This is a genomic window from Stenotrophomonas sp. C-A, assembly GCF_054030835.1.
The window spans coordinates 561215-618885 of the sequence record NZ_CM132916.1 but is presented as its reverse complement, the minus strand read 5'-3'; the positions used below and the strand labels follow the sequence as shown (position 1 = coordinate 618885).

General features: G+C 68.0%; 44 protein-coding genes (1 of these 44 cut by a window edge). 16 read left to right on the top strand and 28 right to left on the bottom strand.

Going from position 1 to position 57671, the window contains the following annotated elements; genetic code table 11:
- Window positions 1-412: 412 nt before the first annotated feature.
- Window positions 413-778 (top strand): hypothetical protein, encoded by a 366-nt coding sequence (locus tag ACW5IY_RS02785; RefSeq protein ID WP_010482007.1) that lies wholly within the window; start codon window positions 413-415, stop codon window positions 776-778.
- 25 nt (window positions 779-803) lie between these two features.
- Here ACW5IY_RS02785 and pncB read toward each other — a convergent pair whose 3' ends face one another.
- The 17 genes from pncB to purL all read right to left on the bottom strand — a co-directional run bounded on the left by pncB (window position 804) and on the right by purL (window position 28715).
- Window positions 804-1982, bottom strand: a complete 1179-nt coding sequence (gene pncB / locus ACW5IY_RS02780) for a nicotinate phosphoribosyltransferase (protein ID WP_010482009.1) — start codon at window positions 1980-1982, stop codon at window positions 804-806.
- 106 nt (window positions 1983-2088) lie between these two features.
- Window positions 2089-2928 carry a glycosyltransferase family 2 protein gene (locus ACW5IY_RS02775; protein WP_049435651.1) on the bottom strand — a complete coding sequence of 280 codons (840 nt, stop codon included), beginning with the start codon at window positions 2926-2928 and terminating at the stop codon, window positions 2089-2091.
- On the bottom strand, window positions 2925-3779 hold the full coding sequence (locus ACW5IY_RS02770; RefSeq protein WP_049435652.1) for a glycosyltransferase family 2 protein: 855 nt from the start codon (window positions 3777-3779) through the stop codon (window positions 2925-2927). The genes ACW5IY_RS02775 and ACW5IY_RS02770 overlap by 4 nt, the downstream gene beginning before the upstream one ends.
- A gap of 584 nt (window positions 3780-4363) precedes the next feature.
- Window positions 4364-6565 carry a type II secretion system secretin GspD gene (gspD, locus tag ACW5IY_RS02765; RefSeq protein ID WP_049435131.1) on the bottom strand — a complete coding sequence of 734 codons (2202 nt, stop codon included), beginning with the start codon at window positions 6563-6565 and terminating at the stop codon, window positions 4364-4366.
- A gap of 9 nt (window positions 6566-6574) precedes the next feature.
- Window positions 6575-7369: a hypothetical protein gene (locus ACW5IY_RS02760; RefSeq protein WP_049435130.1), complete on the bottom strand. Its 795-nt coding sequence runs from the start codon at window positions 7367-7369 to the stop codon at window positions 6575-6577.
- Window positions 7359-8078, bottom strand: a complete 720-nt coding sequence (gspM, locus tag ACW5IY_RS02755) for a type II secretion system protein GspM (protein WP_049435129.1) — start codon at window positions 8076-8078, stop codon at window positions 7359-7361. The genes ACW5IY_RS02760 and gspM overlap by 11 nt, the downstream gene beginning before the upstream one ends.
- Window positions 8053-9198, bottom strand: a complete 1146-nt coding sequence (locus ACW5IY_RS02750; protein ID WP_049435128.1) for a PilN domain-containing protein — start codon at window positions 9196-9198, stop codon at window positions 8053-8055. Before ACW5IY_RS02750 ends, gspM begins: the two co-directional genes overlap by 26 nt.
- Window positions 9195-10058, bottom strand: a complete 864-nt coding sequence (locus tag ACW5IY_RS02745; RefSeq protein ID WP_049435127.1) for a general secretion pathway protein GspK — start codon at window positions 10056-10058, stop codon at window positions 9195-9197. Before ACW5IY_RS02745 ends, ACW5IY_RS02750 begins: the two co-directional genes overlap by 4 nt.
- A complete protein-coding gene (locus tag ACW5IY_RS02740; protein WP_049435126.1) occupies window positions 10055-10687 on the bottom strand; it encodes a type II secretion system protein J in 633 nt (210 codons plus the stop codon). Before ACW5IY_RS02740 ends, ACW5IY_RS02745 begins: the two co-directional genes overlap by 4 nt.
- The gene (gene xpsI / locus ACW5IY_RS02735) at window positions 10684-11103 is read right to left on the bottom strand and encodes a type II secretion system protein XpsI (RefSeq protein WP_049435125.1); all 420 of its coding nucleotides are present in this window, start codon (window positions 11101-11103) and stop codon (window positions 10684-10686) included. The genes ACW5IY_RS02740 and xpsI overlap by 4 nt, the downstream gene beginning before the upstream one ends.
- Window positions 11100-11594 carry a type II secretion system protein XpsH gene (gene xpsH / locus ACW5IY_RS02730; RefSeq protein WP_043402658.1) on the bottom strand — a complete coding sequence of 165 codons (495 nt, stop codon included), beginning with the start codon at window positions 11592-11594 and terminating at the stop codon, window positions 11100-11102. Before xpsH ends, xpsI begins: the two co-directional genes overlap by 4 nt.
- A 6-nt stretch (window positions 11595-11600) precedes the next feature.
- Window positions 11601-12044, bottom strand: coding sequence for a type II secretion system major pseudopilin GspG (gene gspG / locus ACW5IY_RS02725; RefSeq protein ID WP_010482031.1), 444 nt, complete (start codon window positions 12042-12044; stop codon window positions 11601-11603).
- Between the two features lie 49 nt (window positions 12045-12093).
- Window positions 12094-13314, bottom strand: coding sequence for a type II secretion system protein XpsF (xpsF, locus tag ACW5IY_RS02720; protein ID WP_049435124.1), 1221 nt, complete (start codon window positions 13312-13314; stop codon window positions 12094-12096).
- Window positions 13315-13338: 24 nt separating this feature from the next.
- On the bottom strand, window positions 13339-15063 hold the full coding sequence (gene gspE / locus ACW5IY_RS02715) for a type II secretion system ATPase GspE (RefSeq protein WP_049435123.1): 1725 nt from the start codon (window positions 15061-15063) through the stop codon (window positions 13339-13341).
- A gap of 136 nt (window positions 15064-15199) precedes the next feature.
- Window positions 15200-17053, bottom strand: coding sequence for a S8 family peptidase (locus ACW5IY_RS02710; protein ID WP_049435122.1), 1854 nt, complete (start codon window positions 17051-17053; stop codon window positions 15200-15202).
- Window positions 17054-17210: 157 nt separating this feature from the next.
- Window positions 17211-24392, bottom strand: coding sequence for an ESPR-type extended signal peptide-containing protein (locus tag ACW5IY_RS02705; protein WP_049435121.1), 7182 nt, complete (start codon window positions 24390-24392; stop codon window positions 17211-17213).
- Window positions 24393-24830: 438 nt separating this feature from the next.
- Window positions 24831-28715: a phosphoribosylformylglycinamidine synthase gene (gene purL / locus ACW5IY_RS02700; protein WP_152906201.1), complete on the bottom strand. Its 3885-nt coding sequence runs from the start codon at window positions 28713-28715 to the stop codon at window positions 24831-24833.
- 816 nt (window positions 28716-29531) lie between these two features.
- Between purL and ACW5IY_RS02695 the strand changes: the two genes are divergently transcribed.
- Window positions 29532-31631, top strand: a complete 2100-nt coding sequence (locus ACW5IY_RS02695) for a glycosyl hydrolase family 18 protein (RefSeq protein ID WP_049434090.1) — start codon at window positions 29532-29534, stop codon at window positions 31629-31631.
- A 120-nt stretch (window positions 31632-31751) separates the two neighbouring features.
- On the opposite strand, the gene ACW5IY_RS02690 is transcribed toward ACW5IY_RS02695, so the two are convergent.
- Window positions 31752-32537, bottom strand: coding sequence for a thioredoxin fold domain-containing protein (locus ACW5IY_RS02690; RefSeq protein WP_049434091.1), 786 nt, complete (start codon window positions 32535-32537; stop codon window positions 31752-31754).
- A gap of 100 nt (window positions 32538-32637) precedes the next feature.
- The gene (xerD, locus tag ACW5IY_RS02685) at window positions 32638-33615 is read right to left on the bottom strand and encodes a site-specific tyrosine recombinase XerD (RefSeq protein ID WP_049434094.1); all 978 of its coding nucleotides are present in this window, start codon (window positions 33613-33615) and stop codon (window positions 32638-32640) included.
- A gap of 56 nt (window positions 33616-33671) precedes the next feature.
- Between xerD and ACW5IY_RS02680 the strand changes: the two genes are divergently transcribed.
- Window positions 33672-34163, top strand: a complete 492-nt coding sequence (locus tag ACW5IY_RS02680) for an RDD family protein (RefSeq protein ID WP_010480723.1) — start codon at window positions 33672-33674, stop codon at window positions 34161-34163.
- A 90-nt stretch (window positions 34164-34253) separates the two neighbouring features.
- On the opposite strand, the gene lptG is transcribed toward ACW5IY_RS02680, so the two are convergent.
- Together lptG and lptF are read right to left on the bottom strand one after the other, a co-directional pair.
- A complete protein-coding gene (gene lptG / locus ACW5IY_RS02675) occupies window positions 34254-35360 on the bottom strand; it encodes an LPS export ABC transporter permease LptG (protein WP_010480722.1) in 1107 nt (368 codons plus the stop codon).
- Window positions 35357-36439, bottom strand: a complete 1083-nt coding sequence (gene lptF, locus ACW5IY_RS02670; RefSeq protein ID WP_049434096.1) for an LPS export ABC transporter permease LptF — start codon at window positions 36437-36439, stop codon at window positions 35357-35359. The genes lptG and lptF overlap by 4 nt, the downstream gene beginning before the upstream one ends.
- A gap of 104 nt (window positions 36440-36543) precedes the next feature.
- Between lptF and ACW5IY_RS02665 the strand changes: the two genes are divergently transcribed.
- The 4 genes from ACW5IY_RS02665 (at window position 36544) to ACW5IY_RS02650 (ending at window position 42387) form a co-directional block, all read left to right on the top strand.
- A complete protein-coding gene (locus ACW5IY_RS02665) occupies window positions 36544-38022 on the top strand; it encodes a leucyl aminopeptidase (RefSeq protein ID WP_049434098.1) in 1479 nt (492 codons plus the stop codon).
- An 82-nt stretch (window positions 38023-38104) separates the two neighbouring features.
- On the top strand, window positions 38105-38530 hold the full coding sequence (locus tag ACW5IY_RS02660; RefSeq protein WP_049434100.1) for a DNA polymerase III subunit chi: 426 nt from the start codon (window positions 38105-38107) through the stop codon (window positions 38528-38530).
- A gap of 72 nt (window positions 38531-38602) precedes the next feature.
- Window positions 38603-41431: a valine--tRNA ligase gene (locus ACW5IY_RS02655; RefSeq protein WP_049434101.1), complete on the top strand. Its 2829-nt coding sequence runs from the start codon at window positions 38603-38605 to the stop codon at window positions 41429-41431.
- Between the two features lie 134 nt (window positions 41432-41565).
- A complete protein-coding gene (locus ACW5IY_RS02650; protein ID WP_049434103.1) occupies window positions 41566-42387 on the top strand; it encodes an EamA family transporter in 822 nt (273 codons plus the stop codon).
- A 104-nt stretch (window positions 42388-42491) separates the two neighbouring features.
- Here ACW5IY_RS02650 and rimI read toward each other — a convergent pair whose 3' ends face one another.
- The 3 genes from rimI to pssA are packed head-to-tail and all read right to left on the bottom strand — an operon-like array spanning window position 42492 to window position 44268.
- A complete protein-coding gene (gene rimI, locus ACW5IY_RS02645) occupies window positions 42492-42989 on the bottom strand; it encodes a ribosomal protein S18-alanine N-acetyltransferase (RefSeq protein WP_032128003.1) in 498 nt (165 codons plus the stop codon).
- Window positions 42986-43495, bottom strand: coding sequence for a hypothetical protein (locus tag ACW5IY_RS02640; protein ID WP_043403295.1), 510 nt, complete (start codon window positions 43493-43495; stop codon window positions 42986-42988). The genes rimI and ACW5IY_RS02640 overlap by 4 nt, the downstream gene beginning before the upstream one ends.
- Entirely contained in the window at window positions 43492-44268 is a 777-nt protein-coding gene (gene pssA, locus ACW5IY_RS02635; RefSeq protein WP_049434107.1) for a CDP-diacylglycerol--serine O-phosphatidyltransferase, read from the bottom strand. The genes ACW5IY_RS02640 and pssA overlap by 4 nt, the downstream gene beginning before the upstream one ends.
- Window positions 44269-44348: 80 nt before the next feature.
- On the opposite strand from pssA, the gene ACW5IY_RS02630 reads away from it, so the two are divergent.
- The 3 genes from ACW5IY_RS02630 to ACW5IY_RS02620 all read left to right on the top strand — a co-directional run bounded on the left by ACW5IY_RS02630 (window position 44349) and on the right by ACW5IY_RS02620 (window position 47616).
- Window positions 44349-44723, top strand: a complete 375-nt coding sequence (locus tag ACW5IY_RS02630) for a DUF4124 domain-containing protein (protein ID WP_049434109.1) — start codon at window positions 44349-44351, stop codon at window positions 44721-44723.
- Window positions 44724-45306: 583 nt separating this feature from the next.
- Entirely contained in the window at window positions 45307-47010 is a 1704-nt protein-coding gene (locus tag ACW5IY_RS02625; RefSeq protein WP_049434972.1) for a proline--tRNA ligase, read from the top strand.
- Between the two features lie 222 nt (window positions 47011-47232).
- On the top strand, window positions 47233-47616 hold the full coding sequence (locus ACW5IY_RS02620; RefSeq protein WP_049434971.1) for an H-NS histone family protein: 384 nt from the start codon (window positions 47233-47235) through the stop codon (window positions 47614-47616).
- Between the two features lie 80 nt (window positions 47617-47696).
- On the opposite strand, the gene ACW5IY_RS02615 is transcribed toward ACW5IY_RS02620, so the two are convergent.
- The gene (locus ACW5IY_RS02615) at window positions 47697-48956 is read right to left on the bottom strand and encodes a threonine/serine exporter family protein (RefSeq protein WP_010480697.1); all 1260 of its coding nucleotides are present in this window, start codon (window positions 48954-48956) and stop codon (window positions 47697-47699) included.
- 92 nt (window positions 48957-49048) lie between these two features.
- Here ACW5IY_RS02615 and ACW5IY_RS02610 point away from each other — a divergent pair, with 92 nt between their 5' ends.
- Genes ACW5IY_RS02610 through ACW5IY_RS02595 form a run of 4 tightly spaced genes read left to right on the top strand, consistent with a single transcriptional unit; the run spans window position 49049 to window position 52567 of the window.
- On the top strand, window positions 49049-50170 hold the full coding sequence (locus ACW5IY_RS02610) for an ABC transporter permease (protein WP_049434970.1): 1122 nt from the start codon (window positions 49049-49051) through the stop codon (window positions 50168-50170).
- A gap of 1 nt (window position 50171) precedes the next feature.
- Window positions 50172-50999 (top strand): ABC transporter ATP-binding protein, encoded by an 828-nt coding sequence (locus ACW5IY_RS02605; protein ID WP_049434969.1) that lies wholly within the window; start codon window positions 50172-50174, stop codon window positions 50997-50999.
- Between the two features lie 3 nt (window positions 51000-51002).
- Window positions 51003-51929, top strand: a complete 927-nt coding sequence (locus tag ACW5IY_RS02600; protein WP_005408000.1) for an MlaD family protein — start codon at window positions 51003-51005, stop codon at window positions 51927-51929.
- On the top strand, window positions 51926-52567 hold the full coding sequence (locus tag ACW5IY_RS02595) for an ABC-type transport auxiliary lipoprotein family protein (RefSeq protein WP_049434968.1): 642 nt from the start codon (window positions 51926-51928) through the stop codon (window positions 52565-52567). Before ACW5IY_RS02600 ends, ACW5IY_RS02595 begins: the two co-directional genes overlap by 4 nt.
- Window positions 52568-52571: 4 nt before the next feature.
- Here the strand turns inward: ACW5IY_RS02595 and ACW5IY_RS02590 are convergent, their stop codons facing one another.
- Window positions 52572-53159 carry an alpha-ketoglutarate-dependent dioxygenase AlkB family protein gene (locus tag ACW5IY_RS02590; RefSeq protein ID WP_049434967.1) on the bottom strand — a complete coding sequence of 196 codons (588 nt, stop codon included), beginning with the start codon at window positions 53157-53159 and terminating at the stop codon, window positions 52572-52574.
- Between the two features lie 118 nt (window positions 53160-53277).
- Here ACW5IY_RS02590 and ACW5IY_RS02585 point away from each other — a divergent pair, with 118 nt between their 5' ends.
- A complete protein-coding gene (locus ACW5IY_RS02585; protein ID WP_049434966.1) occupies window positions 53278-55332 on the top strand; it encodes a glycoside hydrolase family 99-like domain-containing protein in 2055 nt (684 codons plus the stop codon).
- Between the two features lie 38 nt (window positions 55333-55370).
- Here the strand turns inward: ACW5IY_RS02585 and ACW5IY_RS02580 are convergent, their stop codons facing one another.
- A complete protein-coding gene (locus tag ACW5IY_RS02580) occupies window positions 55371-56003 on the bottom strand; it encodes a CoA transferase subunit B (RefSeq protein ID WP_049434965.1) in 633 nt (210 codons plus the stop codon).
- Between the two features lies 1 nt (window position 56004).
- The gene (locus ACW5IY_RS02575; RefSeq protein WP_049434964.1) at window positions 56005-56736 is read right to left on the bottom strand and encodes a CoA transferase subunit A; all 732 of its coding nucleotides are present in this window, start codon (window positions 56734-56736) and stop codon (window positions 56005-56007) included.
- A 158-nt stretch (window positions 56737-56894) separates the two neighbouring features.
- Here ACW5IY_RS02575 and ACW5IY_RS02570 point away from each other — a divergent pair, with 158 nt between their 5' ends.
- On the top strand, window positions 56895-57671 hold the 5' portion of the coding sequence (locus ACW5IY_RS02570) for a DEAD/DEAH box helicase (RefSeq protein ID WP_049434963.1). 1854 nt of this gene lie beyond the right edge of the window; 777 of the gene's 2631 nt are visible here — the first part of the coding sequence; it begins with the start codon at window positions 56895-56897; its stop codon lies off the right edge, out of view.

The following is a 57671-nucleotide window of genomic DNA, read 5'->3' as shown; positions in this document are numbered from 1 at the left end:
CAAGGAGCACTGCCGGGCTATCAAGACCCATCCTTGCGTCTCACCTGTGGCCGGACTCGGACATACCTTCCCCTGAATCCGTGACGCAAGTATAGGCACAACTGTGATGAAAGTCTCATTATTTTTCTGAACGCCAATTCATTGACGCTCTAAATGTGACGTGATAGGCGAAATCGAGATTCAGGGAGCGTGGGGAACGTGACGGTGGCCGGATCAGGTCACAAACGACCCCGCATGACGCTCCTGGTGACGCGTTCGGCATGCGCGGAAACAGGCCTTTTTCAGGTGGAAATCGCCTTATTTGATGCGCATCACTCTTTCTTGGTGATGGCCCTAGCAGATTCGGATTTGTCCTATTAAAGACGGATCGAACCTGTCGCTAACTAGGACACACCGAACCAGAGAACGTGTCATGAGGAACTCCATTCTGCTGTGCGTGGCCCTGATGTCCGTCAGCGCACTGGCCCAGGCCAGCAGCGGCAGCATCCGTTTCAGCGGCCGCATCGCCGAGCCGGGCTGCACGACGGCCCTGTCCCAGGGTGAGCTGAGCCTGGCCGCCTGCCCGCCTTCGGCCAAGGGCTCGACGGTGGCCGTGACGGCCCTTGCCGATGGCCAGGCCGCGACGCTGCGCGACGGCAAGCGCCAGGGCCAGAAGCTGTCGGTGTCGGCCAGCGCGATGCGCGCCGGCGATATCGCCTTCTCCGAGCGTTACAGCGTGCAGGCTTCGAAGCAGCAGCCGCTGCAGGGCGCCTACCTGGTGGTGGTCGACTACCTGTAAGCCGGCGTGCCGCAAGCCGACGCGTTTACGCCGGCGGCAGCTCGAAGACCTGGCGCAGATAGGCCAGGTAGCCCGGGTCGTCGCACATGCTCTTGCCCGGCGAATCGCTGAGCTTGGCCACCGGCTGGCCGTTGCAGCGGACCATCTTGATCACGATGTTGAGCGGCGTTGGCCCCAGATCATTGGTCAGGTGGGTGCCGACGCCGAAGGCGACCTGGCAGCGACCACGGAAGTAGTCGTACAGGCGCATCACCTTGGCGATGTCGAGCCCATCGCTGAACACCAGCACCTTGCTGCGTGCATCAACCCGGCGCTGCTGGAAGTGCGCCAGCATGCGGTCGCCCCAGTCGAACGGATCGCCCGAGTCGTGGCGGACACCGTCGAACAGCTTGCAGAAGTACATATCGAAGTCGCGCAGGAACGCATCCAGGCCGACCACGTCGGACAGCGCGATGCCCAGATCGCCGCGATACTCGCGGGCCCACGATTCCAGTGCCGCCACCTGCGAATCGCGCAGGCGCGGGCCCAGCGCCTGGAAGGCCTGCAGATACTCATGGGCCATGGTGCCGTGCGGGGTCATGCCGTACAGGCGGGCGAAGTGCACGTTGCTGGTGCCGACCAGCTGCGGGCCGAGCGCGTCGCGCAGCAGCGGCAGCAGACGGGCGTGCCAGTCACGCGAGTAACGGCGGCGGCTGCCGTAGTCGGCAATGCGGCACTGCTCGAACCCCGGGGTATCGCGCAGCAGCGCGGCCTTGGCCTGCAGGCGGCGCTCACCCTCGGCGAAGTCGGCAGTAGTGGTGTTGCGGAACCAGACTTCGTTGATGATCGCCAGCAGCGGCACTTCGAACAGGATGGTGTGCAGCCACGGACCGGTGATGTCCAGTTCGATCTCGCCGGGCACGGTCTTCGACGCGCGCAGCTGGATGTACTTGCGGTCGAGGTGGAACAGGCCGAGGAAATCGGCGAAGTCGGGCTTCACGAACCGCAGGCCACGCATGTAGTCCAGCTCCGCGTCGCTGAAACGCAGGCTGCACAGGTGGTCGATCTCTTCGTCGATCTGGTCGATGTAGTGGGCCAGGTCGATGCCGGGCGTGCGGCACTTGAACCGGTACTGCACCTGGGCACCGGGGTGCTGGTGGAGCACCGCCTGCATCATGGTGAACTTGTACAGGTCGGTGTCGAGCAGGGACTGGATGATAGGCATGGGGCGGATTATGCGCCCGGCGGAGTGAACCGTGGGCGCGCCTGCCTTCCGTAGAGCCGGGCCCACGCCCGGCGGATTGTTGCCTGAGCCGAGCGTGGGCTCGGCTCTACAACGACCTACGCAGCAGGCGCGGCACCAGCATCAGGGCGTGCGCCCAGATCGCGCCCCACACCGCCACCCGTACCGGCAGCGAACGCTGCCTGGCCTCGAACTTCTGGAAATAGCGCCACAGGCCCTTGTGCTTGTGCCATTCGACGAAGAACGGCCGCGAGCGGCTGGAGACGCCACGAACGTGGGTGACCTGCAGGTCATTGGCGATCGCCACCACCGCCCCCGCTTCGCGCGCGCGCCGGCACAGGTCCAGGTCTTCAGCGTGCAGACGATAGCCGGCGTCCCAGCCTCCGATGCAGTCGAACAATGCACGCGGCATCATCAGCAGCGCGCCTGACAACGCCGGCACCCGCTGCAGCGCCTGCTGCGGGTCACGCGGCACCGCCAGCTTCGAGCCCTTGCCTGGCGAGCGCAGCATCATCAGGAAGTCCGGGTCGCGGCGGCGCACGGCCTCGTCGGCAAGGCCCTGCTCGTCGACCTGTTCGACGCCGAGCAGGCAATCGCCCAGCGCTTCCGCGCGGCTGCGCAGTGCGGCCAGTGTTTCCGGTTCGACCATCAGGTCAGGGTTGATGAAGGCCAGCCATGGGCTGTGCGAATCGGCCACGCCCTGGTTGTTGGCGGCGGCAAAGCCGGGATTGTCCGGATTGCCGACGAAACGCACGCGCGGGTCGTGGCTGGCATGGCGCTGCACGATATCCAGCGTGCCATCCATCGAGCCATTGTCGATCACCCGGATCTCGGCCACGTCCTGCGCCTGGCGCAGGCGCGAGAGACAGGCATCGATGGTGCTGCCGCTCTGGTAGGTGACGACAATGGCGGCAATGGCAACATTCAAGCAGGAGGCTCCGGCGCGGAAGACGGGACGAACAGGTCCCCCTGTTCCTTCGGCATTATCGCCTGCCGCATGCGCTGCTGCAGATCGGCGCGCAGCCCGTGCAGTGGATCGTGCATCAGGAAGTCAGCCAGCCGAGGCACCCAGCCCGGCCAGCGCGCGGCCAGGGCCTCGAGATCGCCATCGCGGCTGACCGCCTCCCCTGCCCGGCTGATGAAGGCGGTCTCGCACAACACGTTGCGCCATCCCAGGCCGGCCATGCGCAGGCTCAGGTCCACCAGCGCCGCGTTCCAGCCGGCATAGCTGTCCACGTCCAGGCCCCCGGCACGCCGGCGCGCGTTGCCCCGCACCAGCACCGCGTGGGTGACCGCCGACGGCAGCTCCGGGTGCAGCGTTGGCAGGCCGGCACAGGTCTGCGCCAGCAGCGCGGCATCGTCGGGTTCCGGATTGATCTCGCCCAGCCGGGGCCACGCAGCGGTTTCGCCGGCATTGCACCATGGGGTTGCGGTCGCGATGGCGGCATCGCGGGCGAAGGCGTCCTGCAGCTGCTGCAGCCAGCCCGGCGCGGGCACGCTGTCCGGTGCCAGCACCGCCACGTCCATGCCATCGCAGGCGCGCAGCATCTCGTCCAGGTGGGCGACTTCACCCAGCGGCCGTGCACGCCGGGTGTACTCGGCCTGCAGCGGTGTATGTGCCAACCAGTGTTCCACCACCGCCTGCGCACGCGGCCCGGTCTGCGCATCGTCGGCCAGCCAGACCGCGGTCCCCGGCGCGGTGCCCGCATCCAGTGCGGCCAGGCAGCGGTCGAGCGCGGCATCGTCCACGCACAGCGGCAACAACACGATCGCCCCCATCCCGCCTCCGTGGTTGTCGGTAGCCACAGCCTAGCACTGGGAGGGTATCGGCCGGGTTGCACCCGGCACCCGCTTCAGGCCAGAGCCGAAGCCGAAGCAACAGCAGAAGCCGGCTATCCGTGGGATGGCGGGTTGGGTCCGGTTGCGGGGGACGCCGTAAACCCGTCCCTGGGGGCTTGGCCGCGGCATCCATGCCGCGGACACCCCCGCAACCGGACCCAACCCGCCTTCGACAGATTTCTGCGATCTGCAGTAGATCCACGCCATGCGTGGATGAATCTCTATCGAAATCGAATATTTCGAACTGGAATCGAAAAGCATCCACGCATGGCGTGGATCTACCGTGTCGACCAAGGTCGACACCTACCAACAGCCGCGGGAATCTGTCGAAGGCGGGGCACTGTGGGTTTGCGGGGTGTGAGCCGCATGGATGCGGCGACCAAGCCTACATGGACGTATTTACGGCGTCCCCGCAAACCCACAGTGCCCCGCCACCCCTCAGTAAACCCGCTGTTGCCGTTGCTCTGGCTCTGGCTCCGGCTCTAGCCTCTGCGGGTGCCGGGCGCAGCCCGGCCGTAAACCCCCTACTTCTTTGCGCGCGGCTGGTTCAGCGGTTCCATCGCGCGGAAGCGCTGGCTGTACTCGTCGGTCAGATTGCGCGCTTCCTGGCTGTTGCGCACGATGCTCGGGGTCAGCAGCACGATCACTTCGGAACGGCGGCTGGTGCGGCTCTTCTGCCCGAACAGCGCGCCCACCACCGGAATCCGGCTCAGGCCGGGAATGCCGCTGCTGCCATCGGTGGCCGAATCGGTGATCAGGCCGGCCAGCATGATGGTGTCGCCGCTCTGCACCGCCGCTTCGGTCGACAGCTTCTTGGTGGAAATCCTCGGGTTGCAGTTGCGCTCGGTCGGATTGCAGTTGTCAGGCACGTTCGAAGCGCTGCTCACTTCCTGCACGATGTCGAGGAACACCGTGCCATCGCGGGTCACGCGCGGGCGCACCTTCAGGATCACGCCGGTGTCGATGTACTGCACCGAACTGTAGGTGCCGGTGCCCAGGCCGGTGTTCACCGTAGTCGTGTTGATCGGCACCTTGTCGCCCACGTTGAGCGTGGCCTCGGCGTTGTTGCGCACGAACACCGAAGGGGTCTGCAGCAGGCGTACATCGGTGACCTTGTCCAGCGCGCTCACCACCGCCGCACCATTGTGGCCGGTGAACGCCCAGCCCAGGCCTTCGCCACCGGTCGCGGCACCGGCGAAGCTGCTCCAGGAGCCACCCGCTGCTGCCGGCAGGGTCACGCCGCCCAAGGCTCCCGTCAGCGCACGCCCGGCCACAGCGTTGTCGAAGAACCAGTTCACGCCGTACTTCAGGTCACCGTCCAGCGAGACTTCGGCCACCTGCGCTTCGATATGTACCTGCAGCGGCATCACGTCCAGCTTCTCGATCACTTCGCGGATCGAGCGCCAGGCCTGCGGGGTCGAGCGCACCAGCAGGGTATTGGTTTCCTCCACCGCCGACACGCCCACGCGATCGCCCTCCACTTCCAGGCTGACGCTGACGTTGCCGGACTGGCGCTGCGGCAGGTTCATGCTGCCGTTGCCGGCACCACTGGAACCGCTGCCCGGGGTCGAGCCGAAACTGCTGCTGTTGTTGCTGTCCATGCCACGGTCGCCGTCGCTGCCCAGCTGCGACGGCATCGCACCCGGGGCCAGCGAGGCCGGGCTGGAACCGCCACGGTTGCCGCTGCTGGCGAAGGCTTCACTGAGCCGTTCGGCCAGGTCACGCGCCTTGATGTAGCGCAGCTCGTAGGAGAACAGGCGGGCACTGCCACCGGCCGTATCAATGCGGTCCAGCCACTGCTGGATCTGGTCCAGGTAGCGCACCTGCGGGGTGATCACCAGCACCGCGTTGGCGTTTTCCAGGGGCAGGAAGCGGAACATGCCGGCGCTGGGCGTCTTGCTCTCCTCGCCGAACACTTTCTCCAGGTCGGCAGCCACCTGTTCGGCCTTGCCCGACTGGATCGGGAACACGCCCACCGACATGCCCGACAGCCAGTCGACGTCGAAGATCTCGACGGTGCGCATGTAGTTTTCCAGCTCGGCGCGGGTACCGCCCAGGGTGATCACGTTGCGGCCGCTGTCGACGTTGACGATGGCATTGGGCCGCGCATACGGCTCCAGTACCTTCTTCATTTCGGTGGCGGAGATGAACTGCAGCGGGATGACCCGTACCTCGAAGCCTCGCGCACTGGCAGCGGGCGCCGTGCTCGGCGCGACCGTACCGGCCAGCGCCTGGTCGGCGGCGACGATGTTGTAGCGGCCACCGCTGTAGACCATGCGTGCGTTGTTCCAGCCCAGCACCATCTCCAGCAGGTTCAACGCCTGCGCCGGCGACACCGGCTTGGGCGTGGCCAGGGTGACCGTGCCCTGCACCCCCGGTGCGATCACGTAGTTCTGGCCCAGCATGTCACCGAGGATGGCCTTGACCACCGCATGCACCGATTCGCCTTCGAAATTGAAGGTTGCTTCACCGGTGCTGGCGCCATGCAGTGCCGGTGCCGGTGCGCGTGCTGCTTCGCGGTTGATCATGGTGCCGGTGCCACGGCGGATCACCGCCTGCGGAGCGCCCTGGGCGTCACGGGCAGCATCGGCGGCGACATCGGCCGCCTGGCCGGCCTCGGCAGTGGGCGACAGATTGCCCTTGCGCTGCACATGCGGCGCGGACACGGTGCTGCAGCCGACCAGCAGCGCGAGGGCAAAGGACCAGGGAAGGAAACGCAGGCTCATGCATTCACTCTATCGGTTGGTGCCATCGCCCGGGGGCGGCGACGGTTGTTGCTGCTGTTGTTGTTGCTGCAGCTGGCGGCGACGGGCCTGGATGCGTTCGCGGATGGCCTGCATCTGCGCTTCGCTGGGGCCGTTGTTGGTGGCAGGCGGTGTGGCGGCCGCCGCAGCCGAGGGCGCTGGCGTACTGGCAGCAGGCGACGGCGATGGGGTTGCCGCAGCCGGCGGCGGTGCAGGCGGAGCGCCTGCCGGGGGCGGCACAACGATCGCACCTGCCGGCGGCGCACCGTTGGCGCCGCGCAGCACGGTCGGCGGCTCACCGCCCTGGCCGTTGAAGACCGCCAGTTCCAGCACCTGGTTGCCACCGGGGCCGATCACGGTGGCCTGGCGCGGCTGCAATGCCACCAGCTGCCAGCCGTCGACGGCTTCACCGTTGAGGCGCAGGCGCAACGAACGGTTCTGTTCGGTGGTGAAGGTGGCCATGCCGAAGTCGCCGGTCAACAGCACGCCGGTCAGGCGCAGCGCGGCGCTGGCGGCAGGCTCGCTGCCACCGAGCAGGTAGGGCTTCGGCCTGCGGTCCTCGGCGAACAGCGGTCGCTCGCCGATGGCGCTGTAGCTGTCGGCGCTGGCCATGCGTTCTGCGGCCAACGGCGGCAGCACCGGCAACGAAGGCACCGCATCGGCATCGCCATCCGCACCTGGCAGCTGGCTGCCCAGGCCGAAGCCGGTGGCCAGCCAGACCGCTGCCGCCCAGCCGGCCAGTGCCAGCAGGAAACCGGTGCGCAGGCTGATCTGCTCAAGCTTCATCGGCCACCTCCTGCCCCTCTTCCGGCGCAGCCGGTGAGGGTGCCGGTGCAGGTGCAGCCGAAGGCGGTTGCGGCGCCGCGCCCGGCTCGGCTGCAGGTGCCGGCGCAGCGCCATCGGCAGCGGCACCGGGCAGCAGGTAACCGGCCAGTTCGAACGACACGTCCAGGCCGAGCCCGGATTCATTCGGCGACTGCTGGAAGCGCTGCGCGATCAGGTTGAGGTTGTCGACGAACAGGCGCGGGCTGCCGGTTTCCAGGCTGTGCAGCACCGTGGCCAGTTCGGCCACACCGCAACGCAGGCGCACCTGCATGGCAACGCGTACGAACTCGGCGTCACGACGGTTGTCGGTCAGTGGCGTGCGGTTGCTGATGGTGCAGCTGCGGTTGCCCGGGCTGGCCATCGCCACCGCATCCTGCAGCTTCGCGCCGAGCGCAGCGGCTGCAGCTTCGGCGGTGGCTTCACGCAGGAAGCCCGGCCGCTGCTGCAGTGCCTCGCGGGTGGCGCGCAGGCGTTGTTCGATCTGCGGCTGCTGCTGCAGCTGCGCCTGCACGCGCTGTTCGCGCTCGCGCAGGGCGGCCACGTCGGCATCGATTTCGCGCAGCGGCTGGGTGAACCAGGGGTGCACCAGCAGCAGGTAGGCCAGGCCCAGCACTGCGAGCAGCAGCGCCAGTGCCAGCCAGCGGTCACGGCGTGCGCTTGGCATCGGCATCGGCCGCCTCCCGGGTCAGGGCCGCAGCCGGCAACGGCTGCAGTTCGGCGGTCATGGTGAAGCGGTCACGGCCACTGGCGGCGCCATCGGCCTGCAGTACGCCGGTCAGATTGACCTTGCGCCACTGCGGCGCATCCTGCAGCAGCTGCACCAGTTGCGAGGCCTCGCGGCTCAGGCCGATCAGCTGCAGGTTGTTGTTCTCGATGGCCAGCTTTTCCAGGTAGGTGCCCTCCGGCAGGCGCCGGGTCAGTTCATTCCAGATTTCCACCGTTCCGGCGCGCTGGCTGCGCTGCTTTTCCAGGAACGCGGCACCATCGATCAGCGCCTGCAGCTGCGCGCGTTCGCTGGCAACACCACGCGCACTGCGCGCACTGCGTTCAACCTGCGCACGCAGCTCATCGGCGGCGGCACGGCGGTTGTCGAGCAGCTGCAGGGCCGCCAGCACCAGCATCACCAGCGCGGCCACGGCCAGCAGCACATTCCAGCGCCGCGTCGGATCCACCCGCAGCTGGCGCTGCCCTGGCGGCAACAGATTCACCTGCAGGGGGTCACCGTGGGCGTCGATGGCATCGACACCGGCCAGTGCATCAGCCCACTCGCCCACGCTGGCGCGCCACGCTTCAAGCTGGCGCAGTGGCCAGGCGACCAGTTCGACCTGCAGCTGGCCTTCGGCGGCGCTCCCGAGTTCACGCACGTCATAGCTGACCTGGCTGGATTCGAACGGCGTCTGGCGGTCGATCTCGAAACCGACCACGGCGCGCAGGCGGTCGGCCGCAGCCGCAGGCAGGCGCAGATGACGACGCAGTACCTCGCTGGCCGGCAGCAGCCACACCCGCGGCAGGCTGCGCAGTCGCGGTTCCAGCACGCGGTCCAGTTCGGCCGGCGACAGCGGCCACGGCACGCTGGCCACCGCTTCGCGGCGCTCACCGGCCTCTCGCCAGACCTGCAGCTGGTCACCCTGGCGCTGCAGCAGCAGGCGCGCCTGTGCCCAGCCCAGTGCCCACTGCCAACGTGCCGGCACCCAGGCCAGCAGCGATTGCCGCCACCAGCGCAGGAAACGGCCGGCACCAGGGCCGATCCGGCCCTGCACCTGCCGCACACTGTCCTGCCATGCCGTCATCTTGCTGTCATTCCCTGCTCCCAGCGAAGCACTGTGTAGGACCGCCCGGGAACCCCGCCCGAGCCATTGCGTACCACTGCCTGCAACACCGACCGGCGTCCACTGCCGTCGGTTGCACGAGACTCGATACTATAGGTGCCGCTGCTGCTGGCAAGCGTTGTCGCACCGCCAGCGGTATCTGCGTCACGCTCCTGCTGCGCGCGCTGCGCCAGCACGGTATCCGCATCCAGGCCCAGTGCGGTCAGCACCGGCGCGCTGGCGTACTGGGGATCCGGGCGCGCCTGGCGGCTGTACAGGGTCAGGTGCGGCAGCATGGCCTTGTACAATGGGCCACGCATGCCCAGTACCCGCTGCAGTTCGCCGAGCGTCTCGAAACGCTTGTTGCGCGGGCCATACGGCAACCCGGCCGCCGCATAGTCCGGCGCTTCGGCGCCGCCACCCGGTTGCAGCAGGCTGTCTTCATCACGCCAGTCGACAATGGCGCCGGCCATCTGCCGGGCCGCCCCTTCGTCTTCGCCGAGCGCCTTGAGGAACGCGGTCAGCAGGGTCACGTCGGCCAGGTTCAGGTTGATCTTGCCGTTCTCGTCCAGCACCTTGATCTCGATGCTGGCGTCATCGAACTGCCAGCGGTAGGTGCGGCCATCGGCACGCCAGGGCGCCCGCAGCGGATCGGCGGACAGCCGCAGCAGCGCGTACTCCAGGCCGGCGCGCGCCCGTTCCTGGCCACGTGCGTCATCATCCAGCACCCGCTGCTGCAGATGCTCGACCCGTGCGCTCAGCGCGAACGCACCGACCAGCGCGGTCATCAATGCGATCAACCACAGCACCAGGACCAGTGCCGCACCGTGTTGCCGGTTCATCGCGCGCCTCCGCTGCCACCCGCGCGCGGTGCCACCACCAGGGTGGGCCAGGGCGCCCCCTTGGCGGGCACGATCTGGATCTCCACCAGCATCGGCAGGCGACGGGTATCGTCCCAGCGCGGCATCCAGTCGCTCATCTGGCCGGTACTGGCATCGATGCCGCGATAGCGCAGCTGCACCGACTTCAGGCTCTCCACCAGCACTTCCGGTGGGCGCGGCGGATTCTCGGCGATGCGCTCGCCTTCCTGCAGCAGCACCAGGTCCAGCAGCAGGCGCTGCTGGCCATTGCGGCCGTCCACCTGCAGCGCGTGCAGGTAGGCTCCGCCACGGCCGAGGTAACCCGGGAGATCAGCGGCGAACATCATGCGCTGTTCTTCGCCCTGGAAGAAGATCGGTTCGCGGGTGGGATCGGGGACTTCCAGCGGCGTGCGCAGCGCACCGGCCAGCTGCCGCCGCAACAGGGCCTGCACCGCGCGCATGCGCTCACTCTCGGCCGCAATCTGCTCGCCACGCTGGCTGACCGCCATCGCCGAGCGCACGCTGGCGAACGCCAGCGCCAGGCCACCGGCCAGCAGCACCGTGGCCAGCATCACTTCAACCAAGGTGAAACCTGCAGCACGGCGCTTCATCGCGCACGCTCCAGGTCCGGCGGCAGCAGGCGCAGGCTGCGCCAGCGCAGCTGCTCGCGTTCGCTGTCACCCCAACGCACCTGCAGCTGCAGTTCGGCCAGCCAGGGGGCACCGGCCGACGGTGACTGCACGACGCTGCCTGCACGTGGCTCCACCCACGGCTGCACCTGCAGTTCCCAGTGGTAGCGTCCCTGTTCCCAGTCGCCCTGCTGGCTGCCCACCTGCAGCGGCGTGGCGACGCCGGTTTCGGCCAGCAACGACTGCGCATGCAGTATCGCGCGCGTGCGCACTTCGGCCTCACGCACCTGCCTGGCCCCCCCGGACAGGCTGCCCAGCAGCAGGGTCAGCGCCAGCCCGAGCAGGGCAAAGGCGATGATCACTTCCAGCAGGGTGAAGCCGCGGGCGCGCTGCTTCATTGCGCCCGCCAGGGGCCGGAGCGGACCTCACCGGTCAGCCAGCCCACGTCGATGCGCCATTCGGCGTCGTCACGCTGCAGCCGGATGCGGCCGCCGCTGGAGCCGCCATCGGGATGGAACTCGATCACGCCCTGTCCTGGCGCGGTGGCCAGCTGCGCGGCGCCTTCGAACTGCACCTGCAGCTGTGCCGGTACGTCGCCGTGGCGCTGGTTGGCGCCTTCCCAGCGCCGCTTGGCCGGCTCGATGACAAAGCGCTGCGGCTCGCCGCGGGCGATCGCCTGCGCGCGCACCACGCGCAGCTGGTTGGCGATGTCCTTGCCGGCGCTGCGCAGCTGCATGCCGGCGAAACCGCGCGACAGGCCGGCAGCGGTGATCAGGCCGATCGCGGCGATCAGCGCGATCACCAGCAGCATTTCCAGCAGCGACAGACCCGCTGCGCGCCTGCCGGGCAGGCGCGGGCGTGGCAACCGGCGCGGCAGGAAATGCAACATGCCCGGTTACGGCTGGTAGCGGATGTCAGCGTCGACGCTGCTGCCGCCGGCCTTGCCGTCCTTGCCCAGGCTGATCAGCTCATACGGCTGGCCTTCGCCCGGCGTGCGGTATTCCAGCGCATGGCCCCACGGATCGTTCAGATCGGCCGGCTTGGCATACGGGCCCAACCAGCCACCGACGCCAGCCGGTGCAGTCACCAGATCATTGAGCGAGCCGGGCAGCTTGCCGGTATCAATCTGGTAGTTGTCGACCTTGGATGCGACGGTCTGCACCTGTGCCTTGGCAATGTTGGCCTTGCCGCGGTCGGCGCCACCCAGCACGCGGCTGGCGACCAGGGTCAGCACCGCGCCGATCAGCACGATGACGATGATGATCTCCAGCAGGCTCATGCCCGACTGGTTGCGCGCGGCGGTGAAGGAAAGGCGGATCGGTCGACGGGAAGCAATCATGGTCGGTCCTTTCAGTTTCGGAGTGTCGGGGTTGCGTAGGGATCCATCGTCAACCGATGGCATTGGTCAGGTCGTACAGCGGCACCAGCACGGCGACGATCACCGCGCCGACCACCGAGGCCAGTACGAGGGTGATCGCCGGCACCATCGCCGCCAGCAGGCGGTCGATGCGCCGGGCGCTGTCCTGTTCGAAAGTATCGGCCGCTTTCAGCAGCATGGTATCGAGTGCACCGGATTCCTCACCGACCTGGATCATCTGCAGCGCCAGGCGCGGGAAACGCTTGCCGCGCGACAGCGCCAGCGACAGGCCGGTACCGTTCTTCACTTCATCCGCGGCGGCTTCCACATCGGCGGCCAGCGCGCGGTTGCCCAGTACATTGCGGGCGATGCCCAGGGCACCCAGCAGCGGCACCCCATTGCGCAGCAGCGTGCCCAGCGTGCGGGCCAGCCGCGCGGTTTCCAGTTCACCCAGCAGGCGCCCGATGCCGCGACGCTGCAGCAGCCAGCCATCCAGCGCCAGCCGGAAGGCGGGTTGCCGTGCCTTGCGTTCGAAGAACAGCGCCAGCACCGCCGGCACCACCAGCAGCAACACCCACCAGTCACGCACGAACAGGCCCAGCTGCAGTACCGCGTTGGTGAACCACGGCAGCGCCACATCCAGGCTCTCGTACATCTGCGCGAACTGCGGCACCACGTAGCCGAGCAGGAACAGCAGTGCGCCGCCCACCACCACCAGCAGGATGGCCGGGTACACCAGCGCGTTGATCACCTTGCCCTGCAGGGCCCGGCTGCGTTCGAGGTAGTCGGCCAGGCGCTGCAGGGTTTCGTGCAGGCTGCCGCCGGCCTCACCGGCACGCACCATGTTCACGTACAGGCGCGAGAACAACCCATGCTGGCGCTCCAGTGCGGTCGACAGCGGCGCACCACCGCGCACCACATCGCGGATGTCGGTGATCGCGCGGCGCGAGCGTTCGTCTTCCGGCAGGCCGAGCAGGATCGACAGCGCGCGATCCAGCGGCTGGCCTGCACCGAGCAGTGTCGCCAGCTGCTGGGTGAACTGCAGCAATGCCGCACCCTGCAGCGGCCGTTGGCGGAACAGGTTGCGCCAATTGCTGCCACCGATCGCACCGCCATCGGCCAGCTGGGTCTCCATCGGCAGATGACCCTGGTCCTGCAGGCGCGCGACCAGTTCGGCCTCGCTGGCCGCTTCCATCTGCCCGTCGAAGATCTCGCCGTGCGGATTCAGTGCCTTGTAACGGTAGGTCGGCATGTCAGCCCCGGCGTCCTGCGCGCATCAGCTTTCCTCGGTGACACGCAGGACTTCCTCGATGGTCGTCTGGCCACTGAGGGCCTTGGACAGGCCATCTTCGTACATCGTGCGCATGCCCGCTTCGCGGGCAATGCGTTCGATCTCGCCCATGCCATCGCGGCGCATCACCGCGCGCCGCAGCGCATCGTTCATCACCAGGAATTCCATGATGGTGGTGCGGCCGAGATAACCGGTCGGCGCCAGCGCGGAGGGCTTCGGGCGATACAGGTGGATCGGCCCTTCCGGCTGCAGGCGGCGCAGCTCGAAGCGTTCGATTTCCTCCGGCGAGGCCTCATAGCGCTCGGCGTGGGTTGGTTCCAGCCGGCGCACCAGGCGCTGGGCGAGGATGCCGTTGATGGTGGAGGTGAGCAGGTAGTCTTCCACGCCCATGTCGAGCAGGCGGGTGATGCCACCCGCGGCGTTGTTGGTATGCAGGGTGGACAGCACCAGGTGGCCGGTCAACGCCGACTGGATCGCAATGCGCGCGGTTTCCAGGTCGCGCATTTCGCCGATCATGATGATGTCCGGATCCTGGCGCACGATGCTGCGCAGGGCGTTGGCGAAGTCCAGGCCGATCTGCGGCTTGGCCTGGATCTGGTTGATGCCCTCGATCTGGTATTCGACCGGGTCTTCAACGGTGATGATCTTGACGTCGGCAGTATTGAGCTGGCTCAGCGCGGTGTACAGCGTAGTGGTCTTGCCCGAGCCGGTGGGGCCGGTCACCAGCAGGATGCCGTGCGGCTGCTCCAGCACCTTGCGGAACTGCGGCAGGAACGCATCGGTGAAGCCAAGCCGGTGGAAATCGAACACCACCGTTTCGCGGTCCAGCAATCGCATCACCACGCTTTCGCCGTGCGCGGTCGGTACCGTGCTCACGCGCAGGTCCAGCTCCTTGCCCTGCACGCGTAGCATGATGCGACCGTCCTGCGGCAGGCGGCGCTCGGCGATGTTGAGCCGGGCCATGATCTTGATGCGGCTGATCACCGCCGCGGTGAGGTTGGCCGGCGGGCTTTCGCCCTCCACCAGTACACCGTCGACGCGGTAGCGCACCTTCAGCCGGCTCTCGAACGGTTCGACATGGATGTCCGAAGCGCGCAGCTCCACCGCACGCTGGATCACCAGGTTGACCAGGCGGATCACCGGCGCTTCCGAGGCGAGGTCGCGCAGGTGCTCGATGTCATCGACCGCACCGCCCTCGCCGTCGGCGGTTTCGACGATCGCGCCCATCGCGCTGCGGCCCTGGCCGAACCAGCGCTCGACCAGGTCATCGATCTCCGCACGCATGCCCAGCACCGGCGTCACCGGCACGCCCAGTGCCAGCTGCACCGCCTGCTGCGGGTAGGGATCGTGGGCGTCGGCCAGCCACAGCCGTACGCCCTGTTCATCCAGGGCCAGCGGGCAAACGTGGAACTGCTTGAGGAAGCGCAGTGACAACGGCAGGCCTTCCGCCAGCCCTTGTGGCGGTGCTTCCGGCAGCTGCTTGCCTTCCAGCAGCGGCAGGCCCATCACTTCGGCGCTGGCCTGCGCCTGGTCACGCTCGGAGACCAGCCCCAGCCGCACCAGCAGGCCCAGCAGGCTGCCGCCGGCCTCTGCGTGCAGCGGCCGCGCACGTGCCAGATCGCCTTCCTTCAGCCGGCCGCGCGCCAGCAGCGCATCCAGGATGCGGCCTTCAGCGTTGTCGGCAGCGGCGGTAGCAGCAAGCGCGTTCACATGACTCTCCTGTCAATCGGCTCGACTTTAACAGTTAAGCCATGATTTCCGCCGCCCCTCCACCACCTTTCGTAAAAAGACGAAGCCCGTCACACAGGATGACGGGCTTCGGCCATTCAACTACGACAGTTCCAGCTTACTGCGTGGCAAGGATGCTCACGCCGTTGTAGGCCGCTTCGCCGACTACCTTGATGTAGTAGGTAGCCGCCACCGGCTTCGCTACCCGCACCGTCTCGGACGTGCCCGGACGGGTCGACTTGGCGTCGTTGTCGCTGGCGCTCGGTTCACGCCCCTGCGCGATGTAGACCGAGACATTACCGGTGCCACCGTAGGTGATCACACTGAGCTGCTTGCCGGCGGCAGCCTCGAAGCTGTACAGGCGGCTGCTGGCGGCAGCACCGTTCAGGCCACCGACGGCGGCCTTGTTGGTCAGCGGCGTGGCCACCGGCCCGCAGTTCTCGGTGCACGGTTCTTCCAGTGCCTTGGCCAGCGCGGCCTTGGCGTCGAGGATGCCGGTACCGATCGGGGTCGCCGCCGGAATGGCGACCGGGAACGGACGTGCGGTTTCCTTCAGCAGGGTGCGCATCGCGGCCGGGGTCAGCGGGTCCTTGCCCTTGGCGATCAGCGCGCTCTGCACCAGTGCGGCAACGGCGGCCACATGCGGCGAGGCCATCGAGGTACCGCCCATGCCCATGTAGCCCGGCGTGCCCGATTCCGGCGTGGTGGCCGCATTGGAGCCGGTCTGCCAGATGTAGCCGCCCGGGTTGCCGTCCACACTGCCACCGCCACCCGGACCGGACAGGTCCACGCGGGTGCCGTAGTTGGAGTAGTAGGTGATGCCACCGGTGATGCGGGTGGCACCCACGGTCACCACGCCTTCGCAGCTGGCCGGCTGGTACTTGGACGCGTTGTCGGTTTCATTGCCGGCCGCCACCACCACGGTGGTCCCGCGCGAGATCGCGCCGTTGATCGCGTCCTGGTAGGTGCTTGCGCAGGCGCCACCGCCCCCCAGGCTCATGTTGATGATCTCGGCCGGATTGGTGTTGGCCGGAATGCCGGCCACCGTGCCACCCGATGCCCAGACCACCGCATCGGCGATGTCGGACAGGTAGCCACCGCATTTACCGAGCACGCGCACCGGCAGTACCTTGGCCTTGTAGGCGACACCGGCCATGCCGACGCCGTTGTTGGTCTGCTCGGCCACAGTGCCGGCGACGTGGGTGCCGTGCCAGGAACTGTCCTCGGCCAGCGAGCCGTCATAGCACTCGTTGTCGTTCTCGACCCAATCACCGTAGTCCTGCGCACCCGGCACGCGATCGTTGGTCGGGCGCCGCGACGTCTCCGCGTCGCTGATGAAGTCGTAGCCCTCCAGCAGGTTGCCGACCAGGTCCGGATGCTGCGGCAGGATGCCGGTATCGATCACCGCCACCACGATGCCCTCGCCCTGCGAGACATCCCATGCCGCCGGTGCGTTGATGCCGCCGACCGCATTGTGCAGATGCCACTGGTTCTGCTGGTAGAAGGGATCGTTCGGCACCAGCGCCGGCTGTACGTTGCCGGCACGCAGTTCGGTGCGGCGCAGCTTCACGTCGGCTTCGGCGTACTGCACCGACGGGTCGGCCTTCAGCTCTTTCAGTACGCGCTGCAGTTCGGCCGGGGCCAGGTGGCCCTGCACACGGATGAGGTCCGCCCCGGTAGACAGCTTGCGGACCACCTGCGGGCCAAGCGTGCTGGCGCGGGATGTGCCGCCGGAGAGGCTGGCACGGGTCAGTGCGGACTGCACGGTGGACAGCTTCGCCGAGCGGTCAGTGGCGGCAGCAGCACCGGCCCGGTACTTGACGATGATGCGCTCGGTTCCCGGCTGGGCGGTGCTGGCCTGGCGCACCGGTTCACGGGTCGGCAGTCCAGCGGCGTGGACGGCACCGACAGCCGTCATCGACAGCACGGCGGCGGCAAGCACATTGATGCGAAGGTTCTGCTTCTTGATCACGTCGAATTCCTCTTCTGGGTCATGGATCGAACCAACACTGCGGCCATCATTCCTTGACGACTCCCGGCCGGCCCAGCCGGGATTGCCGTGACCTCCCCCCAGGCCCTCACTGCAGGTGCTGCGCCGGCGTGGGTGGCCGCCGGCGCGATGGAGTGGCTTACCAGCCGAAGCCGGCACCGACGCCAACCGAGCTGTCGTCGCTGCTGAAGGCACCACCGAAGGTCACCGTGGCGCGATCGCTGATCGCACGCTGGTAGCCCAGCGACAACGCCGACTCGCCGCCCTGGAAGCCAATGCCGACGCCGACCCGGTTCTGGGTGCGGATACCGGCGGCACTGGTGGCCATGTTGAGCATCGCCGCGCTCATCGCCCCCTGGCGGTCGATGCGGCGATCCATGTGGCGCAGGCGTCCGTCGATTTCGCCCTTGAACACATCGAAGCTGTCGGCGACGGCCTGGACGCGGCTGTCGGTGTAGCTGTTGGCCGTGGCCATGCCACGGTCGAGCTGGCCCTTGTTGACCGCATCGGTGGCCGTGGTACCGGCCGCCACGTTGGTGACCTGGCGCTCGTTGCCTTCACTGCCCACCGAGACCGTGTTGGCACGATCGGCAACCGAGCCCTGCCCCAGTGCCACCGCGTTGGCCGCGGTGGCATTGGCGCCCTGGCCTATGGCGGTGGACGAGGCGCCACTGGCAACGGCGCCCTCGCCCATGGCGACGGCGTTGAAGCCCGTCGCGGGAGTGCCAACCGGAATCCCGGCACCGGCGGCGGCAGCGGTCGGCGTGCCCTGCACGCGCGCGGTGCTGGCCGGTGCCGCGTCGGCCGTTGCAGGTGCATCGGCGGCGCTGGCCAGCGGGCTGTCATCCAGCGGGGTACTCATTGCGCGCAGGCTGGCAGTCCCGGCACGCGTGCCACCGGCGGTGCGGCGGTCGATCTCGCTGACCTTGCGGTCCAGCGCGCCGAGCGCATCGCCGACGTTGCTGTAGGTGGCGCCCTGGATCACATAGTTCGGCGCCACGAACACACCCTGCATGCCAACGCTGGCACCACCGCCGAGGAAGCTGGCGGCATCACTGAGCGACTGGAACAGCTGGCCGCCGTTGATCGCCTGGCGACTGCCCGCAGCGATGCTGCCGGCACCGACGTTGTCGATGGTGGTGCCCTGGAAGCCGGACAGGGTCAGGCGGTCACGGCTGGCGTCGTCATAGCTGACTGCGCTGGCCGCCGTGGTTTCCACGGTGGCGATGCGCGAATCGAAATCACCGACGCGGGTTTCCACCGCGCCCACCCGCTGGTTGGTGACGTTGAGCTGCGAACCGGTGATGGCATCGCTGCTGCCGGCGGCGATGCGGCCATCGGCCACATTGACGATGCGGCGCGTGGCCGGACCATCGGTGCCATTGCCACCGCCGACCGACACCACGTTGGCATCGAGTGCACGCGAACCGGCACCCAGCGCAACCGAGTTCGCGCCCGATGCACCGGCGCTGGTGCCCAGTGCAAGGGCACCGTTGCCGATGGCCATCGCATTGGCACCCAGGGCATTGCTGCGTGCGCCGCTGGCAGTGGCTGCCGAACCGATCGCGGCGGCATCGCTGCCGTTGGCACTGGCGGTACCTGCGCCGGTGGCCTTGACGTAGCGGGCCGTGCCATCGGCGGTCGCCGCGACCGCATCGAGCTGGCCACGATTGACCGCATCGGTGCGCTCGGTGCCGGCAGCGACACGGGTGATCTGACGATCACTGCTCGCGCTGCCGACCGACACAGTGTTGGCACGGTCGGCGACCGAGCCCGCGCCCAGCGCAACGCTGCCTGCGGCACTGGCGGTGGCACTCACACCTACCGCCGTGGCATTGGCGCCGGTTGCCTTGCTGCCGTATCCGGCCGCGGTACCCAGGCGACCGCTGGCCTCGGCATAGCTGCCCAGCGCAGACGCACCATCGGCCGAGGCATTGGCGCGGAAACCACTGGCCTGCGACTGGGTGCCGCTGGCCGTGGCCTGCGCACCGCTGGCGGTACTGTAGGCACCCTTGGCCTGGGCACCGGCGCCGGTAGCACTGGCGCCGAGTTCGCTGGCGCTGGCGCCACTGCCCACGGCTACGCTGTCGACACCTCCGGCCTGCGCCGCGTTGCCGAGCGCCGCCGCATTGTTGCCGGTGGCCAAGGCATCGAAGCCCACGGCAGTGGCATTGGCGGCCATGGCATTGGCGCCGCTGCCCAGCGCGGTGGCGCCGTTGCCGATGGCATTGGCCGCATTGCCGGCAGCCAGTGCGTTGTCGCCGTCCACCAGTGCACCAGCTTCGCCATCGGCATTGCCGCTGGCCTGGAACTGCAGGCTGGTCTTGTCGGCGACGCTGGCGACCGCATCCAGCTGGCCCTTGTTCACCGCATCGGTGGCTTCGGTGCCCGCCGCGACGTGGGTCACCTGGCGCTCACCGCCGGCCTTGCCGACGGCTACGGTGTTGTCACGATCAGCCTTGGAGCCAGCACCGAGCGCGACGCTGTTGCTGCCATTGGCGGTGGCGTTGGCCCCCAGCGCAGTGGCGCTGCTGCCTGCCGCCCACGAGTTCCAGCCAATCGCGGTCGCGTAGTCTTCGGTGGCCCAGGCACCGGCGCCGAACGCCGCCGCACCGGTGCCACTGGCACGCGACGGGATCAGGCCGAAGAAGGTGCTGCCGCCGATGGCCACGCTCTCCTCGCCACTGGCCTCGCTGGACTGACCCACGGCAACGGCGCCGGTACCGGCCGCAGCGGCACCGAAGCCGACTGCAGTGGTGTTGGCAGCGCTGGCTGCCGAGCCGTAGCCCAGAGCGGTGCCGAGGCGGCCGCTGGCTTCGGCGTAGCCACCCACTGCGGTGGTGCCATCAGCCGAAGCCGCGCTGCGGAAACCGCTGGCGAGCGCCTGCCCGCCGCTGGCATTGGCTTCTGTACCCGTGGCCGTGCTGTAGGCGCCGCTGGCCTGTGCACGCGCCCCCACCGCGCTTGCACCGACCTCACTGGCGCTGGCACCGCTGCCCAGGGACAGGCTGTCCTCGCCGGTGGCCTGTGCGTTACTGCCCAGGGCAGCCGCGTTGTTGCCGGTGGCCAATGCATCGATGCCCACGGCGGTGGCGTTGGCGGCCAGCGCATTGGCACCGCTGCCGAGCGCAGTGGCACCATTGCCGATCGCGTTGGCGGCATCACCCGCGGCCAGCGCGTTGTCACCCTCGACCAGCGCGCCGGTTTCGCCGTCGGCATTGCCGCTGGCCTGGAACTGCCTGCTGGTCTTTTCCGCTGCCGCGGCTACGGCGTCGAGCTGGTTCTTGTTGACCGCATCATTGCCCTGCGTGCCATCGGCCACATTGGTGATCTGGCGGGTGTTGCCGCCGCCGCCTACCGACACGGTGTTGTCGCGATCGGCGATCGAATCGGCACCCAGCGCCACGCTGTTGGCGCCACGCGATTCGGCGGCATTGCCCAGCGCGGTGCTGTTGATGCCACCCGACCAGGCACCACCACCCACCGCGGTGGAGTAGTTGCCTGAGGCCTCGGTGGCCAGCACGCCGAACAACGAACCACCGACGGCGACACTGTTGGTGCCGGTGGCCAGGCTGCCCTGGCCGGTGGCGGTGCTGTAAGCGCCGGAGGCTTCCGAATCGCCGCCCACTGCCACACTGTTGGAACCGGATGCATTGGCGAAGTTGCCGAACGCAGTGGCATTGAAGGCCGAGGCCTGTGCATAGCCACCGATGGCGGTGCTGTAACCGCCGCGGGCTTCGGCACCGATACCGAAGGCCGCCGACGCCGTACCACTGGCCACGCTCTCGCTGCCGACAGCGGTGGCCGCGTCGCCGCTGGCATTGCTGAAGTAGCCCAGGGCCACGGCTTCTTCGCCGGACGCTTCGGACAGCACGCCATTGGCAGTGCTACCGGCACCGCTGGCGATGCTGGCCGCACCGAACGCCGCGCTCTGCTCGCCGCTGGCTTCGCTTTCCGCACCATGCGCAGTTGCGTACTCGCCCGTGGCCTGTGCGTTGGCACCGACCGCGCTGGCGTTGGCCGCAGTTGCCAATGCGTTGAAACCCAGCGCCTGTGCGTTGCTGGCCAGCGCGTTGGCGCCGCTGCCCACTGCGGTGGCGCCATTGCCGATGGCGTTGGCGGCATCACCGGCCGCCAGTGCGTTGTCACCCTCCACCAGTGCACCGGCCACTTCGTCGCCGTTGCCGCTGGCCTGGAAGAAGCGGCTGGTGGTGGCAGCGGTAGACGCAACCGCATCCAACTGTGCCTTGTTCACCGCGTCGGTGGCCTGGGTACCGGCGGCGACGTTGGTGAGCTGGCGCTCGTTGCCGCTGCTGCCCACCGACACCGTGCGCGCACGGCTGGCAACCGAACCGGCACCGAGCGCGACCGCATTGCTGGCGCTGGCATTGCTGCCGGCCCCCAGCGCGATCGCGCTTTCACCGCCCGCCACCGTATTGGTGCCGATGGCGATGCTGTTGAGGCTGTTGCCCAGCGCCTGGAAGCCCAGCGCCACGCTGTTGTCGCCATAGCCGAAGGCACCGCGGCCGACGGCCGTGGAACTGGCCCCGTTGGCCCAGCTGTTGTAACCGATGGAGGTCGCGCCGCTGCCGCTGGCCCAGGCTGCGTTGCCGAAGGCCGAGGCATTGGTGGCAGTGGCCCATGCCCCCGAACCGAATGCTGCCGCGCCACTGGCAGTCGCCCAGCTGTAACCGCCTACTGCGGTGCTGTCATCGCTGCTGGCGAATGCGCTGTCGCCGACCGCGACTGCATAGCTGCCGGTGGCGCGCGACTTGCCGCCTGCGGCGAAGCTGTTGTCACCACTGGCCTTGGCAGCGTTGCCGAAGGCGCTGCTGGCAGCCCCGGTGGCCTGCGCGCCACTGCCCACCGCCGTGGCATCGGCAACAGCGGTGGTACCCACCTGCTGCGCCGTGCCGTCAGCACCGATGATCGGCTGGTTGAACTCGTCGTAGGCCTGGCCGAGGCCACCGATGGCGACACCGCCATTGCCGGTGGCTGCGCTGTTGCGGCCCACGGCCACGCTGTCATCGCCAATGGCCGACGCGGCTGCACCCTGCGCGATGGCGCCTGCGCCGATCGCATTGCTCGACGAGCCCACAGCGATGGAGCCCTCGCCATCGGCCAGTGCGCCAGCGTCACTGCCTGCCTCCGGCTGTGCCTGGAAGAAGCGCGCGGTGGTATCAGCGGTACTGGCCACGGCATCAAGCTGGGCCTTGTTCACCGCGTCGGTGGCTTCGCTGCCCGCAGCGACGCTGGTGATCTGACGCTCGTTGCCTACACTGCCGACAGCCACGCTGTTGGCACGCACCGCTTCGGAGTTCGCGCCAAGCGCGACGCTGTTGGCGCCGCGTGCGGTGGCGTAGTAACCCACGGCCGTGCTCTGCGCGCCGCTGGCCCAGGTCTGCGCGCCCAGCGCGCTGGCATTCTCACCCGGGGCGTAAGCGAAGTAGCCAACGGCTGTGGCTTCAGCACCGGAGGCTTCGGTCAGGCTGCCGTTGGCCACCGCGCGGTCACCGCTTGCGATGGCACCGGCGCCGACGGCGGTCGCCGCTTCGCCGCTGGCCTGGGTCTGCACGAAGAAGCCCAGGCCTGGGATCAGGTCGGCCGGGCCACCGATGGCGACGCTGCTGGTGCCGGTGGCATTGCTCTGCGTACCCAGCGCGGTGGAGTAGTCACCGATGGCATTGGCCACCGCGCCGAATGCGGATGCCTGCGCGCCGGCGGCATAGGCGCCGACGCCGTAGGACGACGCCGCAAATCCGCTGGCCTCGGCACTGGCGCCCACCGCGGTGCCACCGACGCCTGCGCTGGTGGCGCCGGTTTCCACCGGTACGCCGCCACTGGTGATCAGCGGGTTGCCGTCGGCATCCACCGCGGCGCCACCCACGGCAACGCTGCCTGGACCGTTGGCCTGCGCGTTGTTGCCGAACGCGGCACTGTTCTGGCCCGAGGCCAGTGCGTTGTTGCCCACGGCGGTCGCGTTCTGCGCGACGGCCGCGGCGCCGGCACCGACGGCCGTGGTGCCGTTGCCGAGGGCATTGGCGGCCTCGCCGGCCGCCAGTGCATCGTCACCGTCGGCCAGTGCGCCCGCATCGCTGTTGCTGCTGCCGGTGGCCTGGAAGCGCTTGGCGGTGGCATCGGCCACGGCGGCGACGCCCTTCAACTGACCGACATTGACGGCATCGTTGTCTTCGGTGCCTGCGGCCACGCTGGTGATCTGCCGGGTCAAGCCGTATTCGGCGGCACCGACGGACACGGTATCGACGCGGCCGGCCAGCGAGCCCGCGCCCAGCGCCACGCTGCCGGTGGCAACCGCAGCGGAATTCGAACCCAGCGCGGTGCTGTATTCACCGACAGCAGTGCTGAACGCACCGACTGCGATCGACGCTTCGTTGGCGGCGGTGGCGCCGCGGCCCAATGCGGTGCTGCCCGGGCCCATCGCCACGGCACCGCCGCCGACAGCGGTCGCGCCATCGGCGGTGGCTTCGGACAAGGCACCCAGTGCGGTGGCTGCGCCGTTTTCGCTTGCGGCATAGGCACTGGCGCCGACGGCGGTGTCACCAAGACCGAACGCGGCAGCACTCTGCCCGACCACCACGCTGGCGTCACCGATCGCCAATGCGCCTTGGCCGAACGCGCTTGCGCCCAGGCCCGCGGCAATGGCCTGGGTACCGATGGCGGTGGTGGCGTTGGCCAGCGACTGCGCACCGGCACCGGCCGCGACTGCGCCCTGGCCGTCGATCTTCGCTGCATCGCTGTCATCACCTGCGCCGTCGGCCTTGAAGTAGCGGTTGCCATCCGCGGCAACGTCGGCCAGCGCGGCCTGCGTGGCGCGCGCCTGCGCATCCAGCTGTGCCTTGTTCACCGCATCGGTGGCCTGGGTGCCCGCAGCAACATGGGTGATCTGGCGTTCCTTGCCGGTATCACCCACGGACACCGTGTTGGCCCGCGTGGCCTTGGAGCCAGCGCCCAGCGCTACGCTGTTGGCGGCAGTGGCGCTGCTGTTGCTGCCGATCGCCACCGCGTTGCTGCCCTTGGCGCTGGCCGAGCCTTCGATCAGGCACTTTTCGAGCAGCTTGCCGCTGAATGCCACGCAGGTGGCGCTGCCGCCGATCTGCACCGACTGTGCTGCGGCGGTGCCGCTCATGCCCAACCCCAATACCAGGCCCAGTGCCACCGCCAGCAGTGCGGGCGTGGCCTGCGTCGCATCGCGGCGCTGGTCGACGACCCCGCCACTGCTGCTGTCGGAGGAGGCCAGTTCCGAGGCCACCACCAACTGACCCAATGCTTTGTTCCAGACCTTGCGATAAATCCGATTCATCGGTACGGCTCCTGATTGGACTGGTTTTGGGCAAAGCAACGCCACCGCTGGGCTTTCCGGCCCAACGTCCCCTGGGGGCGTTTATTCGCGTGATTTACTGCGGGGTATTGCCGAACGGCGCGCAGCGACAGAAAACCGAGCGCGTGCGCCAACCGGTTACTGCGAAATGAATGATTCTGAAACGGGGTTCAAGTGTTAACGGCAACTTTCCAAATCGTCAAGACTTTGACACGACAAATCCTATTGCCGTGAAGCAGTTCACCCTTTCACCTGTTTATGAAAGTGTTTTGTTAGGCGTGCGTGACGAAGTTCCGCCGCATGAAAATCGATGTAACTAGCGGTCGCGACAGGAGTTTCATGCGCGCAAAGAAAAACCCGCCGATCAACGGCGGGTTTTTCCGTACGCAGCGGCATTGCGGCCTGCGCAGAACGATGCGATCAGCCGCACCATACCCGCGCGTTGCGGAACATGCGCATCCACGGCGAGTCACCCTGCCACTCGGCCGGCGCCCAGCTCAGGTTGAGCGCGCGCGGCGTACGTTCCGGGTGCGGCATCATGATGGTGACCCGGCCATCGTTGCTGGTCAGGCCGGTGATGCCGTCCGGCGAACCGTTCGGATTCAACGGGTACTGGCTGGCGACGTTGCCGTTGCCGTCGATGTAGCGCAGCGAAACGCGAGCGGCGGCCTGGTCGACGGCATTGTCGAACACGGCCTGGCCTTCACCATGTGCCACCGCCACCTGCAGGCGCGAACCGGCCATGCCACGCAGCAGGATCGACGGCGATTCCACCACTTCCAGCAGCGCGGTACGGGCTTCGAACTGCTCACTGGCGTTGCGGCGGAACTGCGGCCAGTGCTCGGCGCCCGGAATGATGCCCTTGAGCTGGCTCATCATCTGGCAGCCATTGCACACGCCCAGCGCGAAGCTGTCCTCGCGCGCGAAGAACGCGGCAAAGGCATCACGCAGCGCACTGCGCTCCAGGATCGAGGTGGCCCAGCCGCGGCCGGCACCCAGCACGTCGCCGTAGCTGAAGCCACCACAGGCGACCAGGCCGGTGAAGTCCTGCAATGCCACGCGGCCTTCGATCAGGTCGCTCATATGCACGTCGAAGGCGCGGAAGCCGGCACGTTCGAAGGCGTTGGCCATTTCGATCTGGCCGTTGACGCCCTGCTCGCGCAGTACCGCCACGCGCGGACGCGCGCCGGTGCTGATGAACGGGGCGGCCACGTCCTCGTTGAGGTCGAAGCTGAGCTTGGGCTTCAGGCCTGGCGCAGTGAAGGCACGAGCGATCTCGCGCTCGGCATCGGCATTGGCCGGGTTGTCGCGGCGCTTCTGCATCGCGTGGGTGACCGACCACCAGGCGTCGAACAGCGCTTCCCAGCGCCATTCGGCCAGGTTCTCGCCGGCCAGCGACACGCGCACCACCGGTGCGGTGGTCGGCTTGGCGATGCGCTGTGCACACTCGATCAGTGCATGGCGCTCGACCAGGTCGGCAAAGGCGGCACGGTCTTCGCGGGCGATCTGCACCACCGCGCCCAGCTCTTCATTGAACAGGCTGCGGAACGGATCATCGCCCCAGGCATCGAGGGTGATGTCCAGGCCCAGCCGCGAGGTGAAGGCCATTTCGCACAGCGCGGCGAAGGCGCCGCCGTCGCTGCGGTCGTGGTAAGCCAGCAGCAGGCCGGCCTGACGCGCATCGCGGATCAGTTCGAAGAAGCCACGCAGGCGCTGCGGGTCGTCCAGGTCCGGTGCGGCACCGGCGAAGGCCGGCAGATCGCCGTGGTCGGCATGCACCTGCGCCAGGATCGAACCGCCCAGGCGCTGCTTGCCGGCGCCGAGGCCGATCAACCACAGCTCGCTGTCCACGTCGCGGTCGAGCAGCGGGGTCAGCTGCTGGCGCACGTCGGCCACCGGCGCGAACGCCGAGATCACCAGCGACACCGGCGACACGCTCTTGTGCGCTTCGCCCTGGTCGTGCCACTGCGCCTGCATCGACAGCGAGTCCTTGCCGACCGGAATGCTGATGTCCAGCTGCGGGCACAGCTCCATGCCCACCGCCTTCACCGCGTCGTACAGCAGCGCGTCTTCGCCGGGGTGGCCGGCCGCGGCCATCCAGTTCGCCGACAGCTTGATCTCATCCAGCGCATCGACCGGGGCCGCGCACAGGTTGGTCAGCGCTTCGCCCACCGCCATGCGTGCCGAAGCAGCCGCATCGAGCAGGGCCAGCGGGGTGCGCTCGCCGATCGACATCGCTTCGCCGGCCACGCCGTCGAAGTCGGCCAGGGTGATCGCCACGTCGGCCACCGGCAGCTGCCACGGGCCGACCATCTGCTCGCGTGCGGTCAGGCCACCGACGCTGCGGTCACCGATGGTGACCAGGAAGTTCTTCGAAGCGACCGTCGGGTGCGCGAGCACGCGCAGGCCGGCTTCCTGCAGGTCCAGGCCACCGGTCTTCAGCGCCGGCCAGCGCGGTGCCGGCGGGTGCGCGGTGTCGCGGTGCATCTTCGGCGGCTTGCCGAACAGCACGTCCATCGGCAGGTCGATCGGCGCGTCGGCCGGGGTATGGCCGGGCACGGCGCCATAGGCCACCACCAGGTGCTCTTCGGCCGTGGCCACGCCCACCGCGGCGAACGGGCAGCGCTCGCGGGCGCACAGCGCGGCGAACTCGGCCAGGCGCTCCTGGGCCACGCCCAGCACATAGCGTTCCTGCGACTCGTTGCACCACAGCTGCATCGGCGACAGCGACGGATCATCGGTGGGCACCTTGCCCAGGTCGATCACGCCGCCGACCTTGGAGTCGTGCAGCAGTTCGGGGATGGCATTGGACAGGCCACCGGCACCGACGTCATGGAAGAACTTGATCGGGTTGTTGGCGCCCATCGCCACGCAGCGGTCGATGACCTCCTGGCAGCGGCGCTCCATTTCCGGGTTGTCGCGCTGCACGCTGGCGAAGTCCAGGTCTTCGGCGCTTTCGCCGGAGGCCACCGAGCTGGCGGCACCGCCGCCCAGGCCGATCAGCATCGCCGGGCCACCCAGCACGATGACCGCATCACCGGCCTGCAGCTGGATCTTGTCGACCTGCACGCGATCGATCGCGCCGAGGCCACCGGCCAGCATGATCGGCTTGTCGTAGGCACGCACCAGATCGGCGCCTTCCGGCAGCTCGAAGCTGCGGAAGTAGCCAAGCAGGTTCGGGCGGCCGAATTCGTTGTTGAACGCAGCACCGCCGAGCGGGCCATCGGTCATGATTTCCAGCGCCGGTGCCATGCGCGGGTTCAGCGCGCGCGGCGCTTCCCACGGCTGCGGCAGCTCCGGGATGCGCAGGTGCGACACCGAGAAACCGGACAGGCCGGCCTTCGGCTTGCCGCCGCGGCCGGTTGCGCCTTCGTCGCGGATCTCGCCACCGTTGCCGGTCGATGCGCCCGGGAACGGCGCGATCGCGGTCGGGTGGTTGTGCGTTTCCACCTTGATCTGGAACGCGCTGGGCACCTGTGCTTCGCGGCGGTATTCGCCACTGGCCGGGTCCGGGCGGTAACGCGAGGCCGGATGGCCTTCAATCACCGCGGCATTGTCGCTGTACGCGCTGAGCGTGTGCTGCGGGGTCTGCTGGTGGGTGTTCTTGATCATCCGGAACAGCGAGCGGTCCTGCTCCTGGCCGTCGATGGTCCAGCTGGCGTTGAAGATCTTGTGCCGGCAGTGCTCGGAATTGGCCTGCGCGAACATCATCAGTTCGACGTCGGACGGCGCGCGGCCCAGCGCGGTGAAGCGTTCGCGCAGGTAGTCGATCTCGTCCTGGGCCATGGCCAGGCCGAGGCGCTGGTTGGCGGCCTCCAGCTGGTCCACCGGCACGCGTTCCAGTTCGCCACGGGCCGGCGCCGAGAACAGCGCCTGGCCCTGTTCCACGGTCTCCAGCACCGACTGCGTCATCGGGTCGTGCAGCGCCTTGACCAGCGCCTGCTGGGCGGCGGCATCAGCCGGCCAGCCCTGCACGTCGATGCGCAGGCCGCGCTCGACCCGGCTCACCGGCTGCCCGGCACCGCGGACCAGCTCGGTGGCCTTGCTCGACCACGGCGACAGCGTGCCCAGGCGCGGCACCACGATGCGGCTGACCGCGCTTTCGGCCAATGCCTCGGCCTGCGGCGCAGCTTCGAGGATGCGGCACAGCGTGGTCAGGTCGGGGGCGGCGCTGCCTTCGGGCTGCACGAAGTAGACGTGCCAGGCACCGCTGATGCGCAGGGAGGGAGCGATGGACTGCAGGCGGGATTCAAGACGTTCGCGGCGGAACGGCGACAGGGCGGGCGCGCCCTCGAGGACCATCATGTCCGGGGAACCGTAGTTGGGAAACGGGCCCGACATTGTACCGGAAGCGGGGGGAGGGCTTTGGCCGGGCGGCGCCCGGCACCCGCCTAGGCCAGGGCAACGGCAACAGCAACAGCAGTTGCCAAAGCAAAAACAGGATTTCCGTGGGATGGCGGGGTGGGTCCGGTGGCGGGGGACGCCGTAAACCCATCCCTGGGGGCTTGGCCGCGGCATCCATGCCGCGGACACCCCCGCCACCGGACCCACCCCGCCTTCGACAGATTTCCGCGATCTGCGGTAGATCCACGCCATGCGTGGATGTTCCCGGTAGTGCCGGCCGCTGGCCGGCAACCAGAGGAAGTCAGAAATCAGGCATTGAAGAGCGAAGCGACCGGCTTTTGATTTTGATTTTCTGTTCTGTCTTTCGTGGCTGGGCCGCGCAGGAACCTGTCAGGGGTCGGGCGGGTGGGCATCGCGGGGGTGTCCGCGGCATGGATGCCGCGGCCAAGCCCCCATGGACGGGTTTACGGCGTCCCCCGCGATGCCCACCCGCCCGGCCAAACCCATGAATTCGCGCGCCGACCAACCACGAGGGGCTCCGCCGATGGCCGCCGACCACGCGCAGCGCGCTCTCCGCCCGATTCCCGGAACCATGCGCTTGCTCACGGATTGACCACACAATTGATGACAACGTTGTCCCTACCTGGCGCCGGACTCTCTCCCCGGCCTCCCAGGTACCTCCGTCCGCCCCCTCCGTCGCCTTCCCGGGCGACGCCCGGACCTGCGTCACGCGCGGCGCCATCGGGGCCCGCGCGCCCTTTGATCGGAGACTTACCCATGTACGACCCGATTGTGCGCAGTGCCGAACGTGCGACCCGAAACTGTCGTCCCCGCCGCCTGGCCTGGCTGCTTGCCCTGGCCGCCGGTACCGCCGCCCTGCCCGGCCTGGCGCAGGCCGCCAGCTGTGCCGGGGTGGCCCAGTGGGACCAGGCCAAGATCTACCGGGCCGGCGATACCCTGCAGAAAGGAGGCGTCCTCTATCGGGCGAACCAGGACATCTGGAACGCGCCGCCGGACCATCCGGCCGGTGCGCCCTACTACACCAACCTCGGCGCCTGCGATGGCAGCGGCGCCAACCAGCCGCCGGTGGTCAGCCTGACCTCGCCGGCCAACGGCGCCACCTTCAGTGCCGGCAGCACGGTCAACGTGACTGCCAACGCCAGTGATCCGGACGGCAGTGTCGCCAAGGTCGAGTTCTTCCGCGATGGCAGCACGCTCGGCGTGGCCACCAGTGCGCCGTATGCGGCCAGCTGGGCCAATGCCAGCGCCGGCAGCCACACCCTGCGCGCGGTGGCCACCGACAACAACAACGCCACCAGCAGCACCGCGACCATCACCATCACCGTCAACGCCGCCGATGGCGATACCACCGCGCCCAGCGTGCCGGGCGGGCTGGCGGTCGGTACGCGCACCGCCAACAGCATCGCGCTCAGCTGGAGCCCGTCCACCGACAACACCGGCGGCAGCGGCGTGGCCGGCTACGACGTGTACCGCAACGGCAGCCTGGTCGGTTCACCGTCCAGTGCCAGCTATGTCGACGGCGGGCTGACTGCCTCCACCACCTACCGCTACCGCGTGCGCGCCCGCGACAACGCCGGCAACGCGTCGGCACAGGGCACCGAGATCAGCGCCACCACGCTGGCCGGCGACGGCGGCACCACCGGCAAGCGGGTCATCGGCTACTTCACCCAGTGGGGCATCTACGGCCGCAATTACCGGGTCAAGAACATCGACAGCAGCGGCTCGGCCGCACGCCTGACCCACATCAACTACGCGTTCGGCAACGTGCGCAACAACCGCTGCGAAGTGGGCATCACCCAGCCGTCGGATCCGAACAGCGGTGCCGGTGGCGATGCCTTCGCCGACTACACCAAGGCCTTCAGCGCTGCCGAGAGTGTCAGCGGCAGCGCCGATACCTGGGACCAGCCGCTGCGTGGCAACTGGAACCAGCTCAAGCAGCTCAAGGCCAAGTACCCGGGCATGAAGGTGCTGATCTCGCTGGGTGGCTGGACCTGGTCGCGCGGCTTCTCCAGCGCGGCGCGCCCAGAAAACCGCCAGGCGTTCGTCGCCTCGTGCATCGACGCCTACATCAAGGGCAACCTGCCGGTGACCGACGGTGCCGGTGGCGCCGGTGCCGCGCTGGGCGTGTTCGACGGCATCGACATCGACTGGGAATACCCGGTGGCCTGCGGCATCGAATGCGGCAAGCCGGAAGACAACGCCAACTTCACCGCACTGATGGCCGAGTTCCGCCGCCAGCTCGATGCGGTGCGTCCGGGCCTGTTGCTGACGGTGGCGGTGGGTGCCGGCATCGACAAGATCCGCGTCACCGATCCAGCCGCGTACCACCCGTACCTGGACTACATCAACGTGATGACCTACGACTTCCACGGCGCGTGGGATGCGAAGACCAATCACCAGTCGGCACTGTTCGATTCGCCGAATGATCCGTCCACCGGCGACCAGAAGCTGTACAACAGCAACGACGCCATCGAGGCCTTCATCAGCCGAGGCGTGCCTGCCGCCAAGCTCAACCTCGGCATCGGCTACTACGGGCGCGGCTGGACCGGTGTGGCCAACGCCAACAACGGCCTGTACCAGACCGCCACCGGCGCCGCCCCGGGTACCTACGAGGCGGGCATCGAAGACTGGAAGGTACTGAAGAACCTGGCGTGGCCGGGCTACACCGACAACACCGCCGGTGCCACCTGGATCTACAACGGCAGCACGCTGTGGAGCTTCGATACCCCGGCCAACATCACCCGCAAGATGGGCTACGTGAAGACCCAGGGCCTGGGCGGCGCGTTCGTCTGGGAGTTCAGCGGTGACGATGCACAGGGCACGCTGACCAAGGCGGTCAGTGATGGCCTGAAGTAAGAAAAAAGCCGGGGGTGCTGCGCGCCCCCGGCTTCCTACCTGTAGAGCCGAGCCCATGCTCGGCTGCGGAAACATCAGCCGAGCATGGGCCCGGCTCTACAGAAACAAGGTCGGCGGCGATCAGCGCTTGGCCGACAGCTTTTCCAGCGCCGCGCGCAGCTGCGCCGGCGGCAGGTAACCGCCCAGCTGGGTACCGTCCGGGGCGAAGATGGCGGGCGTCCCATTCACGCCCAGCTGCTGGCCCAGTGCGTACTGCATCGCCACCGGGTTGGTGCAGTTCTTGGCCGGCACGCTACCACCGCGCTTGGCATTGGTCAGCGCCTGGCGGCGATCCGCCGCACACCAGACCGAGATCATGTCGGTGTAATCCTTGCTGCCCAGGCCCATGCGCGGGAACGCCAGGTACTCGACGCTGATGCCGTTGCGGTTGAGCTCGGCGATGTCCTGGTGCAGCTTGCGGCAGTAGCCGCATTCGATGTCGGTGAACACGCTGATGGTGTACTTGGCGTTCGGTGCCGCGAACACGATGCGGTCGCCATGGTTGGCCTTGGCCAGCAGATCGCGGCGGTAGCCGAGCAGGCCTTCGCTGTTGGCCGGGCCCTTGGCGCGGGTGTCGTACGGCTGCGACTGGAACAGGTAGCGGCCGTCATCGGACACGTACAGCAACTGGCCGGACACGACGACCTCGCGGAAGCCGGGGAACGGCGCAGCGCCGATGTAATCCACCTGGAAACCGGGATTGAGCGCGGTCAGCGCGGCACGCACGGCCTGATCGGCCGACGCGTTGGCGGCCGGGCTGGTCTTGGCCGCAGCGGTGGCGGGTGCCTTGGCAGCTGGCGGAGCCGGCTGGGCGCAGGCGGTCAGGCTGAGCGCACCGAACACGGCGGCGATGGCAAATCGGAGCATGGAGCGGTCCGCGACAGAAGAAGACCTGGGATTCTGACACAGCTGCCGCGACCGGGCCGCGACCTCGCCCGACGCTTGAGGCCGGGGTTCAGGCCTCTGCTCAGCCGCGCGGATGGTGGCGCGCGTGCAGCTTCTGCAGGTGTTCGCGGGCCACCAGGGTGTAGATCTGGGTGGTCGACAGCGAGCTGTGGCCGAGCAGCATCTGCAGCGCGCGCAGGTCGGCACCGCGGTTGAGCAGATGGGTAGCGAAGCTGTGCCGCAGGCCATGCGGGCTGATCCGCGCCGGGTCGATGCCGGCCACCTGGGCGTGGCGCTTGACCAGATGCCAGAACGCCTGGCGGGTCAGCGCATGCAGCGTGGGCTCGACGAACAGTGGCGTCTGCCCATCCGCCAATGCCTGCACCTTGCCCTTGCCGACCAGCTGCGGCCGCGACTGCTGCAGGTAGCGCTCCAGCCAGTGCTGGGATTCCTCGCCCAGCGGCACCAGCCGTTCCTTGCTGCCCTTGCCGGTGACTCGCAGCACACCCTGGCGCAGGTTGACCGCAGTCGCCGGCAGCAGCACCAGTTCGCTCACGCGCAGGCCGGCGGCATACATCAGCTCCAGCATGGCCCGATCGCGCAGGCCCAGCGGGCTGTCGACATCCGGTGCTGCCAACAGCGCGTCGATCTGGCTCTCGGCCAGCGCCTTGGGCAACAAACGTGGCAGCTTCGGCGGATCGAGCAGCGCGCTGGGGTCTTCGCTGCGCTCACCACGACGTACGCCGTCGGCGAAGAACGCGCGCAGTGCCGACAGCAGGCGCGCGTTGCTGCGCGGCGACCAGCCATGACGGGTACGCCAGGCCAGGTAGTCGAACAGGCCGGGGCGCTCGATGCCGGCCAGCCCGCCCTCGCGTCCATCCATCCACCGCGCCAGACCTTCCAGGTCGCGCCGGTAGCTGTCGAGCGTAGCGCGCGCGAGGCCGTTCTCGGCCCAGATCGCGTCGAGGAAACGCTGGATGCGCACGCTGTCATCGGCGCGCAGTTCCGGCAGTTGCTGCACCAGCTGGCGGCGTTCGGCGGGGGTGGAAACAGAGGCCATGCGTAGAGGATACGAGGGCCACTGCGGATGCGGCCAGCATTGCGTATGCTCGGCGCATGTCCCGCCCCGCCATTGATACGGCCCCTGCGGCCGCTACCGAACTGCCCCGCCCGCGCGCATTGCTGCTGTGGCGCGCGCTGGCGATGGTCTACGACGCGCTGCCGGTGCTGGCGCTGTGGATGCTGGCCGGCACCCTGTTCACCCTTGCCTACACCTTCAGCGGCCATGCCCAGCGCGAGAACATCGCGCCGTTCAGTGCCTGGCAGTGGCTGCTGTGGGCGGTGTGCTGGGCGATCACGGGGTGGTACGCGACGGCAAGCTGGCGCCGCGGCGGGCAGACGCTGGGCATGCGGCCGTGGCGGCTGAAACTGCACGCCAGCGATGGCGCGCCGCTGCGGCGCAGCCAGCTGTGGCTGCGTTTCGCCGTGGGCACGCTATCCCTGCTGCTGGGTGGACTGGGCTTCTGGTGGGCGTGGGTCGATCGCGAACGCCTGACCTGGCATGACCGCGCCAGCGGCACCCGCTTGGTGCGGATGCCGAAACGGTAAGGCGCTGTCTGTAGAGCCGAGCCCGTGCTCGGCTGCTTTCCGCACTGTACGCGACAGCCGAGCACAGGCTCGGCTCTACAACAATCAGAATCAGCCCGACTTGCGCCGGAACAGCAGTCCGGACACCGCCAGCATCACGATCGGTGGCAGCGCATAGGCAATGCGGTAATCGAACTTCAACGCGCCGGCCATGCGACCGAAGAACAGCTGCAGCAGCCAGAAGCCCAGCGCGAACAGGATGCCCAGGAACAGGCGCTTGCCCATGCCGCCGCTGCGCAGCGAACCGAACGCGAACGGCACCGCCGCCAGGCACAGCGCCAGCACGTTCACCGGGTAGAACCAGCGGCTCCAGTACACATCCTCGAAGTCGCGCGCATCCAGCCCGTTGCGCTGGCGATAGGCGATGCTGGTGCTCAGTTCGGCCACGCTGAGGTTGCGCGGCTTGGCGATGCCGGTGGCCAGCGCCGCCGGATCCAGCGAAGAATTCCACGCTTCGCGCGCCACTTCCTCACGCGTGGCCGAGCGTTCACCAAAGGTGTCCCGGCGCACGCCCGTCAATACCCAGCCATCCTTGTCATGCTCGACGGTGGCAGCATGGGTCAGCGAGGCGATCCGGCCGTCTTCAGCGATGCGATACAGGCGCACGTCGCGCAGGATCAGGCGCGTGCCCTTGTCGCCAACCAGCTGCTCCTCGCCACTCTGCGCATTGAGGAAGGTATCGCCCTCGCGTGCCCACAGGCCCGAATAACGGCTGGTGGCGATATCCCGCCCCCACTTGGCACTGGACTTCAACGCATCGGCACGATCCTGGCCCCAGGGACCCAGCGTCTCGGCGCTGAGCACCATCACCGCGGTCAGCAGCGACAGCGCGATCGCCACCGACACGCTCAGCCGCTTGCGCGACAGGCCCAGCGCGCGCAGTGCGGTCAGCTCGGAGGTGGCAGCCAGCTGGCCCAGGCCCATCAGCGCACCGATCACCGCGGCGGTGGGGAACATGGTGTAGGCGCGGCGCGGCACCGTGTACAGCACCCAGGCGGCGGCATGGCCCAGGGTGTAACCGTTCTTGCCGATGTCCTTGAACTCGCCGGAGAACGCCATCACCACGTCCAGGCCGACCAGTACGGCCCAGGTCAGCAACACGGTGGTGAACACCGACCGGCCCAGGTACAGGTCGAAACGCATCGGGCGCAGCCTCATGCGCGGGCTCCCTTCGGGCGGCCCAGGCGGCCATCACGTGCATACATCCAGATGGCCAGCGCCAGCAGCGGCAGGGTCAACCACCACAGGCCGAGCGCAGGGGGGATCTTGCCGTTGGCGATCCAGCCGCTGCCGATGAACATCAGGTTGGTGCCGACCATGTAGGCCATCAGCGCCAGCATCATGCGGCCGTAGCGCTGCTGGCGCGGCGAGCTGCGGCCCAGCGGCACGGTCAGCAGGGCGAACGCCAGCGCGATCAGCGGCGGGGCCAGGCGGCGGTGCAGCTGCGCCTGCGCCTGCGGACGCTCATCGCCGATCAGCTGCAGGGTCGGCATCAGTTCCGGGTCATCCTCGGTGCGGATCTGCGCGCCATCGGGCAGGGCCACGTCATTGCGGGCGAAGGTCGCCAGGCGGTAGTCCAGCGCACCGGCCACCGGCCCTTCCACCTGGTGGCCGTCATCCAGCTCCAGGAAGCGCTGGCGGGTACCCTCGAAGAACATGCGACCGCCATTGGCCGACACCACCTCCAGGCGGTCATCCTTCTGGCGCTGCAGAAACACTTTGCCCAGCTGGGTGCCATCGGGCGAGATCGAGGACAGGTAGACCACGCCGCCATTGGGCAGCGGGGTGAAGCGGCCCGGCTCCAGGCCGGCCATCAGCACGCTGCGGTTGGCCTCGATGATCATCTGCTCGGCCACCCGGCCGGCCCACGGGCCCAGCCACAGCGAGCAGGCGCCGACCAGCAGCACCACCGGCACCACCAGCATCAGCAGCGGCCGCAGCAGGCGCTTGGGGCCCACGCCAATGGCGGTGATGACCGCCATCTCCGAGTCGCGGTACAGGCGGGCGATGGCCAGCAGCAGGCCCAGCATCAGCGCCAGCGGCAGGATCAGCGGCAGGTAGGCGATGAACTGCAGGCCCAGCTGCGAGAACAGCAGCTTGGCCGGCAGCCGCCCGTCGGCGATGTTGCCGAGGATGTCCACCAGCACGCCGCCCACGCTGACCACCAGCAGGACGATCAGGGTAGCCAGGAAACTCTGGACGAAATCGCCCAGCAGGTATCGGTCGAGCTTCAGCATGGGGCGGTGGTTTAAACTCTGGGGTTCGTTCGCGGTGCCGCCCAGTCTACTGTCTGGGCGTAAACGGCCTGCGATTGTACGGACTCGCCAATGGAATCTGCTCAATGGCCCTCGAATTCACCCTGAACCACGTTGCTCCGGCCGCCGCCACCGTTGATTGCCTGGTGGTCGGCGCGTATGCCGACCATACCCTGACCCCGGCCGCACAGGCCCTGGACGCCGCCAGCGGTGGCCGCCTGGCCGCCCTGGCCCAGCGCGGCGACCTGTCCGGCAAGACCGGCGCCACCACCCTGCTGCATGACCTGCCGGGCGTGACCGCCCCGCGCGTGCTGGTGGTCGGCCTGGGCGAAGTCGCCCGTTTCGGCGTGCCGCAGTATCTGAAGGCCGTCGGCGACGCCGTGCGCGCGCTGAAGGCCGGTGCTGCCCGCAGCGCACTGTTCACCCTGTCTGAAGTGGCCATCAAGGACCGCGACGCGGCCTGGGCGATCCGCCAGGCGGTGATCGCCGCCGATCACGCCGCCTACCGCTACACCGCCACCCTGGGCAAGAAGAAGGCCGACGACGCCGGCCTGGCCCAGCTGGCCATCGCCGGTGACGACGCGCAGGCCCTGGCCCAGGGCCAGGCCATCGCCGCCGGTGTCGAGTTCGCCCGCGAGCTGGGCAACCTGCCGCCGAACTACTGCACCCCGGCCTACCTGGCCGAGGTGGGTGTGAAGTTCGCCGGCGAGCATGACGGTGCCGAGGCCGAGATCCTCGACGAGCACCAGATGGAAGCGCTGGGCATGGGCTCGCTGCTGGCCGTGGCCCGTGGTTCGGCCAACCGCCCGCGCCTGGTGGTGCTGAAGTGGACCGGTGCTGACGACGCCAAGCCCTATGTGCTGGTCGGCAAGGGCATCACCTTCGATACCGGTGGCGTCAACCTGAAGACCCAGGGCGGCATCGAAGAAATGAAGTACGACATGTGCGGTGGCGCCAACGTCATCGGCACCTTCGTCGCTGCGGTCAAGGCCAAGCTGCCGCTGAACCTGGTGGTGGTGGTGCCGGCCGTGGAAAACGCCATCGACGGCAACGCCTACCGCCCGTCCGACGTGATCACCTCGATGTCGGGCAAGACCATCGAAGTCGGCAACACCGACGCCGAAGGCCGCCTGATCCTGTGCGATGCGCTGACCTACGCGCAGCGCTTCGAGCCGGCCGCGCTGGTCGACGTGGCCACCCTGACCGGTGCCTGCATGGTCGCCCTCGGCCACCAGACCGCGGGCCTGATGAGCAAGCACGACGACCTGGCCAACGAGCTGCTGGCCGCCGGCGAGCACGTGTTCGACCGCGCCTGGCGCCTGCCGCTGTGGGACGAGTACCAGCCGATGCTGGATTCGAGCTTCGCCGACGTCTACAACATCGGCGGCCGCTGGGCCGGCGCGATCACCGCTGGCTGCTTCCTGTCGCGCTTCGCCGAAGGCCAGCGCTGGGCCCACCTGGACATCGCCGGCGTTGCCAGCGATGAAGGCAAGCGTGGCATGGCCACCGGCCGCCCGGTCGGCCTGCTGAGCCAGTGGCTGCTGGACCAGGCCGCCCGCGCCTGATGCCGTACCCGACCCTGGCCGGCGCCCGCCGGCCGGGGCCTCGCCCGGCACCGCCGGAACCCTGCCTGACCCGGACCCTGCCATGCCCCGCGCCGACTTCTACCTGATCGCCAAGCCCCGCTTCCTGACCGAGCCGTTGCGCCTGGTCTGCGAGCTGGCGCGCAAGGCCAACGACGCCGGGCTGTTCACCCTGGTGCTGGCCCGCGACCAGGCCCAGGCCGAGGAGCTGGACGAACTGCTGTGGGCGTTCGACAACGACGCTTACATCCCGCACCAGATCGCCGGCGAGGACATGGACGAGGAAGAAGCGCTGGTGCTGATCGCCGTACACGGCACCGGGGCACCGGCGCGTCCGCTGGTGATCAACCTGCGTGATGAACCCTGGCTGGGCGAGTGCGAGCGCGTGCTGGAAGTGGTTCCGGCCGACCCGGAAGCGCGCGAACCGCTGCGCGAACGCTGGCGCCAGTACAAGGCCGCCGGTTACGACCTGAACAAGCACGACATGTAAGCGCGCCCCGGCCCCCTTGATGGGCCGCCGCCGCGCCCTGATCCTTCAACGATTACCTCCTGGTTCCCCCGCATGACCCAACTCGCCTCCAGCTACGACCCGAAGTCCTTCGAGACCGACCTCTACGAGGCCTGGGAGAAGGCCGGCCACTTCAAGCCGTCCGGCACGGGCGAGCCGTACACCATCCTGCTGCCGCCGCCGAACGTAACCGGCACCCTGCACATGGGCCACGCGTTCCAGCAGACCCTGATGGACGCGCTGGTGCGCTACCACCGCATGCGCGGCTACGACACGCTGTGGCAGGTCGGTACCGACCATGCCGGCATCGCCACCGAAATGGTGGTCAGCCGCAACCTGGCGCTGGAAGGCAAGGGCGAGACCCGCGATTCGCTGGGCCGCGAGGGCTTCATCGGCAAGGTCTGGGAGTGGAAGCAGCAGTCCGGCGACACCATCGAGCGCCAGATGCGCCGCCTCGGCACCTCCGCCGACTGGTCGCGCAGCACCTTCACCATGGACCCGCAGCCATCGGCGGCGGTCAACGAAGCCTTCGTGCGCTGGTACGAACAGGGCCTGATCTACCGCGGCCAGCGCCTGGTCAACTGGGACCCGGTGCTGAAGACCGCCATTTCCGACCTGGAAGTGGAGAGCGCCGAGGAGGACGGCTTCCTGTGGTCGATCGCCTACACCCTGGATGAAGGCCTGAGCTACGAACACGTCGAGCGCGATGCCGACGGCGTGGAAACCCTGCGCGAAACCCGCGATTACCTGGTCGTCGCCACCACCCGCCCGGAAACCCTGCTGGGCGATACCGCGGTGATGGTGCACCCGGAAGATGAGCGCTATGCGCACCTGATCGGCAAGAACGTGGTGCTGCCGCTGACCGGCCGCCGCGTGCCGGTGATCGCCGACGACTACGTGGACCGTGCGTTCGGCACCGGCGTGGTCAAGGTCACCCCGGCGCATGACTTCAACGACTATGAAGTGGGCGTGCGCCACAGCCTGCCAATGATCAACCTGTTCACCCCGGTGGCAGCGCTGAATGAAAATGCGCCGGAACGCTTCCAGGGCCTGGACCGTTACGCCGCGCGCAAGGCCGTGCTGGCCGAGCTGGAAGACCTGGGCATCCTGGTCGAGACCAAGGCGCACAAGCTGCAGGTGCCGCGCGGCGACCGTACCGGCCAGGTGATCGAGCCGTACCTGACCGACCAGTGGTTCGTGAAGATGGACGACCTGGCCAAGCGCGGCCTGGAACTGGTCGAAGACGGAACCATCGCCTTCGTGCCACCGAACTGGATCAACACCTACCGCCACTGGATGAACAACATCCAGGACTGGTGCATCAGCCGCCAGCTGTGGTGGGGCCACCGCATTCCGGCGTGGTTCGACGCCGCCACCGGCAACTGCTACGTCGGTCGCAGCGAAGACGAAGTGCGCGCGAAGAACAACCTCGGCAGCGATGTGGTGCTGAACCAGGAAAGCGACGTGCTGGAGACCTGGTTCTCCTCGCAGCTGTGGCCCTTCTCCACCCTGGGCTGGCCGAACGAGCAGGCGATGGCCGAGCGCGGCTTCGACCGCTACCTGCCGTCGTCGGTGCTGATCACCGGCTTCGACATCATCTTCTTCTGGGTGGCGCGCATGATCATGGCCACCGACAACCTGGTCGGGAAGATCCCGTTCAAGGACGTCTACTTCACCGGCCTGATCCGCGACGGCCAGGGCCAGAAGATGTCCAAGAGCAAGGGCAACGTGCTCGACCCGCTGGACATCATCGACGGCATCACCATCGACGACCTGGTCGCCAAGCGCACCGGCGGACTGATGCAGCCGAAGATGGTGGAGAAGATCGAGAAGGCCACCCGCAAGGAATTCCCGGACGGCATTGCTGCCCATGGTGCCGATGCGCTGCGTTTCACCATCGCCGCGCTGGCCACCCACGGCCGCGACATCAAGTTCGACATGAACCGCGCCGAGGGCTACAAGAACTTCTGCAACAAGCTGTGGAACGCCAGCCGCTTCGCGCTGATGAACACTGAAGGCGCGGCGTTCACCGGCGTGCCCAAGCCGCGTACCGATGCCGAGCGCTGGATCCTGGCGCGCCTGGCCGCAGTGTCCACCGAGGCGCAGGGCCACTACGCCAACTACCGCTTCGACCTGCTGGCGCAGTGCCTGTACGAGTTCGCCTGGAATGAGTTCTGCGACTGGTTCCTGGAACTGAGCAAGCCGGCCCTGAACGGTGCCGACGCGGCTGATGCCGAAAGCACCCGCCACACCCTGCTGTACGTGCTGGAAGCGCTGCTGCGCCTGCTGCACCCGCTCACCCCGTTCATCACCGAACAGCTGTGGCAGCAGCTGGCCCCGCGCCTGGGCCTGGCCGAAACCACGCTGTCGCTGCGCCCGTACCCGACCGCCGCCGAATTCGCCGGTGATTTCGCCCAGGCCGAGGCCGACGTGGAATGGCTGAAGGCCGTGATCAGTGCGGTGCGTCGCGTGCGCAGCGAACTGAACGTCGCCCCGTCCAAGCAGGTGCCGCTGCGCCTGCAGGCCGGCCTGGAGCAGGACCGCGTGCGCATCGAACGCTTCAGCGCATCACTGTCGTTCCTGCTCAAGCTGGACAGCATCCAGTGGCTGGCCGAAGGCGAAAGCGCACCGCCGGCTGCCGCTGCGATCGTGGGCGAGCTGAAGCTGCTGGTGCCGCTGGAAGGCCTGGTCGATCTCGATGCCGAGCGCGTGCGCCTGGACAAGGAAATCGCCCGCGTCGAAGCCGAAAAGGAAAAGAGCGAGACCAAGCTGGCCAGGTTCACCGACAAGGTGCCACCGGCGGTGGTGGAGCAGGAACGCGTGCGACTGGCCGACTGGAATACCCAACTGGCCGGCCTGCGCGAGCAGCGCGCGAAGCTGTAAGCGCCGCGCTCTGGTGCGTGCCAGCCAAGGTTGACACCTACCACGGCGGGAGAGGTTGGCATCTACCGATGCGGAATCGGAAACGCCGGGCAATGCCCGGCGTTTCCATTTTCCCGACATGGCATCATCGCCCGATGCCTCCTTCCATTTTCCTGCTGGTCCTCGCGGCTGCGGCCCTGCACGCCAGCTGGAATGCGATCGTCAAGCGCGGACCAGACAAATTCCTCGGTACCGTGCTGGTCACCGGCAGCGCCGCGCTGCTGTCCGCCGCCGCCCTGCCCTTCCTGCCATTCCCCGCCGCGCACAGCTGGCCGTGGCTGGCTGCTTCGGTGCTGCTGCAGGTGACCTATTACGGGCTGGTCGCACGCTGTTACCAGCAGGTCGACATGAGCCTGGCCTATCCGCTGATGCGTGGCAGCGCGCCGATCCTGGTTGCGCTGGTCGGCACCCTGCTGGGCGAACCATTGCCAGCTGCCGCGTGGCTGGGCGTGGTGCTGGTGAGCACCGGCATCCTGTGCATGGCACTGGGTGCGCGTGGCGGCCAACTGCGCTTGCCACTGCTGACCGCGGCGATGATCGCCACCTACACCCTGGTCGATGCGCAGGGTGCGCGCCAGTCCGGCAGTGCGCTCAGCTACACGCTGTGGCTGTTCCTGCTGTCGGGCATTCCCCTGCCATTGTGGACGCTGTACACCCGGCGCGGCGCGGTGCTGGACTATGCGCGGCAGCATTGGCCTCTCGGTCTGGCCGGCGGCGTCGGCACCACGGCGTCCTATGCGATGGCGTTGTGGGCGATGACCCAAGCGCCGGTGGCGATGGTCTCGGCGCTGCGTGAGTCTTCGATCCTGTTCGCGCTGCTGATCTCGGTGTTCCTGCTGCGCGAGCGCATTCCGCGTGCGCGCTGGCTGGCGGCGGCGCTCATCGTAGGCGGTGTATTGGCACTGCGGTTGGCGTGAACAATGCGTGCCAACCAAGATTGGCACCTACCACGGCAGGTGATCTGTCGATGACAGCGGAGATCCGTCGGTAGTGCCGGCCGCTGGCCGGCAACCCATCCCGGTTACAGCGGCGGCATCGCCTGCAGGTCGCCGTCGACCAGTTCGATCGCCATCACCACCGCGTCCTCGCGGCCCTGTGCGGCCGGGTAGTAACGCGGGCGGCGGCCGATCTCGTTGAAGCCTTCGCTGTGGTACAGCGCCAGCGCCGGCGTGTTGGACGGACGCACTTCCAGGAACACCCGCTGCGCACCCCGGTCGCCGGCCAGCTGCACCAGCGCGCGCAACAGCTGGCGTCCGAGCCCACGCGACTGCGTCAGCGGGTCGATGCAGACGTTCAGCACATGGGCCTCGTCGGCCGCGATGCTGAGCACGCCATAGCCGATCAACTGGCCATCGCGCTCCATGGCCAGGCCTGGATAACCCGCACGCAGGCAGTCAACGAAGATGCCGCGGGTCCAGGGAAACGGATAGCCGCGTACTTCAATCGCCATCACCGCGTTGAGGTCGCTCTCGCGCAGCGCACGCAGGCTGACCGGACCCGGCTGGCTGACCGCACTCATGGCGTGCCCCGCTTGCGCAGGGCGCGCAGCTGCGGCCACAGCGCGCGCTTGGCGGCTGGGTCCTGGCGCAGCTGGTCCAGCGGCCAGCTGTCCATCAGCGCCTGCGTGGCCGGATCGTTGGGGTTGCAGCCGGAAGCGCGCAGCAAGGCGATCTGCAGGCGATCCGGCAGCCGCACCACCGGCTGCCGGGCATTGCCGCCGGGCAGCGGGCGGGCAGCGGCGGGCGCGGTGTCCGGTGCGCTGACCGGGGTCTCGCGACGCGGCGGTGCCGGGCGCTCCTGGCGGGAAACCGGTGTGGCCGCAGCCAGAGGCTCGCGCGCGGGTGCGGTGGGTGCCCGCGCCTGCTCCACCGCTGGCGCGGCAGCCGCCTCGGCTTCGGCCACGCTCAGCTGCAGCGCGGCATCCAGCTCGGCGGCCAGCTGGCCGTCGTGATAGACGGTGTAGCCCATGGCCTGCAGCCAGGCCTGCTGGGCCGGTGACCACAGCACGGGCAGGTCCTGGCTCACGCGGCCTCGGGCTTCTTGCGCAGGCGCTGCACGGCCCACATCACCGGGCCGGACAAGGCGTACAGGATGCCCACCGCGAACAGCACGCGCGGCAGATCGATGACCGCGATGGCGATGGCCACCGGTACCAGCGCCAGCACCAGGAACGGCACGCGGTCGGAACCGGTACCCTTGGCGCCGCCGCCCTTGAAGCTCCAGAAGCGGATGCGGCTGACCATCAGCAGCGCCGCAACGATCGTCACCGCCAGCGCCACGTAGCGCAGCTGGTTGCCGTCCCAGCCCAGGTTGCCATCGGCAAAGGCCCAGACGAAGGACATCATCAAGCCAGCCGCGGCCGGGCTGGCCAGGCCGACGAACCAGCGCTTGTCGACCACTGCCACCTGGGTGTTGAAGCGGGCCAGGCGCAGCGCCGCGCAGGCGGCATACAGGAAGGCCACGGCCCAGCCGACGCGGCCGAGCAGCGGGTCATCGAACTTCAGCCACGACAGCGACCAGTGGTACATCACCAGTGCCGGGGCCATGCCGAAGCTGACCAGGTCGGCCAGCGAGTCGTACTGCACGCCGAATTCGCTGCTGGTACCGGTCAGGCGCGCCACGCGCCCATCCAGGCCATCCATCACCGCTGCCACGAACACGGCGATGCTGGCGTTGACGAAGTCCCCGTTGGCCGCGGCGATGATCGCGTAGAAGCCGGCAAACAGGCCGGCGGTGGTGAACAGGTTGGGCAGCAGGTAAATCGTGCGCGAACGCGGCGGCGGTGTGATCGGGTCCATGGAATCCAGTTTAATCGACTTGCCAGTGCTCGGCGCCAATGCTGCAATCGGCGTTCTACGCCCATTCCGTGGAGTTTGCCATGCGTGTCCTGTCCTGCCTTGGATGCCTGCTGCTGTTGGCCAGTGCCAACGTCGTGGCTGGCCCGGTCTATAAATGGAAGGACGCCAATGGCGTGACCCAGTATTCGGAGACCCCTCCGGCGGGCAGGAAATTCGAGACCCGGGCGCAGGCACGCAGCCCACAGGCTGCGGCCAGCGCCGAGACCCCGACCGCACCGGTGCCCGAGCAGTGCAGCACAGCCCGGGCCAACCTGGCCCTGCTGGACGGTGGCGGCCAGGTGATGCAGGACACCGATGGCGATGGCAAGGCCGATACCCCGTTGGCTCCGGAGCAGCGCAGTGCGCAGAAGGGATTGGCTGAAGCCGCCATCAAGGCTTACTGCCCGGCGGAGTGAGGGTATCGGCAGGGCTTGCAGCCCTGCACCTGCTCAATGCAACGGCAACGGCAACGACAAAAGCCAAAGCCAAAGCCAGAGCGGCATTCCGTGGGATGGCGGGGCACTGTGGGTTTGCGGGGACGCCGTAAACCCGTCCATGGGGGCTTGGTCGCCGCATCCATGCGGCTCACACCCCGCAAACCCACAGTGCCCCGCCTTCGACAGTTGGCCGGTGGCCAGTAGATCCACGCCATGCGTGGATGAAATCTGTCAGATATCGAATTGAATCCGGGGTCAGATCCGTTTTCCTGCGGAAAACGGATCTGACCCCAATGGCTTTCCGACAGATCGCGGAAAACTGTCGAAGGCGGGGTGGGTCCGGTTGCGGGGGCGTGAGCGCCATGGATGGCGCGACCGAGCCTACAGGGACGTATTTACGGCGTCTCCCGCAACCGGACCCACCCCGCCATCCCACGTATAGCCCGCTGTTGCTGTTGCTGTTGACGTTGCTTGAGGCGGGTGCAGGGCGCAGCCCTGCCAGTACCCCCCACCCCGGCCGGGCTGGCAGAATAGGCGTCTCTGCCGTTATCCGAAGCCGACGATGCGCCTCTCCCAGTTCCACCTGCACACCACCAAGGAAACCCCCAGCGACGCCGAGCTCACCAGCCATCGGCTGATGCTGCGCGCGGGCATGATCCGCAAGCTGGCATCGGGCCTGTACACCTGGTCGCCGCTGGGCCTGCGCGTGCTGCGCAAGGTCGAGCGCATCGTGCGCGAGGAAATGGACCGCGCCGGTGCCGTGGAATTCCAGATCCCGACCATCCAGCCGAAGGAACTATGGGAGCAGACCGGCCGCTGGCAGAAGTTCGGCCCGCAGCTGCTGAAGATCAAGGACCGCAAGGACCAGGTGTTCTGCTACAGCCCGACCGCCGAAGAAGCCGCCTGCGACTTCGCTCGCGCTGAGCTGTCCAGCTACAAGCAGCTGCCGGTGAACTTCTACCAGGTGCAGACCAAGTTCCGCGACGAGATCCGTCCGCGCTTCGGCGTGATGCGTTCGCGTGAGTTCCTGATGAAGGACGCCTATTCGTTCCACCTGCACGATGAGTGCCTGGTGCGCGAGTACGAGAACATGAAGTCCGCCTACAGCCGCATCTTCACCCGCCTCGGCCTGGATTTCCGCATGGTGCAGGCCGACTCCGGTGCGATCGGCGGTGATGCGTCGCAGGAATTCCACGTGATCGCCGATTCCGGCGAAGACGCGCTGGTGTTCTCCACCGGTTCGGACTACGCGGCCAACATGGAAGCGGCGATCGCCGCCGATCCGGCACCGCGCGCGGCCGCCAGCGAAGCCATGCGCAAGGTCGACACCCCTGCCCAGAAGACCTGCGAGGATGTCGCGGCGCTGCTCGGCATCGACCTGCAGCGCACGGTGAAGTCGGTGGCACTGATCGCCGGCGAAGGCAAGGCACAGCAGTTCGTGCTGGTGCTGGTGCGCGGCGACCATGAGGTCAACGAGATCAAGCTGGCCAAGGTTGCCGGCCTGGACGAACAGCGCTTCGCCAGCGAGGCGGAAATCGCCGAGTACCTGGGCAGCGTGCCGGGCTTCCTCGGCCCGGTCGCCCCAGCCAAGGCCATCCGCGTGGTGGCTGATCGCGAAGTGGCGGCGATGTCCGACTTCGTCGTCGGCGCCAACGAAGCCGGTTTCCACCTGGCCGGCGTCAACTGGGGCCGCGACCTGCCGGAACCGGAAGTGGCCGACATCCGCAACGTGCGTGCCGGTGACCGCGCGCTGGACGGTGGCGAACTGAAGATCGCCCGTGGCATCGAAGTCGGCCACGTGTTCCAGCTGGGCCGCAAGTACGCCGAAGCGCTGGATGCCACGGTGCTGGACGAGAACGGCAAGGCGGCGGTGATGGCGATGGGCTGCTATGGCATCGGTATCTCACGCGTGGTGGCTGCCGCGATCGAACAGAACCATGACGATGCCGGCATCATCTGGCCGGACGCGATGGCGCCGTGGCAGGTGGTGGTGTGCGTGATCAACCCGAAGGGCGACGCCGCCGTGGCCGACGCCGCGGCCAACCTGCTGCAGGAGCTGCGCGATGCGGGCCTGGACGCGGCACTCGACGACCGTGGCCTGCGCCCGGGCGCGATGTTCGCCGACATGGAACTGATCGGCATCCCGCACCGCGTGGTGGTCAGCGAACGGGGCCTGGCCTCCGGTACCTACGAGTACCGCTCGCGCCGCGCCAGCGAAGCGGAAAGCCTGGACAAGGCCACCCTGCTGCAGCGCCTGCAGGGTTGATCAGGAAAAGACCGGGGCATGCCCCGGTCTTTTTTTACCTGACGCCCATTTGAGCAATATTGCAGCGGACATAATCCGGTCAAAATCGACGCAATGCAGCCGGGATGCTGCCAGGCCATGACCCGTCTGCATTTGTGCTGGGATTAATTCATCTTTATTCTGTCCCGCGACGCCATGGACTGGCTCGTCCCGTCCACTTATTAGTTTCCGGAGTAACCGTAAATGAGCATTGACCTGACCGGCCTGTCGGCACGCGAGCTGGGCGCCCTGATCCGCACCGCCAAGAAGCAGCAGACCATCGTCGCCAAGCGCCGGCCGATCACCAAGGTCCGGGCACAGCTGACCAAGCTGGCCAAGACCGAGGGTTACACCATCGAGGAACTGTTCGGCGACGCCCCGGCCCCGCGCGCGCGCAAGGTGGCCAAGGTCGCCAAGGCACCGTCGAAGGCCGCTGGCCGCAAGCTGGGCAAGGTTGCCCCGAAGTACCGCAACCCGGCCAACCCCAAGGAAACCTGGACCGGTCGTGGCAAGCAGCCGCGCTGGATGGCCGAACTGACCGCCAAGGGCAACAAGAAGCCGGAAGATTTCCTGATCAAGAAGGCCTGAGGCCGGATCGGGATGCAATGAAAAACGCCGGCGAAAGCCGGCGTTTTTCATTCTTCGGTGTGTGGACCAACGGTCCACACCTACAGGGTTTTGCGCGCGGGCATCAGCAGGTTGCCGAACAGCAGGCCGGCGACCAGGGCCATCACCACGTTGAGCACGGTGAGGAACACGCTCTGGCCGGCACCCACGTCCTGCTGCTGGACCAGGGTCAGCACGCCGCGCAGGCTGGTGCTGCCTGGCACCATCATGATGATGCCAGGCAGGCGGATGATCGCACCCGGGCGGCCCACCAGGCGGCCGAACAGATTGCCACCGGCGGTCAGCAGCATCGCCGACAGGAAGATGCCGGCCGGCGCGCCCCAGGCGTGGCCACCGAACTTGGAGATCGCATAGCCGGCCACCGAGGCGGCGATCACCCACGGGTAATCGCGGCGGTTGGCCTTGAACAGCATCGCGAAGGCGAACGCCGCGGTCAGCAGCGAGCCCCACTCCACCCAAGGCCCCTGCGGCCGCGCCGCGCGGATCACCGGGTCGAGGCCGAGCACGTCGGCCAGGGTCACCGCGATCATCGCGCCGACACTGAGTTTCATGATGGTGGTCAGCGCACCGGCGAAGCGCGCGGTCCCCGACACCCAGTGCTGGCTGGCCAGTTCATTGACCGCATTGGTCAGCGACATGCCCGGCAGCAGCACCACCAGCGAGGCGATGATCACTGTGTTGAGGTTGAGCGCGCCGATGAAGGACGCGACCAGCGTGGCGACCAGGCCGGCCAGCAGCGCGGCCAGTGCCTCGGCGGCTTCGCGGGTGGCCGGGCGACGGTCGGTGACCATGCCGAGCAGGCCGATCATCAGGCCGATGACACCGGCGGTGGCGATGTCCAGCCACGGCAGCTTCCACATGCCGGCCACGCCGGCCGCGCCGAGGGTGAACGAAAGGATGGTGCGCAGCTTGCCGCGCCGGCCCGGATCCTTGTCCAGCTGGCGCAATGCGGTGTGGCCCTGGGCAATGCTCATCCGCCCATTGGCCACTTCCTCGGCGATATGGTCGGCGACGCTGAGCTTGTGCAGGTCGTTCTCGCCGGGCGCCAGGCGGATCACGCGGGTGATGTCACTGGAGCCGATCGCCTGCGCCGGGTCGCTGAAGCTGAGGATGATACCGGTGGGATTCGACCACGGTTCACAATCCAGATCGAGCTGGCGGGCCAGTGCCACCACCGCCGTTTCCAGGCGCTGGGCCGTTGTGCCATAGCTGTGCAGGCGTCCGGCGATCTCGGAAACGAAGGCCACGCGCTGCGCGTAGCTGGCCTGGGGCGTGGGGATCGTGTGAGCGTCTGCGGACATGCGCCGTAGTATTACCTAGGCTGGGCCCTACCGGAGAAATTCATCCGAGTTCGACGCGAAGCCCAATACAGAACGGTTATGCTGCGACCCGAATGGCCCAAGTGACCCCGAACCACGCCCCCCAGCTCGAACAGGATGCCCATGACCCGGGCGTGATCCACCTGTCCGGCACCTGGACCTTGAAGACCGCGCTGGCCGCGGCCGAAGTCCTGCGCGGCGTTCCCGACACGCTGACCGGCATCGATGCCACCGCCATCGAGAAGATGGATTCGGCCGGCGTGCTGCAGGTGCTGCGCGTGGCCCATCGCGCCGACCTCGGCGAGGACGCACTGAAGTTCCGCCCGGATCACCAGGCGCTGGTGTGCACCATCGAGGAAGTGGCCGACGACCGGCCCAAGCCCAAGCGCGATTTCGGTGTGCTGGCGGCACTGGAACGGCTGGGTGTCAGCGTCCATGCCACCGGCCACAACATCAAGGCGCTGTGCAGCTTCCTCGGCGAGAACCTGGCCAAGGCGGCGCGCCTGGTCAAGGAACCCCGCCGCTTCCGGATGACCGCCACCGTGCACCAGATGGAGCAGGTCGGGCTGGACGCGGTACCGCTGGTAGCGCTGCTGTCCTATCTGGTTGGCGCGGTGATCGCCTTCCTCGGCTCGACCATCCTGCGCGACTTCGGCGCCGAGATCTACGTGGTCGAACTGGTCAACATCGCCTTCCTGCGTGAGTTCGCGGTACTGCTGACCGCGATCGTGCTGGCCGGCCGCACCGCCAGCGCCTTCACCGCACAGATCGGTGCGATGAAGGCGCGAGAGGAAATCGATGCGATGCGCACCCTGGGCCTGGATCCGATCGACCTGCTGGTGCTGCCACGGCTGCTGGCGCTGCTGGTCACCCTGCCGCTGCTGACCTTCATTGCAATGATCGCCGGCCTGGCCGGCGGCATCACCGTCGGTGCGTTCGACCTCGACATCCCGCCGCAGATGTACATCGCGCGCATGCACGAGACGATGGAAGTGCGGCACATGCTGGTCGGCCTGTCGAAGGCGCCGGTGTTCGCGCTGGTGATCGGCCTGATCGGCTGCCTGGAAGGCCTGAAGGTGGAAGGCACGGCGCAGTCGGTGGGCGAACGCACCACCTCCAGCGTGGTGCAGACCATCTCGCTGGTGATCATCATCGACGCCTTCGCGGCGTTGTGGTTCATGCACATGGACTGGTGACATGAGCACGCATCCGATGCCCGACGACATTCCCATGCAGGACGACGACGGCCACGACCTGGCCATCCGCGTGCGCGGGCTGGTCAACCGCTTCGGCAGCCAGACCGTGCATGAAGACCTGGACCTGGACGTGCGCCGCGGCGAGATCCTCGGCGTGGTCGGCGGTTCGGGCACCGGCAAATCGGTGCTGATGCGCTCGATCCTCGGCCTGCGCGTGCCCGACGAAGGGCAGATCGAGGTGCTCGGCCGCGACGCGCGCGCCGACGATGCCGAAAGCCGCCTGCACATCGAGCGCAACACCGGCGTGCTGTTTCAGGACGGTGCGTTGTTTTCGTCGCTGACCGTAGGCGAGAACGTGCAGGTGCCGTTGAAGGAGCACCACCGCGAACTGCCCGAGCGCTGGCATTACGAACTGGCGCTGCTGAAGGTAAAGCTGGCCGGCCTGCCCGCCGATGCGATCAACAAACTGCCCTCCCAGTTGTCCGGCGGCATGCGCAAGCGCGCCGGCCTGGCCCGCGCGCTGGCACTGGACCCGCCACTGCTGTTCCTGGATGAACCGACCGCCGGGCTCGACCCGATCGGCGCGGCCGCCTTCGACCGCCTGATCAAGACCCTGCAGGAAGCGCTGGGGCTGACCGTGTTCCTGATCACCCACGACCTGGACACGCTGTATGCGATCTGCGACCGGGTGGCGGTGATCGCCGACCGCAGGGTGGTGGCCAACGCGCCACTGCCGGACATCGAGAAACTGGATCATCCGTGGATCCAGGAATACTTCCACGGACCGCGTGCGCGTGCCGCGCGCGGCGAACAGATCGAGAGTGCCTGAGCCATGGAAACCAAAGCCAACTACGTGCTGATCGGCGCGTTCACCCTGATCACCGGCCTGGCCCTGCTGGCCTTCGGCCTGTGGGCGGCCAAGTACTCCTCCGACCGTACCTGGCAGGAATACCGCGTGGTGTTCCGCGAGGCAGTAACCGGCCTGTCGGTGGGCAGCCCGGTGCAGTACAACGGCATCGCGGTGGGTTCGATCATCGAACTGAACCTGGTGCCGGACGACCCGCGCCAGGTGGTCGCACGCATCCGCCTGAACTCGACCACCCCGGTCAAGACCGATACCCGTGCCAAGCTGGCGATCACCAGCCTGACCGGCCCGTCGATCATCCAGCTCAGCGGTGGTACGCCGCAGTCGCCGGCACTGACCACGGTCAACAAGGACCCGGCGCCGATCATTCCGACCACGCCGTCGGCGCTGCAGAACATCACCGATGTGGCCAACCGCATCGTCGAGCGCATGGACCAGATCCTCAGCGACCGCAACGTGGCCTCGATCAACGCGACGCTGGCCAACCTGGAAACGATCAGCGGCGGCCTGGCCGACCGTGACCAGGGCACGCAGGCGCTGCTGCTCAGCGCGCGCGATGCCGCCCGCAGCCTGGACACCACGCTGAAGACCACCAACGGCACCATCGAGCGCCTGGACAGGAACCTGGTGCAACAGCTGCCGGGCATCATCGACAAGCTCGACGGCACCCTGGCCAAGCTTGATTCGGCCGCCGGCAACGCCGACTCGATCCTTGGCGAGAACCGTGCCGCGATCAACAGCTTCGCCAACGATGGCCTCGGCCAGCTCGGCCCGACGCTGACCGAGCTGCGCGGCCTGATCCGCGATCTGCGCAGGGTCAGCGACCGCCTCGAGAACAACCCCGCGCGCTACCTGCTGGGCCGCGACGCACCGAAGGAGTTCGAACCCAAATGAGCCCGACCGCCCTTCCGCGCCTGCTGCTGGCCGCTTCGATGGTCACCCTGCTGGGCGGCTGCTCCATCCTTGGCAGCAGCGAGAAAACCGCAGTGACGCTGTACTCGCCCTCCGTGCAGGTCAAGGCCGACCCGGCGTGGCCGCAGGCCAGCTGGCAGCTGGTACTGGCCAAGCCCAGCGCCGCGCGCATGGTCGACAGCCCGCGTATCAATGTGCGGCCGATGCCGTCGCAGCTGGAGATCTACAAGGGAGCCAGCTGGGCACAGCCGGCCACCGACATGATCGAGGACACCCTGCTGCGCGGCTTCGAGGACTCCGGCCGCATCCGCGGCGTGGCCCGCAGCACCGCCGGCATCCGCGCCGACTACAAGCTGTCCACCGACGTGCGCCGCTTCGAATCGGATTACCAGGGACAGGCCACGCCGACCGTGGTGATCGAGGTCAACGCCAAGCTGATCCATGTGGCCGACCAGCGCGTGGTCGCCGACCGTACCTTCCGTCAGGCGCAGCCGGTCGGCAGTACCGACGTGCCGGCGGTGACCGCCGCCTTCGAACGTGGCCTGCAGCAGCTGGCACAGGAGATGGTGGGCTGGACGCTGACAAGCGGGCAGGCAGATCAGCCGACCGTCGCGCGCTGACCGATCAGCGTGGCGTAATCCAGCGGAACGTCAGGTTGATCCGTTCACCCTGCACCCGTGCCATCTTCGGCAGCGCGTGCTGGTAGAACCGCTGTGTCTGCCCCGCCATCACCAGCAGATCGCCATGGCCGAGCAGGTACTCGGCCTTCCGCGCCGGGTCATCGCGCCGGCGCAGCAGGAAGCGGCGCGCCGCGCCCAGGCTCAGCGAAGCAATCACCGGGGCCGGCCCCAGCTCCGGCTCGTCATCGCTGTGCCAGCCCATGTAGTCGCCACCGCCGCGATAGCGGTTCAGCAGCACGCTGTTGAAGCGGCCGAGGCCCTCCGCCTGCAGGCGCCCGCGCATGGCCCGCAACGCGGGTGGCCAGGGGTGCGGCACGAATTCAGCACCGGAATAGCGGTAGCGCGCCTGCGGATCGCCGATCCAGCAACTCAGCCGCGGCGAATCCACCCAGTTGCCGAACATGCGGATGCGATGGACCTCCCAGCGGACTTCGGCCTGCAGGGCGGACAGGAGCCGGTCGGCATCGGCCGCGGCCAGCCAGCCCGGCAGGTGCTGGACGTCGGCATCGGGCAGGTCGTGGGGGAACAGCATGGCCACACGCTAGCACGCCGGTGTTTGCCGTCATGGCAGCCAGCACCGAAAATGGCGCCATGACCGTTTCCCACATGCCGACGCCGTCCGATTGCCGCCTTTCGTGGAGCCCAGCCCGATGAGCGTGCGCCAGTCGCTGTTTCCGTTGCTGCGCGCCGTGTTCCGGGCCTTGCCGCTGCCACAGGCCCAGCGTGACCGGTTGCGCACCCGGCTGTTGGCGCGGCACGGCGGCTGGGTACCGCCGCCACCCAAGGGCCAGCAGGACGAGGGGGGCACGCGCGCCAGCGCCCAGCTGCGCTGGCGTGCCGACGAGCAGGCGATCGGCCACGTGCCATGGCGTGAGGCGACCTTGCCGTCTCCTTTGCCGGCAACGCTGGTCGCGTTCTACCTGCCGCAGTTCCACACCTTCCCCGAGAATGACGCCTGGTGGGGCAAGGGGTTTACCGAATGGCGCAACGTAACCCGCGCGCTGCCGCAGTTCGAGGGCCACATCCAGCCCCGCCTGCCGGCAGACCTGGGCTTCTACGACCTGCGCAATCCTCAGGTGATGCGGGACCAGGCGCGCCTCGCAGCTGAGTACGGCATCGGCGCGTTCTGCTTCTATTACTACTGGTTCAGCGGCCGCACCCTGATGGAGGATCCGCTGCACCAGTGGCTGGCCGACGACAGCATCGACCTGCCGTTCTGCCTGTGCTGGGCCAACGAGAACTGGGCACGACGCTGGGATGGCCGCGACGAGGACATCCTGATCGGCCAGCAGCACAGCGCCGAGGACGATCTGGCCTTCATCGCGCATGTCGCGCCCTACCTGCGCGACCGCCGAGCCTTGAAGGTCGAGGGCCGGCCGATGCTGCTGGTCTATCGCCCGCACCTGCTGCCCGACGCCCGGGCGACCGCCGAACGTTGGCGCCGCTGGTGCCGCGACAATGGCGTCGGCGAGATCCACCTGGCGTACGTGCAGGGCTTCGAGCGCCCGGATCCACGCGACATCGGGTTCGATGCGGGAGTAGAGTTCCCGCCGAACATGAGCAACCCGCGTTCGTTGTCGGCGCAGCAGTGGCTGCTCAATCCGGCCTTCAATGGCGATGTACGCGACTGGCGCGAACTGGCTGCAGAAATCGCAGCCCGCCCGCTGCCGGACTATCCGCTTTACCCGGGCGTGAACCCGGGCTGGGACAACGAAGCGCGCCGCTCCGGCCGGGGCCGCGTCTACCTGCATGCATCCCCACGCGGCTACCGGGACTGGCTGCGTACCACGATCCATGAACGCCTGGCCCCGGCGCCAGCGAGCCAGCGGATGGTGTTCATCAACGCTTGGAACGAATGGGCAGAGGGCGCCGTGCTGGAACCGGATGCACGGCTGGGTCATGCCTGGCTGCAAGCCACCCGCGATGCACTCGTGCCTGCTCCGGCACTGCTTCGGAAACCGGCAGTGCATCTCCATGCCTGGTATCTGGAAACGCTGCCGGACGTCCTGTCCGCGCTGCGCGAAGCGGCACTGGACTGGACAATCGTGGTGACCACCCCGGCACACCAGGCGGAGCCGGTGCGGCAGGCCCTGGTGGCGCATGGGCTCGAGGGTGAGGTCGTCGCCGTGGACAACCATGGGCGTGACATTCTTCCGTTCCTGGAGGTCGCCGAAGGGCTGCTGCAGACCGGCCACGATGTAGTACTGAAGCTGCACACGAAGCGTTCAACGCATCGCGCCGATGGCGACCAGTGGCGCCAGGAACTCCTGCAACGGCTGGTGCAGGGCGGACGTGCCGCGCGCATCCATGCCGCGTTCCAGGCCGATCCAGGGTTGGGCATGGTGGTGGCCGAAGGGCACCTGCTCCCGGTCGCCGATTTTGTCGGTGGCAATGGTCCCGCATTGGCGCGGCTGCAGGCCCGGCTGGGACTGGAAACGCCGGTGGACGCCAGCCGTTTTGGTGCAGGCAGCATGGGTTGGTGGCGGCTGCAGGCCCTGCGCCCGTTGCTGGACGCGCATCTGCATCGCAGCGCGTTCGAGGACGAGCAGGGCCAGATCGATGGAACGCTGGCCCATGCCATTGAACGTGTGCTGGGCGCCTGCTGCGAACACGCCGGACTGCGCGTCACGACAGCCGCAGCGTGCCTCGGTGAGGCCGACCCGGAGGCCGGCAGCAACGAATACGCTTACGCCCGACGCAGTTGAGGGCGGAGGGGGCACCGCGCGCCCCTTCCACCCATCGTTCAGCCGCGCTGGAACGCCACGCCGGTCTTTTCCTTCAGCTCGTCATCACTGACGCCCGGCGCCGCTTCCGCCAGCAACAGGCCCTTGTCGGTGACGTCGAACACGGCCAGATCGGTGATGATGCGGTCGACCACACCCACGCCGGTCAGCGGCAGCGTGCATTCGGTCAGGATCTTGTGCTCGCCGTTCTTGGCGGTGTGCTCCATCAGCACCACCACGCGCTGCACGCCGGCCACCAGATCCATCGCGCCGCCCATGCCCTTGACCATCTTGCCGGGCACCATCCAGTTGGCCAGGTCGCCCTTGTCGGTGACCTGCATGGCGCCGAGGATGGCCAGGTTGACGTGACCACCACGAATCATCGCGAAGCTGTCGTGGCTGCCGAAGTAGCTGGCACCGGCACGCGCGGTGACGGTCTGCTTGCCGGCATTGATCAGGTCGGCGTCCACTTCGGCGTCGGTCGGGAACGGACCGATACCGAGCAGGCCGTTCTCCGACTGCAGCCACACATCCACCCCTTCGGGGATATGGTTGGCGACTAGGGTCGGCAGGCCGATGCCCAGGTTCACGTACGCACCATCGGTCAGTTCGCGGGCGGCACGCGCCGCCATCTCATCGCGGGTCCACGCCATGTCAGTTGCCCTCCGCGCGGATGGTGCGCTGTTCGATACGCTTTTCAGGATGCGGGTTGTGCACGATGCGGTGTACGTAGATGCCCGGCAGGTGCACCTGGTCCGGATCAATGGCGCCGACTGGCACCACCTCCTCCACTTCCACGATGCAGACCTTGCCGGCCATCGCGCAGGCCGGATTGAAGTTGCGCGCGGTCTTGCGGAACACCAGGTTGCCCGCTTCATCAGCCTTCCACGCCTTGACCAGCGCCACGTCGGCGCGCAGCGCGGTTTCCATCACGTAGTGCTTGCCGTCGAACTCGCGGGTTTCCTTTCCTTCAGCCACCACCGTGCCGTAGCCGGTGGCGGTGAAGAACGCCGGAATGCCCGCACCGCCGGCGCGCAGGCGCTCGGCCAGGGTGCCCTGCGGGTTGAACTCCAGCTCGAGCTCGCCGGCCAGGAACTGCCGCTCGAATTCCTTGTTCTCGCCCACGTAGGACGAAATCATCTTCTTGATCTGCCGGGTTTCCAGCAGCTGGCCCAGGCCGAAACCATCAACGCCGGCATTGTTGGAGATCACGGTCAGGCCCTTGGCACCACTGTCGCGCAGCGCGGCGATCAATGCCTCGGGAATGCCACACAGGCCGAAGCCGCCCACGGCCAGCGTCTGGCCATCGGCGACCACCCCTTGCAGGGCCTCCGCCGCACTGGCGAAGCGCTTGCTGCGCTTGCCGGTGGAAGTCGATTGCTGCATTGCTGTACTACCCTGCACGTTGAGGATGACCGCATTCTAGCTGGAGGGCGGCGAAGGGCCTGGATGCGCCGCAGCATTGCACGGGCATCGCACAGGGTTCCGTAGAATGCCGGGTTCCCCTGCCAATGGCCGGCCCCGTGCCCGCCCCACCCTCGTTGATGGCCCATACCTACACCGAAGAAGACCTGCTCCGCTGGATGGAAGGCCGGACGCTGGAAATGAGTGACCATGGCCTGTCGGAAGTCCACAGCATGCGTCTGTTCGGTGACATTCTGGTCGCTGAGGTAAAGATCCCGGCCAAGTACTCCTACCGGGTGGAGATCGACCTGGCCGCCAGCCTTCGCCATCCGCGCAGCCTGCTGCGCAACCGGTGTTCCTGCCTGCTCGGCCACGACTGCATGCACGTGGCGGCTGTGCTGGCGCAGATGCTGCAGCAGATCGACCATACGCCCCCCATGCCCGACGACAGCAGCACGCTGCCAACGTTGCTGATCCGTTCGATGACGCCCGTCCTGCGCCTGCACACGGTCGAGTTCCGTCCGCCGTGGCTCGGCCCCCGCGACCCTTCGCAATGGGCCGATATCGCGACCGTGGCCTTCGAATACGACGAGCACGTGCGGTTCCTGGATGATCCGAGCCTGTTCGCACACGATCCGGAGGGCCAGCTCGCCCTGCTGCCCCGCGACCTGGTTGAGGAGTCACGGCGCGAGGCCGAGCTGCGCACGGTGGGACTGCATCGCGACACGGAGCCACGGGCGCCATTGGACGGCGCAGGCCCGCAGTTCCAGCTGCGCACCCATGACTGGACACGGTTCCTGCTGGACGACGTGCCGCGCCTGGAAGCCCTGGGCTGGAAAGTGGAGACGGACGACGATTTCCGCCATCGCATCACCCGGGTGGATGAGATCGGCCTGGACATCCAGACCGACCCGGCG

What these genes read in the sequence shown, in the direction of transcription:
- ACW5IY_RS02785 (WP_010482007.1), top strand. Translation starts at nt 413, where the DNA reads ATGAGGAACTCCATTCTGCTGTGCGTGGCCCTGATGTCCGTCAGCGCA.
- pncB (WP_010482009.1), bottom strand. Translation starts at nt 1,982, where the DNA reads ATGCCTATCATCCAGTCCCTGCTCGACACCGACCTGTACAAGTTCACC.
- ACW5IY_RS02770 (WP_049435652.1), bottom strand. Translation starts at nt 3,779, where the DNA reads ATGGGGGCGATCGTGTTGTTGCCGCTGTGCGTGGACGATGCCGCGCTC.
- gspD (WP_049435131.1), bottom strand. Translation starts at nt 6,565, where the DNA reads ATGAGCCTGCGTTTCCTTCCCTGGTCCTTTGCCCTCGCGCTGCTGGTC.
- ACW5IY_RS02760 (WP_049435130.1), bottom strand. Translation starts at nt 7,369, where the DNA reads ATGAAGCTTGAGCAGATCAGCCTGCGCACCGGTTTCCTGCTGGCACTG.
- gspM (WP_049435129.1), bottom strand. Translation starts at nt 8,078, where the DNA reads ATGCCGATGCCAAGCGCACGCCGTGACCGCTGGCTGGCACTGGCGCTG.
- ACW5IY_RS02750 (WP_049435128.1), bottom strand. Translation starts at nt 9,198, where the DNA reads ATGACGGCATGGCAGGACAGTGTGCGGCAGGTGCAGGGCCGGATCGGC.
- ACW5IY_RS02745 (WP_049435127.1), bottom strand. Translation starts at nt 10,058, where the DNA reads ATGAACCGGCAACACGGTGCGGCACTGGTCCTGGTGCTGTGGTTGATC.
- ACW5IY_RS02740 (WP_049435126.1), bottom strand. Translation starts at nt 10,687, where the DNA reads ATGAAGCGCCGTGCTGCAGGTTTCACCTTGGTTGAAGTGATGCTGGCC.
- xpsI (WP_049435125.1), bottom strand. Translation starts at nt 11,103, where the DNA reads ATGAAGCAGCGCGCCCGCGGCTTCACCCTGCTGGAAGTGATCATCGCC.
- xpsH (WP_043402658.1), bottom strand. Translation starts at nt 11,594, where the DNA reads ATGTTGCATTTCCTGCCGCGCCGGTTGCCACGCCCGCGCCTGCCCGGC.
- gspG (WP_010482031.1), bottom strand. Translation starts at nt 12,044, where the DNA reads ATGATTGCTTCCCGTCGACCGATCCGCCTTTCCTTCACCGCCGCGCGC.
- xpsF (WP_049435124.1), bottom strand. Translation starts at nt 13,314, where the DNA reads ATGCCGACCTACCGTTACAAGGCACTGAATCCGCACGGCGAGATCTTC.
- ACW5IY_RS02705 (WP_049435121.1), bottom strand. Translation starts at nt 24,392, where the DNA reads ATGAATCGGATTTATCGCAAGGTCTGGAACAAAGCATTGGGTCAGTTG.
- purL (WP_152906201.1), bottom strand. Translation starts at nt 28,715, where the DNA reads ATGATGGTCCTCGAGGGCGCGCCCGCCCTGTCGCCGTTCCGCCGCGAA.
- ACW5IY_RS02695 (WP_049434090.1), top strand. Translation starts at nt 29,532, where the DNA reads ATGTACGACCCGATTGTGCGCAGTGCCGAACGTGCGACCCGAAACTGT.
- ACW5IY_RS02690 (WP_049434091.1), bottom strand. Translation starts at nt 32,537, where the DNA reads ATGCTCCGATTTGCCATCGCCGCCGTGTTCGGTGCGCTCAGCCTGACC.
- xerD (WP_049434094.1), bottom strand. Translation starts at nt 33,615, where the DNA reads ATGGCCTCTGTTTCCACCCCCGCCGAACGCCGCCAGCTGGTGCAGCAA.
- ACW5IY_RS02680 (WP_010480723.1), top strand. Translation starts at nt 33,672, where the DNA reads ATGTCCCGCCCCGCCATTGATACGGCCCCTGCGGCCGCTACCGAACTG.
- lptG (WP_010480722.1), bottom strand. Translation starts at nt 35,360, where the DNA reads ATGAGGCTGCGCCCGATGCGTTTCGACCTGTACCTGGGCCGGTCGGTG.
- lptF (WP_049434096.1), bottom strand. Translation starts at nt 36,439, where the DNA reads ATGCTGAAGCTCGACCGATACCTGCTGGGCGATTTCGTCCAGAGTTTC.
- ACW5IY_RS02665 (WP_049434098.1), top strand. Translation starts at nt 36,544, where the DNA reads ATGGCCCTCGAATTCACCCTGAACCACGTTGCTCCGGCCGCCGCCACC.
- ACW5IY_RS02660 (WP_049434100.1), top strand. Translation starts at nt 38,105, where the DNA reads ATGCCCCGCGCCGACTTCTACCTGATCGCCAAGCCCCGCTTCCTGACC.
- ACW5IY_RS02655 (WP_049434101.1), top strand. Translation starts at nt 38,603, where the DNA reads ATGACCCAACTCGCCTCCAGCTACGACCCGAAGTCCTTCGAGACCGAC.
- ACW5IY_RS02650 (WP_049434103.1), top strand. Translation starts at nt 41,566, where the DNA reads ATGCCTCCTTCCATTTTCCTGCTGGTCCTCGCGGCTGCGGCCCTGCAC.
- rimI (WP_032128003.1), bottom strand. Translation starts at nt 42,989, where the DNA reads ATGAGTGCGGTCAGCCAGCCGGGTCCGGTCAGCCTGCGTGCGCTGCGC.
- pssA (WP_049434107.1), bottom strand. Translation starts at nt 44,268, where the DNA reads ATGGACCCGATCACACCGCCGCCGCGTTCGCGCACGATTTACCTGCTG.
- ACW5IY_RS02630 (WP_049434109.1), top strand. Translation starts at nt 44,349, where the DNA reads ATGCGTGTCCTGTCCTGCCTTGGATGCCTGCTGCTGTTGGCCAGTGCC.
- ACW5IY_RS02625 (WP_049434972.1), top strand. Translation starts at nt 45,307, where the DNA reads ATGCGCCTCTCCCAGTTCCACCTGCACACCACCAAGGAAACCCCCAGC.
- ACW5IY_RS02620 (WP_049434971.1), top strand. Translation starts at nt 47,233, where the DNA reads ATGAGCATTGACCTGACCGGCCTGTCGGCACGCGAGCTGGGCGCCCTG.
- ACW5IY_RS02615 (WP_010480697.1), bottom strand. Translation starts at nt 48,956, where the DNA reads ATGTCCGCAGACGCTCACACGATCCCCACGCCCCAGGCCAGCTACGCG.
- ACW5IY_RS02610 (WP_049434970.1), top strand. Translation starts at nt 49,049, where the DNA reads ATGGCCCAAGTGACCCCGAACCACGCCCCCCAGCTCGAACAGGATGCC.
- ACW5IY_RS02605 (WP_049434969.1), top strand. Translation starts at nt 50,172, where the DNA reads ATGAGCACGCATCCGATGCCCGACGACATTCCCATGCAGGACGACGAC.
- ACW5IY_RS02600 (WP_005408000.1), top strand. Translation starts at nt 51,003, where the DNA reads ATGGAAACCAAAGCCAACTACGTGCTGATCGGCGCGTTCACCCTGATC.
- ACW5IY_RS02595 (WP_049434968.1), top strand. Translation starts at nt 51,926, where the DNA reads ATGAGCCCGACCGCCCTTCCGCGCCTGCTGCTGGCCGCTTCGATGGTC.
- ACW5IY_RS02590 (WP_049434967.1), bottom strand. Translation starts at nt 53,159, where the DNA reads ATGCTGTTCCCCCACGACCTGCCCGATGCCGACGTCCAGCACCTGCCG.
- ACW5IY_RS02585 (WP_049434966.1), top strand. Translation starts at nt 53,278, where the DNA reads ATGAGCGTGCGCCAGTCGCTGTTTCCGTTGCTGCGCGCCGTGTTCCGG.
- ACW5IY_RS02580 (WP_049434965.1), bottom strand. Translation starts at nt 56,003, where the DNA reads ATGGCGTGGACCCGCGATGAGATGGCGGCGCGTGCCGCCCGCGAACTG.
- ACW5IY_RS02575 (WP_049434964.1), bottom strand. Translation starts at nt 56,736, where the DNA reads ATGCAGCAATCGACTTCCACCGGCAAGCGCAGCAAGCGCTTCGCCAGT.